This window comes from Chryseobacterium sp. MA9 (assembly GCF_024399315.1).
In the GTDB taxonomy this organism is placed as follows: domain Bacteria; phylum Bacteroidota; class Bacteroidia; order Flavobacteriales; family Weeksellaceae; genus Chryseobacterium.
In genome coordinates this window covers 3,171,934-3,229,604 of sequence record NZ_CP075170.1, presented here as the reverse complement: position 1 = coordinate 3,229,604, position 57,671 = coordinate 3,171,934, and the positions used below count along the sequence as shown (strand labels likewise).

53 protein-coding genes and 2 tRNA genes (2 of these 55 only partly in view) are annotated in these 57,671 nt (G+C 34.9%); 31 read left to right on the top strand and 24 right to left on the bottom strand.

Going from position 1 to position 57,671, the window contains the following annotated elements:
* The 7 genes from KIK00_RS14660 to KIK00_RS14630 form a co-directional block, all read right to left on the bottom strand.
* Nucleotides 1-140, bottom strand: the start of a protein-coding gene (locus KIK00_RS14660; protein ID WP_255813119.1) for a pyridoxal phosphate-dependent aminotransferase. 1,018 nt of this gene lie to the left of the window's left edge; the window shows 140 of its 1,158 coding nt (coding positions 1-140); it begins with the start codon at nucleotides 138-140; the stop codon falls past the left edge of the window.
* A 2-nt stretch (nucleotides 141-142) separates the two neighbouring features.
* Complete coding sequence (locus KIK00_RS14655) at nucleotides 143-1,219, bottom strand: FAD-dependent monooxygenase (RefSeq protein ID WP_255813118.1); 1,077 nt, start codon at nucleotides 1,217-1,219, stop codon at nucleotides 143-145.
* A gap of 322 nt (nucleotides 1,220-1,541) precedes the next feature.
* Nucleotides 1,542-2,918, bottom strand: a complete 1,377-nt coding sequence (locus KIK00_RS14650; RefSeq protein ID WP_255813117.1) for a tryptophanase — start codon at nucleotides 2,916-2,918, stop codon at nucleotides 1,542-1,544.
* 93 nt (nucleotides 2,919-3,011) lie between these two features.
* A complete protein-coding gene (locus KIK00_RS14645) occupies nucleotides 3,012-3,629 on the bottom strand; it encodes a DUF502 domain-containing protein (RefSeq protein WP_047377240.1) in 618 nt (205 codons plus the stop codon).
* A gap of 24 nt (nucleotides 3,630-3,653) precedes the next feature.
* A complete protein-coding gene (locus KIK00_RS14640; protein ID WP_047377241.1) occupies nucleotides 3,654-4,232 on the bottom strand; it encodes a tRNA-(ms[2]io[6]A)-hydroxylase in 579 nt (192 codons plus the stop codon).
* Nucleotides 4,233-4,306: 74 nt separating this feature from the next.
* A complete protein-coding gene (locus KIK00_RS14635; protein WP_255813116.1) occupies nucleotides 4,307-5,395 on the bottom strand; it encodes an acyltransferase family protein in 1,089 nt (362 codons plus the stop codon).
* Between the two features lie 148 nt (nucleotides 5,396-5,543).
* Entirely contained in the window at nucleotides 5,544-6,431 is an 888-nt protein-coding gene (locus KIK00_RS14630; RefSeq protein WP_255813115.1) for a metalloprotease, read from the bottom strand.
* A gap of 184 nt (nucleotides 6,432-6,615) precedes the next feature.
* On the opposite strand from KIK00_RS14630, the gene rplU reads away from it, so the two are divergent.
* The 4 genes from rplU (at nucleotide 6,616) to KIK00_RS14610 (ending at nucleotide 8,184) form a co-directional block, all read left to right on the top strand.
* The gene (rplU, locus tag KIK00_RS14625) at nucleotides 6,616-7,194 is read left to right on the top strand and encodes a 50S ribosomal protein L21 (protein ID WP_076597840.1); all 579 of its coding nucleotides are present in this window, start codon (nucleotides 6,616-6,618) and stop codon (nucleotides 7,192-7,194) included.
* A gap of 12 nt (nucleotides 7,195-7,206) precedes the next feature.
* Nucleotides 7,207-7,464, top strand: a complete 258-nt coding sequence (rpmA, locus tag KIK00_RS14620; protein ID WP_027372929.1) for a 50S ribosomal protein L27 — start codon at nucleotides 7,207-7,209, stop codon at nucleotides 7,462-7,464.
* A gap of 186 nt (nucleotides 7,465-7,650) precedes the next feature.
* Nucleotides 7,651-7,818, top strand: coding sequence for a hypothetical protein (locus KIK00_RS14615; protein WP_255813113.1), 168 nt, complete (start codon nucleotides 7,651-7,653; stop codon nucleotides 7,816-7,818).
* 192 nt (nucleotides 7,819-8,010) lie between these two features.
* Nucleotides 8,011-8,184, top strand: coding sequence for a hypothetical protein (locus KIK00_RS14610; RefSeq protein ID WP_255813112.1), 174 nt, complete (start codon nucleotides 8,011-8,013; stop codon nucleotides 8,182-8,184).
* Nucleotides 8,185-8,270: 86 nt separating this feature from the next.
* Here the strand turns inward: KIK00_RS14610 and KIK00_RS14605 are convergent, their stop codons facing one another.
* The 4 genes from KIK00_RS14605 to KIK00_RS14590 form a co-directional block, all read right to left on the bottom strand.
* Nucleotides 8,271-10,706 carry a DUF5686 family protein gene (locus tag KIK00_RS14605; protein WP_255813111.1) on the bottom strand — a complete coding sequence of 812 codons (2,436 nt, stop codon included), beginning with the start codon at nucleotides 10,704-10,706 and terminating at the stop codon, nucleotides 8,271-8,273.
* Nucleotides 10,707-11,078: 372 nt separating this feature from the next.
* Nucleotides 11,079-11,152, bottom strand: a tRNA-Asn gene (locus tag KIK00_RS14600).
* Between the two features lie 136 nt (nucleotides 11,153-11,288).
* A complete protein-coding gene (locus KIK00_RS14595) occupies nucleotides 11,289-12,008 on the bottom strand; it encodes an AAA family ATPase (protein WP_255813109.1) in 720 nt (239 codons plus the stop codon).
* A 68-nt stretch (nucleotides 12,009-12,076) separates the two neighbouring features.
* Nucleotides 12,077-15,259 carry a S41 family peptidase gene (locus KIK00_RS14590; RefSeq protein ID WP_255813107.1) on the bottom strand — a complete coding sequence of 1,061 codons (3,183 nt, stop codon included), beginning with the start codon at nucleotides 15,257-15,259 and terminating at the stop codon, nucleotides 12,077-12,079.
* 540 nt (nucleotides 15,260-15,799) lie between these two features.
* Between KIK00_RS14590 and KIK00_RS14585 the strand changes: the two genes are divergently transcribed.
* The 6 genes from KIK00_RS14585 to KIK00_RS14560 all read left to right on the top strand — a co-directional run bounded on the left by KIK00_RS14585 (nucleotide 15,800) and on the right by KIK00_RS14560 (nucleotide 21,688).
* The gene (locus KIK00_RS14585) at nucleotides 15,800-17,050 is read left to right on the top strand and encodes a site-specific integrase (RefSeq protein WP_255813106.1); all 1,251 of its coding nucleotides are present in this window, start codon (nucleotides 15,800-15,802) and stop codon (nucleotides 17,048-17,050) included.
* Nucleotides 17,047-17,580 carry a transposase gene (locus KIK00_RS14580; protein ID WP_255813105.1) on the top strand — a complete coding sequence of 178 codons (534 nt, stop codon included), beginning with the start codon at nucleotides 17,047-17,049 and terminating at the stop codon, nucleotides 17,578-17,580. The genes KIK00_RS14585 and KIK00_RS14580 overlap by 4 nt, the downstream gene beginning before the upstream one ends.
* A gap of 137 nt (nucleotides 17,581-17,717) precedes the next feature.
* The gene (locus tag KIK00_RS14575) at nucleotides 17,718-18,083 is read left to right on the top strand and encodes a helix-turn-helix domain-containing protein (protein WP_255813104.1); all 366 of its coding nucleotides are present in this window, start codon (nucleotides 17,718-17,720) and stop codon (nucleotides 18,081-18,083) included.
* Nucleotides 18,073-18,999 (top strand): hypothetical protein, encoded by a 927-nt coding sequence (locus KIK00_RS14570; protein WP_255813103.1) that lies wholly within the window; start codon nucleotides 18,073-18,075, stop codon nucleotides 18,997-18,999. The genes KIK00_RS14575 and KIK00_RS14570 overlap by 11 nt, the downstream gene beginning before the upstream one ends.
* A gap of 226 nt (nucleotides 19,000-19,225) precedes the next feature.
* On the top strand, nucleotides 19,226-19,750 hold the full coding sequence (locus KIK00_RS14565) for a type II toxin-antitoxin system antitoxin SocA domain-containing protein (RefSeq protein ID WP_255813102.1): 525 nt from the start codon (nucleotides 19,226-19,228) through the stop codon (nucleotides 19,748-19,750).
* An 81-nt stretch (nucleotides 19,751-19,831) separates the two neighbouring features.
* Nucleotides 19,832-21,688, top strand: coding sequence for a hypothetical protein (locus KIK00_RS14560; RefSeq protein ID WP_255813101.1), 1,857 nt, complete (start codon nucleotides 19,832-19,834; stop codon nucleotides 21,686-21,688).
* 154 nt (nucleotides 21,689-21,842) lie between these two features.
* Here KIK00_RS14560 and KIK00_RS14555 read toward each other — a convergent pair whose 3' ends face one another.
* From KIK00_RS14555 to KIK00_RS14525, 7 genes are all read right to left on the bottom strand, one after another.
* Nucleotides 21,843-22,280, bottom strand: coding sequence for a hypothetical protein (locus KIK00_RS14555; protein WP_255813100.1), 438 nt, complete (start codon nucleotides 22,278-22,280; stop codon nucleotides 21,843-21,845).
* Nucleotides 22,281-22,713: 433 nt separating this feature from the next.
* On the bottom strand, nucleotides 22,714-24,621 hold the full coding sequence (locus KIK00_RS14550; protein ID WP_255813099.1) for a hypothetical protein: 1,908 nt from the start codon (nucleotides 24,619-24,621) through the stop codon (nucleotides 22,714-22,716).
* Nucleotides 24,622-24,808: 187 nt separating this feature from the next.
* On the bottom strand, nucleotides 24,809-25,492 hold the full coding sequence (locus KIK00_RS14545) for a hypothetical protein (RefSeq protein WP_255813098.1): 684 nt from the start codon (nucleotides 25,490-25,492) through the stop codon (nucleotides 24,809-24,811).
* Nucleotide 25,493: 1 nt separating this feature from the next.
* Nucleotides 25,494-25,895, bottom strand: a complete 402-nt coding sequence (locus KIK00_RS14540; RefSeq protein ID WP_255813097.1) for a hypothetical protein — start codon at nucleotides 25,893-25,895, stop codon at nucleotides 25,494-25,496.
* Nucleotides 25,896-26,733: 838 nt separating this feature from the next.
* Nucleotides 26,734-26,810: transfer RNA gene (locus KIK00_RS14535), tRNA-Asn, on the bottom strand.
* Nucleotides 26,811-26,890: 80 nt separating this feature from the next.
* The gene (rseP, locus tag KIK00_RS14530) at nucleotides 26,891-28,381 is read right to left on the bottom strand and encodes an RIP metalloprotease RseP (protein WP_255813096.1); all 1,491 of its coding nucleotides are present in this window, start codon (nucleotides 28,379-28,381) and stop codon (nucleotides 26,891-26,893) included.
* Between the two features lie 106 nt (nucleotides 28,382-28,487).
* A complete protein-coding gene (locus KIK00_RS14525; RefSeq protein ID WP_255813095.1) occupies nucleotides 28,488-28,928 on the bottom strand; it encodes a DUF6646 family protein in 441 nt (146 codons plus the stop codon).
* Between the two features lie 222 nt (nucleotides 28,929-29,150).
* Between KIK00_RS14525 and KIK00_RS14520 the strand changes: the two genes are divergently transcribed.
* Nucleotides 29,151-29,903, top strand: a complete 753-nt coding sequence (locus KIK00_RS14520; protein WP_255813094.1) for a nitrilase-related carbon-nitrogen hydrolase — start codon at nucleotides 29,151-29,153, stop codon at nucleotides 29,901-29,903.
* 55 nt (nucleotides 29,904-29,958) lie between these two features.
* Here KIK00_RS14520 and KIK00_RS14515 read toward each other — a convergent pair whose 3' ends face one another.
* Nucleotides 29,959-30,258, bottom strand: a complete 300-nt coding sequence (locus tag KIK00_RS14515) for a co-chaperone YbbN (RefSeq protein ID WP_255813093.1) — start codon at nucleotides 30,256-30,258, stop codon at nucleotides 29,959-29,961.
* Between the two features lie 18 nt (nucleotides 30,259-30,276).
* Complete coding sequence (locus tag KIK00_RS14510) at nucleotides 30,277-31,686, bottom strand: rhodanese-like domain-containing protein (protein ID WP_255813092.1); 1,410 nt, start codon at nucleotides 31,684-31,686, stop codon at nucleotides 30,277-30,279.
* Nucleotides 31,687-32,028: 342 nt separating this feature from the next.
* On the opposite strand from KIK00_RS14510, the gene KIK00_RS14505 reads away from it, so the two are divergent.
* The 13 genes from KIK00_RS14505 to KIK00_RS14445 all read left to right on the top strand — a co-directional run bounded on the left by KIK00_RS14505 (nucleotide 32,029) and on the right by KIK00_RS14445 (nucleotide 47,288).
* A complete protein-coding gene (locus tag KIK00_RS14505) occupies nucleotides 32,029-33,555 on the top strand; it encodes a helicase HerA-like domain-containing protein (protein ID WP_255813091.1) in 1,527 nt (508 codons plus the stop codon).
* A 150-nt stretch (nucleotides 33,556-33,705) separates the two neighbouring features.
* Nucleotides 33,706-34,929, top strand: coding sequence for a PolC-type DNA polymerase III (locus KIK00_RS14500; RefSeq protein WP_255813090.1), 1,224 nt, complete (start codon nucleotides 33,706-33,708; stop codon nucleotides 34,927-34,929).
* A 260-nt stretch (nucleotides 34,930-35,189) separates the two neighbouring features.
* Entirely contained in the window at nucleotides 35,190-36,392 is a 1,203-nt protein-coding gene (gene lysA, locus KIK00_RS14495; protein ID WP_172625766.1) for a diaminopimelate decarboxylase, read from the top strand.
* 271 nt (nucleotides 36,393-36,663) lie between these two features.
* A complete protein-coding gene (locus KIK00_RS14490; protein ID WP_255813089.1) occupies nucleotides 36,664-38,397 on the top strand; it encodes a thiamine pyrophosphate-dependent enzyme in 1,734 nt (577 codons plus the stop codon).
* Nucleotides 38,398-38,565: 168 nt separating this feature from the next.
* Complete coding sequence (locus KIK00_RS14485) at nucleotides 38,566-39,012, top strand: hypothetical protein (RefSeq protein WP_255813088.1); 447 nt, start codon at nucleotides 38,566-38,568, stop codon at nucleotides 39,010-39,012.
* A 17-nt stretch (nucleotides 39,013-39,029) separates the two neighbouring features.
* On the top strand, nucleotides 39,030-39,755 hold the full coding sequence (locus KIK00_RS14480) for an energy transducer TonB (RefSeq protein WP_255813087.1): 726 nt from the start codon (nucleotides 39,030-39,032) through the stop codon (nucleotides 39,753-39,755).
* Nucleotides 39,756-39,838: 83 nt separating this feature from the next.
* The gene (gene miaB / locus KIK00_RS14475) at nucleotides 39,839-41,275 is read left to right on the top strand and encodes a tRNA (N6-isopentenyl adenosine(37)-C2)-methylthiotransferase MiaB (protein WP_255813086.1); all 1,437 of its coding nucleotides are present in this window, start codon (nucleotides 39,839-39,841) and stop codon (nucleotides 41,273-41,275) included.
* A gap of 9 nt (nucleotides 41,276-41,284) precedes the next feature.
* Nucleotides 41,285-41,803, top strand: coding sequence for a hypothetical protein (locus KIK00_RS14470; protein ID WP_255813085.1), 519 nt, complete (start codon nucleotides 41,285-41,287; stop codon nucleotides 41,801-41,803).
* On the top strand, nucleotides 41,775-42,572 hold the full coding sequence (locus tag KIK00_RS14465; protein WP_255813084.1) for a tetratricopeptide repeat protein: 798 nt from the start codon (nucleotides 41,775-41,777) through the stop codon (nucleotides 42,570-42,572). Before KIK00_RS14470 ends, KIK00_RS14465 begins: the two co-directional genes overlap by 29 nt.
* Before the next feature lie 36 nt (nucleotides 42,573-42,608).
* Entirely contained in the window at nucleotides 42,609-43,898 is a 1,290-nt protein-coding gene (locus tag KIK00_RS14460; RefSeq protein WP_255813083.1) for a sigma-54-dependent Fis family transcriptional regulator, read from the top strand.
* A 13-nt stretch (nucleotides 43,899-43,911) separates the two neighbouring features.
* The gene (locus KIK00_RS14455) at nucleotides 43,912-44,616 is read left to right on the top strand and encodes a hypothetical protein (RefSeq protein ID WP_255813081.1); all 705 of its coding nucleotides are present in this window, start codon (nucleotides 43,912-43,914) and stop codon (nucleotides 44,614-44,616) included.
* Nucleotides 44,606-45,157, top strand: coding sequence for an LptE family protein (locus KIK00_RS14450; RefSeq protein WP_255813080.1), 552 nt, complete (start codon nucleotides 44,606-44,608; stop codon nucleotides 45,155-45,157). The genes KIK00_RS14455 and KIK00_RS14450 overlap by 11 nt, the downstream gene beginning before the upstream one ends.
* 1 nt (nucleotide 45,158) lies before the next feature.
* Nucleotides 45,159-47,288, top strand: coding sequence for a tol-pal system YbgF family protein (locus KIK00_RS14445; protein WP_255813079.1), 2,130 nt, complete (start codon nucleotides 45,159-45,161; stop codon nucleotides 47,286-47,288).
* A gap of 36 nt (nucleotides 47,289-47,324) precedes the next feature.
* Here KIK00_RS14445 and KIK00_RS14440 read toward each other — a convergent pair whose 3' ends face one another.
* The 4 genes from KIK00_RS14440 to KIK00_RS14425 all read right to left on the bottom strand — a co-directional run bounded on the left by KIK00_RS14440 (nucleotide 47,325) and on the right by KIK00_RS14425 (nucleotide 49,925).
* On the bottom strand, nucleotides 47,325-47,933 hold the full coding sequence (locus KIK00_RS14440; RefSeq protein WP_255813078.1) for a DUF4126 domain-containing protein: 609 nt from the start codon (nucleotides 47,931-47,933) through the stop codon (nucleotides 47,325-47,327).
* Nucleotides 47,934-48,195: 262 nt separating this feature from the next.
* Nucleotides 48,196-48,567, bottom strand: a complete 372-nt coding sequence (rnpA, locus tag KIK00_RS14435) for a ribonuclease P protein component (RefSeq protein ID WP_255813077.1) — start codon at nucleotides 48,565-48,567, stop codon at nucleotides 48,196-48,198.
* A gap of 16 nt (nucleotides 48,568-48,583) precedes the next feature.
* A complete protein-coding gene (locus KIK00_RS14430) occupies nucleotides 48,584-49,309 on the bottom strand; it encodes a ThiF family adenylyltransferase (RefSeq protein ID WP_255813076.1) in 726 nt (241 codons plus the stop codon).
* Nucleotides 49,302-49,925 (bottom strand): TatD family hydrolase, encoded by a 624-nt coding sequence (locus tag KIK00_RS14425; protein ID WP_255813075.1) that lies wholly within the window; start codon nucleotides 49,923-49,925, stop codon nucleotides 49,302-49,304. The genes KIK00_RS14430 and KIK00_RS14425 overlap by 8 nt, the downstream gene beginning before the upstream one ends.
* A 97-nt stretch (nucleotides 49,926-50,022) precedes the next feature.
* Here KIK00_RS14425 and KIK00_RS14420 point away from each other — a divergent pair, with 97 nt between their 5' ends.
* The 7 genes from KIK00_RS14420 to KIK00_RS14390 form a co-directional block, all read left to right on the top strand.
* Nucleotides 50,023-50,652 carry a TetR/AcrR family transcriptional regulator gene (locus tag KIK00_RS14420; RefSeq protein ID WP_255813074.1) on the top strand — a complete coding sequence of 210 codons (630 nt, stop codon included), beginning with the start codon at nucleotides 50,023-50,025 and terminating at the stop codon, nucleotides 50,650-50,652.
* A 103-nt stretch (nucleotides 50,653-50,755) separates the two neighbouring features.
* Nucleotides 50,756-51,751 (top strand): outer membrane protein assembly factor BamD, encoded by a 996-nt coding sequence (locus tag KIK00_RS14415; RefSeq protein WP_255813073.1) that lies wholly within the window; start codon nucleotides 50,756-50,758, stop codon nucleotides 51,749-51,751.
* 42 nt (nucleotides 51,752-51,793) lie between these two features.
* Nucleotides 51,794-52,117, top strand: a complete 324-nt coding sequence (locus tag KIK00_RS14410; RefSeq protein WP_034681463.1) for a DNA-directed RNA polymerase subunit omega — start codon at nucleotides 51,794-51,796, stop codon at nucleotides 52,115-52,117.
* Between the two features lie 123 nt (nucleotides 52,118-52,240).
* The gene (gene coaBC, locus KIK00_RS14405) at nucleotides 52,241-53,446 is read left to right on the top strand and encodes a bifunctional phosphopantothenoylcysteine decarboxylase/phosphopantothenate--cysteine ligase CoaBC (protein WP_255813072.1); all 1,206 of its coding nucleotides are present in this window, start codon (nucleotides 52,241-52,243) and stop codon (nucleotides 53,444-53,446) included.
* Nucleotides 53,447-53,482: 36 nt separating this feature from the next.
* Complete coding sequence (locus tag KIK00_RS14400; RefSeq protein ID WP_255813071.1) at nucleotides 53,483-54,388, top strand: DUF4835 family protein; 906 nt, start codon at nucleotides 53,483-53,485, stop codon at nucleotides 54,386-54,388.
* Nucleotides 54,389-54,559: 171 nt separating this feature from the next.
* Entirely contained in the window at nucleotides 54,560-56,209 is a 1,650-nt protein-coding gene (locus tag KIK00_RS14395; protein WP_255813070.1) for a DNA repair protein RecN, read from the top strand.
* A 74-nt stretch (nucleotides 56,210-56,283) separates the two neighbouring features.
* Nucleotides 56,284-57,671, top strand: partial view of a DUF5687 family protein gene (locus KIK00_RS14390; RefSeq protein ID WP_255813069.1) — the 5' portion only. It continues 79 nt past the right edge of the window; only the first 1,388 of its 1,467 coding nucleotides appear in the window; its start codon is at nucleotides 56,284-56,286; the stop codon falls past the right edge of the window.

Genomic DNA, 57,671 nt, shown 5'->3' with positions numbered 1-57,671 from the left:
CCCTGTTCTATTTCATGGGCTGTCCTGAAGTCAGGATCTGCAGCAGTAAGAGGGATAATTCCTTCTTCCAGAGTTGCCCATCTTCCGTTATAGGCTTTTCTTTTCAGTGCTTCAAAATTGATATCGTTATTGCTGAACATATTTATTTATAAGATATGGGTAAAATATTTTCTGATTGTTGGCTGAGCGGGAGCAGGAACTGGTTGAGCAATGCTCTTCCATTGTTGATATGAACTTCAATTTCAGGTTTTCTGTCTGCTTCATACTTGCGGAAGGCTTCTGTTTCACTTTCTTCTTCAACTAAATATTTCGTTAATAAAAAAGAATCTTTTAATGCAGAGGTTACTCCCTGGCTCGTAAAAGGAATCAGCGGATGGGCTGCATCTCCTATGAATACAATATTATCCTTATAAAAGGGATTCAATTTTTCCAACTCATACACACGCCATAAATGTACGTTTTTATAGTCTGATTTCTGTATAATTGATGAGACTAAAGGATGCCAGTTTTGAAAAACTTCAAGCATGTATTTCCTTAGATTCTCTGCTGAACACTCATTGATCATGTATTTCTCATTATCAAACTGTGAATACCAAAGAATGGTATCAGCGGAAAGTTTAAGGATTCCAAATGTCAGGCCTCCTTCTTCATGATGAAATTTTATAAAATCATCTTCAATAGAATCTGCAATTTCCTTATCCTGAACGATGTTAACCACTTCACTTTCTCTTACCACTTTCATGGTTTCATCTTTAAAAATACAGCTTCTGATACGGCTTTTAGAACCATCGGAAATAACAGCAATGTCTGCGTCAATATCCGTTCCGTCCGAAAGCTTCAGTTTTCCATTCTGTCTGTCATCGGGAATTATGGTTTGTTCGTAGGTTATTTTTTCAGGAGAAATATTTTGAGCCAGCAGATCAATTAATGAATGTCTTAAAATTGCGAAAACATTGTTCAGCTCCTTTTCTGCCAGTATTTTCCCTGTATGAGAGTACTGTATATATTTTTTTAGAAAATTGCCATGACGAAGAAGAAGATCAGGATCAAGGATTTGATAAAGATAATCCATTCCTTCTTGTGGAATGAGAAATCCGTGACCTGTCAGATCTTTCTTTTTTCGCCTTTCATAAATGTGATAATCAATCTTATATTTTTCTAAGTAATTCGCCATGCTTAAGCCGGAAATACCGGCACCCACGACAGCAATTTTCTTCATTTTCGGAATAAAGTATTTTTCAGGTTGGTTTTTTGAGTATTTTTTATCTCCTTTAGATAATTACAAAATTAAAATTAAAAACCTTCACTATTTCAAAAAATGAATCAATTTGATTTTTGTTTTACAAAAGATAAAATGAAAAGCATAATAGATAATTGATAATAAATAAATATGATTGATTTATAGCTACTTATAAAACATATTTGTTGTAATGCCGGAATGGTATTAAGCTCATTAAGTGGAAAAGAACAGATGAAAATATAAAGAATAAGATAGTTTGTGTAATGCATAAAAAAAACCGGAAAAAATTCCGGTTTTATGATTAAGCTTTTTCAAGCTGAACAGTAAAGTGTCTTAAGATTTCCGGTTCCCAGGTGATCTTGTATCCTTTTGCTATTTCTTCACGTCTTTCATAAACGTTCTTGATAGCAGCAGCAATATAGTCCATATGGTTATTGGTATAAGTTCTTCTAGGAATTGCAAGACGTACCAATTCTAACTTCGGATAGCGGTTTTCTCTTGTAGCAGGATCTCTGTCGGCCAATAATGTCCCGATTTCTACGGTTCTGATTCCTGCTTCTTTATAAATTTCAAGCCCTAATGTCTGTGCCGGATACTCTTCACGGGAAACATTCGGAAGGAAGTTGAGGGAATCAATAAATACAGCGTGCCCTCCAATTGGTTTTTGAACAGGGATTCCATATTCAATCAGTTTATTACCCAGATATTCAACCTGAGATATTCTGCTTTCAAGGTAAGCAAATTCAGTTGCCTCATCAAGACCTACTGCCAATGCGGCCATATCTCTTCCGGCCATTCCTCCATAGGTAATAAATCCTTCATAAATGATGGTAAAGTTGGATGCTTTTCTGAACACATCTTCATTATTCAGAGCAATGAATCCGCCGATATTTACTAAGCCGTCTTTTTTAGAACTCATTGTCATCCCATCTCCATAAGAGAAAATTTCCTTACAGATTTCTTTGATGCTTCTGTTTTCCTGCCCTGCTTCTCTTTTTTTGATGAAGTAAGCATTCTCTGCAAATCTCGCTGAATCAAAGAAAACAGGGATTCCATATTGGTCAGAAAGTGCTTTTACAGCCTTCATGTTTTCTAATGATACAGGCTGTCCTCCTGAAGAGTTACATGTAATGGTAATTAAGCAGAAAGGGATGTTTTCTTTAGGGTGGCTTTTATAAACTTCTTCCAGTTTTTCAAGGTTGATATTACCTTTGAAAGGGTGAAGGTCATTAATGTCAAAAGCTTCATCGATTGTACAGTCGATGGCATGTGCCTTTCTGATCTCGATATGTCCTTTTGTTGTGTCAAAATGAGAGTTCCCAGGAACTACATCACCTTCTTTTACCAATACTGAAAAAAGAACATTTTCAGCAGCTCTTCCCTGGTGTGTTGGTAATAAATATTTGAATCCTGTAATTTTTTCAACAGTTTTCTGTAATTGCTCAAAAGAACGGGATCCTGCATAGCTTTCATCTCCGGTCATCAAAGCAGACCATTGTTTATCAGACATTGCTCCGGTTCCTGAATCGGTAAGCAGGTCAATATAAACATGTGAAGATCTTAAGTTGAAAAGGTTATAATTAGCTTCTTTAAGCCACTGCTCTCTTTCTTCTCTGGTGGATTGATAGATTTCTTCCACCATTTTAATGCGGAAAGGTTCCGCGTACGGTAAATTCATGAGTTAAATTATGTTTTAAATTGTTTGTAAAGAAAATGTGTTTGAAAATAATTTTCAAAATTCATCAATGTATAGATAAGACAGAACAAGTAATTATTCCGGAGCCTTAAATATATTTTCATCAGAATGGAATCCGGCTACACCGCCACTCACTGCAAACTTCATTGCAGAAGCCGCTGTCATTCCCACTACAGGTTTGATGTTTTTTTCTTCAGTAACAATTACCCAGCCCGAGATGGCGTACGAGTGGGGAAGATATACCGCAACGTAATTATGTTTGTCAACGTCCGACATTTCTTTTTGGGTTAAAAAACCAATTCTCCAGATCTCCGGATTTTCATTGGTTTTTACCCATACAGGATCGTTGAATTTTTTCTTATCGCCTACGAATGAAGACATTACGTCTTTTGTGGGAGTGTAGATATGTTTTACTCCCGGAGTTTTCTCCAGTAAGCTGTCCATCGTATCAAAAAAGAATCTTCCGACCACGAATTTATTTCCTAAATATCCTAAAATAGCGGTAAACAGAATAATGGACACGAATACAAGCCCTGGAATCTGCTTGGCCAGCGAAGGTACAAGATTGTCAATCGCACTTACAATATACCAGATAACAAAAATGGTAAGCCCGATAGGACCAATGATAACCAGTCCCTGGAAAAAGTTTTTCAGGAATAAATTGGCGATATTTTCAAAGCTAGGCTTCTTCAATGTGTATTCTTTACTGTTTCTATTTTAACCGTGAATAGTTTCTTTGTTTCCGTAGGATTTAATAATACTGGCTTCATATTCCAGCCATTCTTCCCAACGTTTGTTTACTTTCTCCGGATCTCCGAGTTGTCTTGCAAATCCAATGAATGTAGTATAATGATTAGCTTCAGAAATCATCAGTTCTTTGTAGAAAACTTTAAGTTCTTCGTCTTTGATGTTTTCGGTAAGAACCTTGAACCTTTCGCAGCTTCTGGCTTCAATCATAGCCGCAAAAAGCATTTTGTCTACGATGAGGTTTTCTCTTGTTCCCTGAACGATAAATTTCGCCAGTTCATTCACATAATCATCTTTTCTTGCTCTTCCAAAGGTATATCCTCTTTTCTTAATGATCTCATGAACCTGATTGAAATGATCCAGTTCTTCCTGTGCAATGGCAAGAAGTTCTGTCACAATTTCAGGATATTCCGGAAGCATTGTAATCAGGCCTATGGCATTGGTGGCTGCTTTTTGCTCGCACCAGGCATGATCTGTCAAAATTTCTCCGATGTTTCCTTCTGCAATATTTGCCCACCTTGGATCGGTAGGTAGTTTCAACTTAAACATGTTGTAAAATTTTTGTAAATTTAAACAAATTGAGATAAGAAATGTGACTTTATTTCAATTTGATCGTTAAAGTCTTAAGATGCGGTCTTTGTTCTTAAGAATTCCAGAATCTTCCAGCCTGAGGCATCTGCCTTTTTCAATCCTGCAGAAATAATGAAGGCTAAAATGATATTAATACCATAAATAATGATCATTAAAATCCACCATGGCACATTTTCTTTTAACGGGACAACCAGGAAATATACCAATGAAGAACTGATTCCCTGTGCAAAGTAGAAGAAAATAGCATTCTTTCCGATGTGGGTGATAAAATTTTCTTTTGTAATCTTTAATCGGTTATAAAGAACAAATAGTGTTACCAGAGAGAATAATGTCCAGATGACATAAGGGATTTCTGGCGGGAATTTGTTTTTATTGATTTTATAGAAAATTTCTCCTCCATAGTACCAGAACATCCATATAAGAGCGATTCCAACAAGCGCATATAGCATAGGAATTGCTTTGGCTGGAATCTTTTTCCCACGCATTCTGTGTCCAATTAAAAATACGGCAAGATAAAAAGCTACGTATCCCACCTGTCCTGTTGGATAATATTCCGGGAAGATGTTAAATAATAAGGTTAAACCCATGCAAAGCCCGATAAACCAATTGATATGTTTCGGGAAGAATCTTAAGATAAGAACACCAAAAACAGTTAGGATATAATAAACTTTAAGATACCAGAAGCTTCCCATCACCACAGGAAAAGTGTCAGCATTAGTGTATTGATGAAGATACCAGTTGCCCAGATTTTCCCATTGAGGAGTTGCTGAAATACTGGTTGTAGAATATTTGGAACCAAATGTGGAATAAAAGCTTTGCAGCCATTCCATAGAAAAGAAACTCAGTCCGAAAACTTTAAAGAAGTAATCTAAAAAGAACAGGAAAGTCACAAATATCATATAGGTGATCTGAAGTTTCAGTAGACGATACAATGTTTTTTCAATATTGGCTCCGGAAGTAATCCCGCTCAGGGCATAAAAAAGGGCAACGTCAAAAACGAGGGAGAAAACTCTTACTTCTGCAGGAATATAAAACTGTCCAGACCAGAAAGCGGTATGGATAAATATGATAGAAAGTGTTGCCAGTCCTTTGGCGAAATCAATATAGAGATCTCTGTTCATTATAGATTGCTTGGAAGTTCTTTTGTTATTTCTTCAAAAATACAAACAAATTGATTTTATAGAATATAAAAGTTGCTAAAAACAAAAAAGGGGCGGAACATAATGCCCGCCTCCTTTCTTAAATATGCTAAAAATGAATGTTCTTTTTTTATTGAAGATGTTTAAATTCTTCTGCAGAAATTTCTCCTGACTGAATTTTTCTCAGTTCATCTATATATTGACTCATGTATGCATCAATTTCAGGATTTACTGTGTTTTTAGCCATCTTGTAAGTTCCGTTTAATACTCCCTGATAATAATAGAAGAAGTTATAATCGAAATTGGAAGCGTTAAGATCATACTGTCCCAAAAGGAATCCTAAACGCACTGCTGATCTTCTCTGTGCAGGTGTTCCGTGATGTCCGGGATTGGTAGTCTGATAATCTCCGATACTTTGTGCAAACTCGTAAGCAGCTGCAATTTCCGGAAAGCTTGTTTTGTTGTAACCGTTTGGTCTTCTCAGATAATATCCTGCGAAACCGTCGGCTTCAAGTTCGTTGGGTCTGGCTGTGTTTTCGTTTACAGTAGGAAGTCCGAAGATATATTGCAGTTGGTGTCCATATTCATGAGCTAGGATCATTGCATTCACAATATCACCTCCTTTTGATTTTGCATCATAATAGATGGCATATCCATAATAGATCTTTCCGGTAGAATAGGAAATCGCATTATAAGTTGAATTGAAATTGGACGGATCATTCACAAATCGCAGAGTAGGATTGCTTCTTCCCCACATACTTGCAATTTTAGTCATCTGACCGTTCATAAAGTTGGTGTCTGTGGAATTTTGAAGTCCGGTCAGCAAAACTGAATTAGAGCTCCAGTTGTTATCTACATAAGAGCAGATTTTTTCAAGATCTCCTGGCTGATCAATTTTTGCATTAAGTTCTTCTTGCTGAGGTTGAACACTGTTGTCCATTTGGTCATCACTACATGCTGTCAATGAAGTTACAGCAATGGCGCCTGCTAGTAAGCAGAGATTAAAGTTTCTTTTCATATATAAATTCAATTTGGTAAAACGAAGGTATGAAATTATCTCTTAAGTGTGAGTACATTATTAAAAAAAATTATTCAAAACATAGTGAATAGGATTTTAATTAAAAAAACATTGCTTTGATTGTAAGCTAATTAGAAATTTATATGTATATTTGCACCTCGAAATAACTAAAAATTTATAAACAATGTTTGCAATTGTAGAAATAGCAGGGCTTCAATACAAAGTTGAGCAAGACCAGAAGTTGTTTGTAAACCGTTTAAAAGGAGATAAAGGAGGAAAAGTTTCTTTCGATAAAGTTCTTCTTACTGTAAACGGTGCAATCACTGTAGGCGCCCCAGCTGTAAACGGAATCACTGTGGAAGCAGAGATCCTTGACCACGTAAAAGCTGATAAAGTAATCGTTTTCAAAAAGAAAAGAAGAAAAGGTTACAAAGTGAAAAACGGTCACAGACAATCTTTAACTCAAATCGTAATCACTGGTATTACTGGTTTTGAAGGTGGAGCTAAAAAAGCTGCTGCTAAAAAAGAAACTGTGAAAGGTGAAGTTCTTTCAGACAACGCAACTGTTAACTTTGGTGAAGATCACGAATTGAACTATCACTTAAAGAAAAACAACTTGTCTCAGTCTAAAGAGAACAGAGAAACTTTAATTACTTTAGGTAAAGCAGTTAAAGTGGAATTAGAAAAGAATATTCTTACTCATGAAGAAGTAGATGCTGCTATCATTAAGAATATCGATCAATTTAAAGCACTTAATAAATAATCCAGTAATAAAATGGCACACAAGAAAGGAGTCGGTAGTTCCAAGAACGGTAGAGAGTCTCACTCTAAAAGATTAGGTGTGAAGATTTTCGGAGGACAAGCAGCTATTGCCGGAAATATTATTGTTAGACAAAGAGGTACTCAGCACCACCCAGGTGATAACGTGGGAATCGGTAAAGATCACACTTTGTTTGCATTAGTAGATGGTAAAGTAGTTTTCAGAAAGAAAGCAAACAACAGATCTTTCGTATCTGTAGAGCCAAACGCATAATTTTGTAAGCGTTTTATAAAAATTAAAGCCTCAGCATTTGCTGAGGCTTTTTTATTCTGTATAGTTCATTCTTTATAGTATTCATTTCTTTGTGAAATATTTTATATTTGTTAACTGTCCAATTTTGAAACAGTTGCGAATGCCGAAAAGCAGAGAGAGTAGGCAATCTATTAAAACAAAATATCTATGAAAAATGTAAGAAAATTAAGCAGAGAAAATTTAAAAAGTGTAATCGGAGGAGTAGCGGCAGTCTGCCCTTCTATGTTTCAGTCTTGTGATGAATGGTGCAGATGGTCTCCATGGCAGAAATCGCACTGTATGCTTTCTCAGCCTTGTACAGAATGTTTCGAATAATAAGAAATCGAACCTCTTCAAGATTCAGAACAGGCCAAACATGTAATGATGTTCGGCTTGTTTTAAGTTAAAAATACTAAATAATATCCTGAAATAGTGAAATATTTTTATATTTGTTTGTAATCAAATAAAAAATCATTGCGGAAGCCGAAAAGCAGAGAGAGTAGGCAACAAATAAAACTAAATATAATCATGAAAAATTTAAGAAAACTAACAAAGAAAAACCTTAAAGAAATCAACGGAGGAGCAGTTACAGTATGGTGTCCATCAAAACCAATTACTTCATGTGATACATGGTGCGGACTGACAAAGGAGCAGAAAATGCGTTGCCTTCTTGATGTAGAAGAGCCTTGTGAATGCTTTTAATCATCATCTCTGACTTTTTATAAAGCTGAAATAAAGGTTCGGCGGCTTCTTTGAAGCCGCCGAACCTTTATTATATTTTATTCTGTCTAGAATCCTACCTGGAATCCTGCCTTAACACCAAATTTTGAAATATCCGGTCTGTCAAGATAATTTCCTCTCCAGTTAAAATCTACTCTGAAGATTCTAAGGTTTCCGATTCCTATATTTTCAATCCCGAATCCATATTCATAATAAATATGTTCGCTAGGTGCTGAGTATCTAAAACCTTCTACGTTGATTGCCTTAGAAGCATCACTTAGCGTTCCGTAGGCTCCTCTGATGAATGCAACTTCTCTGAGTTTCAGTTTTTTAATTAAAGGAATATAAGAAAGGATTTTACCGTTAAAATGATGCTCCAGCTGAAGCGTGGTATAAGCATCAGTAACAAACTCATAATAGTTAAGCTGAGAGAATGTATTGGGAACCAAACCATAGGAAAGGTTTGCCGGAATGATATTCTGCAATGCTAACGGTACAGTATTAAAGTTCTTTCCTGCTTCGAAATTAACAACCAATTTCCCCATGCTTCCAATTAAAAACGGTTTATATAGCATGAATTGAAGCTTATCATAATTGAAGTCCGCATTAAATAATCCTTCAATACCTCTCGTGTATCTTAAAACAATGGTTGGTGCAAGGTTTCTGGCTTGGTAACGGTCAATTCCGGTTTGTGAGAACTTTGCTCCCGGTTTTGCAATTAAGCTGATGGTAACATGAGAATCATTAACTGTTTGTCTCAGCTGTCCATCCTTGTAATACATAAGGTTGAATTTCTCGGGAATAGCAGATTTAATGCTCTGCATCACTCCGTCTACTCTTATCTGGAAGTTTTTCCAGGGTTCAATAGCTGCAAAAACACTTGTTTTGTTTACAGAGCTTAAAGAAATATTTTCACCTCTTGCAAAAAAGGTACTGGTAGATGAAGATTGTGGGGTAACACCGTCACCGGATGTAAGCTGGCCCCCAAGCTGAACGATATCTCTGCTGGTTCCTGCCCCAATCATAAAGCGGTTAAGCTTATTGAACATATATCTTGCCTCCACTCCATATTTAAACTGTTGATCTTTGAAACCATAGGCTGTATAAAACTGAGCTCTCCAGGTATCATTCAATCCGAAATAGGTTCTTGCTCCTAATCTTATTCTGTCTCCTTCCACTTCATTCCTTCCATAAATAGAGAAGATAGGGCCAATATCTATTCCTTTAAAGGCATTGTAATACCTTGAACCAAGTGTTTCAAACAGTTTTACCATTCGGTTGAATTTTGGAGTCTGCTGAAGCTGATCAAGCATGTTGTAAACGCCCTGTTCTGCTTTAGATAAAGTGTCTGGTCTGGCTTTAGTCCAATAGGCATCGTCTTTATTGGTGAACTTGTCTTCATATTCCTCTTCCGTGCGTTTGAATACTTTTGGATCAAGAGGCTTATTAAACTGATATTCGGAATAATCTACCGATCTTTTGGCTATAATACTTTTAGCTCCTTTCTTTTTTGAAAAAGGGCTCATTTCAAATTCTGTAACCAGTTTTTTAGGAAGAAAAGTTGTTTCATCAGGATTGTCATACTCCACCTGAGTATAGACACTGTTGACGAAATTCACATTGATTTTCTGTGTTGATTTTAATGTTGCTCCTAAAACGGCATAGGTATCCGTATCTATATAAAGGTTTCCCTGAAAGGCAAGGATATCTTTTCTCTTAGGCTGATATCTGATCTGAAAGGCTTTCTCACCACGAATAGTAATGGTGTCCATAAGACTGTAGTCGTAGGTGCTGAATCCATCTGTTCCCACAGGGCTTTGGAATCCGATATCGAAATAATTAAGGGTGTTGTCGTAGATATTGATATCACGATACAGGTTTTTAGCCGAAACAGTAATTACCTGATTGTCCTGAAAACCTGAAGTTTTTTGAGCGACCAATGTTCTTTTACTGTCCTTGTCTGGTCTGTTTTTACCAAAATTTTCATACACGGCTTCATTTAAAAAAATAGGAAGCCCCAGTCTTCCACTCGCTGTAGAATCTGCATAATCGAAAATGAAATCCAGTTTATTGAAAATCTTTTTCTTCATGAAGGCACTGTCCAGATTGTTGAGGTCAAATTGGGTTTTTTCGTATTCTTTATACGAGTAGGTATCAAATTTTTCTAACCCATTATTTCTTTTTTGTGCCCATACTTTTTGCATGATGGCGTAAGCAGGGTTTTCTTTTTTATTCTTATATTTAGTCTTGCCACTTTGAAGGACAATCTCCTGGATATCACTTACTTTCGCCTGGGAAAGCTGTACGAAAATATTTTCAGCATTTTCAGGAGTAATATCAAGCGTTTCTGTAGTATAGCTTTTTCTGGAAAATTTTAACTGATGAATAATACTGTCTGACTGAACGATGAAGCTGCCTGAAGTTGTCGTCAGGGAAGGTGTTTTGCTATTGTTGATAAAAATATCAACCTTAGTGAGTTCTTTGTTGTTTTTTTCGTCAACCACCTTGCCGCTGGCCCGGTTTTGAGCACATACAGAACTGGAGAGCATCAGAAAAAAAAATAAAAGATAGTGTTTTTTGGAGTTATTGTTTAACATCATTCGTTTCTTCAGGCAATTAGCATAAACAAAAAGTATGCAGTTTATTAAAAAAATAGGTAAAAAAATAAAATATTTTTAGCGTACTCTATAAAACGGCAAATGTAGGGAAAATTATATATGTGATTATTAAAATTAAATGAGAAATTTTAATGCTTAAAGGATAATAATCAGGGTATTAATGGAGTATAAGGAGATACTATGTTAACGGGCTTCCCGTTGTTATTGTAGCATAAATTATAAATAAAAAAAAGACCTACATTTCTGTAAGTCTTTTTGCTCCTCCTGCTGGGCTCGAACCAGCGACCCTCTGATTAACAGTCAGATGCTCTAACCAACTGAGCTAAGGAGGAATGTCCTTTGTTTTAAGTGGTGCAAATATAATAGGAATATTAATATCAGTCAAGTTTTTCTCCCTTATTCAAAGAGACTTTTAACTAAATGTATTGAAATTCAATAAGAAATATTTTGATTATTTTTAATGCCATTCTAAATATCTTCAAATAAGTGCTGAAAATACCGCTCGGGGGATTCCAGGAAGTTTTTGGTTAATTGATAATGCTCTGTTTCTTTATAATGAACTTTTTGAATTTTATCATCAAGTAAATAAATTTCAGCAGTTGGATAGCTCATTAATATCGGTGAATGGCTTGAAATTATAAACTGAGCCTTTCCTGTTTTTTCTAATTTATGAATAATAGACAGCAGAGAAAGTTGTCTCTGCGGTGATAAAGCAGCCTCGGGTTCATCAAGAATATAAATGCCATGCTGGAAATGGTTATGGAATAATGATAAAAAAGCTTCGCCGTGAGATTGGTGGTGTAAAGATTTACCTCCGTAGGCTTCCAGGACTCTTTGATCTTCTTCAGCCACTTTATCAATATAGGTAGCAAAGTTGAAAAAGCTTTCTGCCCTCATGAAAAAACCTTGAGAAGTCTTATTGCGCCAGGAAAGAGTAAGATATTCTGACAGCGCAGATTCTGTTTTATGAAAGTTATAATTGTGATTGCGATTTCCACCGGCTACATTGAAATTACACTGGTCTGCAATTGCTTCAAGCAAAGTAGATTTTCCAATCCCATTTTCGCCAATGAAAAAGGTAACATTGCTTTTTAGCCTTATATCTAAACCGTTGCGTAGAAAAGGCAGGTTGAAAGGGAAGTCTTGTGGATGACTATCTTTTAAATAAATCTTTGATAAGTAAGGCATTTTGCTTGATAGAATTATTAATCCTATCAAGCAAAATATGTGCAAAAAATAAGCAATATTCTTAATTCTTATTTTTTTAAATCTTTAAGTATTTCCTGAACAGCTCTTTCCAGCTGAGGATCATTGTTCTGAAGACGGTCCATAAAGGTGTTTTTAACATAGATGTCAGGTTTTACACCTGTTTTTTCAAGATTTTGCCCGTCCAGAGTATACGTTCCCCATGAAGGTAACCTATAAGAAGATCCGTCAACCAAACCTTTGGCTGAAGTGAAAATAATCCAGCGATACGTATCCTGGCCAATAATTTTACCCAGTTTCAGTGCTTTAAATCCGGCTGCAGTCATCTCGGCATCACTTAGTGAAGCTTCATTAATCAGAAGAACAATAGGTTTTCCGGAAGGCGCAAAGTTAGGCTGTGTCGTCATTTTTCCTTCACGATATTTCCATTGTAAATAAGGCTTCTGAGAAAGGAAATTTAATACCTTATCATGAACATTTCCACCTGTATTGTAACGCAGATCAAGAATTACAGCATCTTTTCTGTTTTCCTGCTCTACCATATCCAGAAGGAAGTGGTCCAGTTCATCGGTTGACATATTTTTCATGCACGAATAAGCGATACGGTTGTTGCTAAGCTTATCAACACGCTGGTGATTGTTGTAGATCCAATCATCATAAAGCAATCCCTTTAATTCTCCGTTTGAAATAGGGTGTACTTTGGTGGTTACATTTTTACCATCACGATTGAACGTAAGAACAAGTTCATCCTGTTTTTTGGGGCTTGTAAAATACGTTTCGATATTTTCGTTTGGATCAACCTTTTTCCCGTTTACAGAAATAAGCTGATCGCCAGGCTTAATGTCAACTCCGGAACGGAAAGCCGGAGATTTTCGTACAATGCTTTCTACAGTGTAAGGCTGGTCTTTTTTGAAGATAATTCCTGTTTCGTTGGTAAAATAGTTCAGGTACATTGTTTCTTCTTTTCCGGTAGAAGAAAATCCGGTGTGTGAAGAATTAAGCTCTCCTAAAAGATCATTTAATAAAATTCTCAGATCATTTCTGTTATGTACATATGGAAGATACTTGGCATACTGTTCCTTTTTTGCTTTCCAGTCAATCCCATGGAACTTTTCATCATAGAAGTTTTCTTCCACACCAGTCCATGCTTCAGCAAACATCTGAGTGAATTCTGATGCCAGGTCTTTATCAAAACTAAATTGAATATTTATTTTTTCTGGTTTTAATGCTGCAACAGTTGTTTTATAAATATTACCTTCTATCAGTGCAAATAGGTTTTTCTCATTTTTAGTAAGATAATAAGCTGCTTTATCGAAAACTTTTTCAGATTTGGCAGGCTCAAAATCTGTGAACACTTTTTTGTACAGCTGTCTTTTTCCATTATCCTGATTAGAGTTGAATAATAGAATTTCTTTTTTGTCATCAGAGAAAACGGTTGGATCATCCTGATATCCATATCGGTCGGTAACCAACTCAATTCTGTCCAGAGTATCTTCAGGATTTACTTTCAGTTCTTTGATTGCCGGTTCTTGTTCTTCCTTCTTCTCTTTATCCTTGTCATCATCTTTTTTGTCCTTCTTGTCTTTATCTTTCACCTTATCAGAAGATTTTGCTTCCTTCTTTTCTTCCGTGAAGAGTTTATCAAATTTTTCAGATTTAAAAGGTTCATCAAACCAGTCTAAAGCCATACGGTAAATGTTAGATTTCTGCATACCTAAGGGATAAGACGGATTGGTTCTGTCGCTGGCAAAATAAATGTATTTGCCGTTTGGAGACCACACAGGATCTTCCTCTGAAACACCTGTATTGGTAAGATTGAGTGTCTGTCCTTTTTTAATATTATAGATGAAAATATCCAGTTCAAAGTTTCTTTTTGCGGAGAATAATACATATTCGTTATTAGGAGAAAAAGAAGGTCTTGAGTTTTGGAATGCCCAGATTTCATCTTTTACGATCGTTGTAGATTTGAAACTTTTTAAATCCAACAATCTTACTTCATCACGGCCGCTTAAATAAACAGCTTTTGAAAGATCGTTGTTGAGTGTAATATTGCGGTTATTGCGTAAGTCTTCCGTTAATTGTTTGAGCTGGCCTTTTCCGTCTGCAGGAATAGTAAACCAGTTTTGGTATCCATTGTAGGTCTGGCTGTAAAGCAGCGTGCGGTTGTCTTTTAGCCATTTTACTTCCATGGCGCGTTCTTTCCCATCAGAAACCTGCTGTGCAAATTTTCCTTCAATATCTGATACAAATAAAACACCACGGCTTATAAAAGCAATTTTTTTACCATCCGGAGATACATCATAATAGGAAATATTATTTTCCACATTGAAGTTTTGTTCTTTTTCCAGTGTTTTATTGGTGTTCAGACTAACGTTCAGAGGTTTTGCATTTTTTGAAGCGATATCGTAAATATAAAGCTGATAATCCTTTTCAAAAATGACTTTAGATCCGTCTGCAGAAACAAAAGGTTTTTTAATAGAAGTATCAAATTGGGTTAAAGAAGTCTTTTTACCATTTTCCAGTTTATAAAGATTGTATTCTCCATTATTCTCATCGGAAATAAAATAAGTAATACCGTTTTTATCTACGCTTGGGCTGAAATCTTTTCCTTCATAGTTGGTGTACTGTTTGAAAGAATTGCTTTTGGGATTGTATCCTAGAATATCAGGATTATTTTCTCCTTTATAACGCTTACGTTGCACCTGATGGGCACTTTCTGAAGAGCTGGTGAAAAGATATTCTCCCGCCGGTGTTTCTACAAGTCCATTGGTGTTGTTAAAGTAATTATTGAAAAGCTTTTGTGGTGTTTTTCCTTCAATTGTAGTTTTAAAACTACCGAAATTATTATTTCTGTTGGAAGTAAAATAAATGGTTTTGCTGTCCCATGCCCAGCTTTCCATTTCATCTCTTCCGGTGTGGAAGGTTAGCTGCTTGATGTTTCCACCTGCTGCAGGCATCACATACACGTCATAATTTCCATATTGGTTAGAACTGAATGCAAGCCATTTTCCATCCGGTGAAAGGCGTGGATTAATCTCTTCTCCGTCCAGAGCTGTAATTCTTGAAGCATTTCCGCCATTGGAATCTACTTTCCAGATATCGCCGTCATAAGAGAAATAAGCTGTCTTTCCATCTGGACTCAATGAGGGATTTGATAGGAAATAAGACTTATCCTGTGCTGAAATCCCTATAATAGAAAATGCTGTGAATAACGAAATAATAGTTTTCTTCATGGTATAATTGGGTATTTATACAATACTACATATTGGTTGGTTTTATTATTCTTTATTGTTGTAGAAAAGTATTCATTTGTTGAAAATTTTCTCAATCCTTATTATTCTAAAAAAGAATAGTCGGATGATTAAGGAAATCGTTACATGAAAAATGCCTGAAAGGGCGGATAATATTAAATAAAACAGATCAATACTTCATAAAAACTTAAGGTAAGTTACAAATATCTGTATTTCTGAGCTCATTGCAATGTAATTGTTCAGATTAAAGCACAAAAAAAGACTCACATTTCTGTAAGTCTTTTGCTCCTCCTGCTGGGCTCGAACCAGCGACCCTCTGATTAACAGTTAGAAGGGATTTATTTTTTTATTATGTGTTTATTTATCTAATGTTTTCATTTTGTTTTATTTAATGGTATTTTTAAAATGTTATTATAGGTTTGTTAAGTTTTTATTTTATGCAAATTTATATAATTATTATGCAAATTTTGTGCAAATGGTTTTTTATTTCAGTAAATTTGCATAAACAAAATATTAGATAATATGGAATATAAAATATCAATTATGCATGATACTAGGAGGGCAACGGCTGACGGTACGTTTCCTGCTAAGTTGAGGATATATAGTACACTGCGTAAATCTGCAAAGCTTTACAATATCAATAGGTATTATACTAAAGAAGATTTTGAAAATATAACAGATAAAAGACCTGCAAAAAAATATCAACAGGAAGTTATAGCATTAAAAAGCATTGAAGCTAGGGCAGAACAGATTGCAAGGCATATAGAACCATTTAATTTTGGTGATTTTGAATCACAGTTTTACGGTAACCTTATAGATAAAAGTAATATATTCGATTATTATAAAGAAGCTATTGAGGGTATGACAGGTGAAGATAGAATCAAAACTGCAAGTAATTATAATAGCAGTTTAAAATCATTGAAACGTTTTCTTAATCCCGCCAATCCTGATGCTGTGAAAAAGCTTCATATTATCGATATCAATAAAGCATGGTTAAATAAATATGAAAAATATATGCTTGATAATGGCAAGTCTTATACCACGATAGGTATTTATTTAAGGCCATTGAAAGCAATGTATAATATTGCAATATTAGAAAATCCTGCTTATGAAAAACATTATCCTTTTGGTAAAGGGCAATATGAAATTCCTGCAACTTCAAAAGTTAAGAAGGCATTAAAAAAAGACGATTTGAAAAAATTGTATAAGGCTATACCAAAAACAGAGCAACAAGGGAAAGCTAAGGATTTTTGGTTTTTATCATATGTCAGTAATGGGATGAATATAAATGATATAGCTCGGCTCAAATTCAAGGATTTATCATTTGAAGAAAACAAATTGACTTTTTACAGAGGAAAAACAAAGCGTACTAAAAAAACAAATCTTAAAGAAGTTTCTGTTTTACTTACGCCTTTTTCCAAAGCTATTATAAGTAAATACCAAAACGAAGAAACAAGCCCTGAAGACTATGTTTTTAATATTCTTTCAAAAGATGATACAGCCACAGAAAAGGTAAGAAAGATTGAAAACTTTACGAGGTTTGTTAATGACCACATCAAAATTCTTGCAAAAGCCAATGAAATAACAGAAGAAATTTCTTCTTACTGGGCTAGGCATAGTTTTTCTACAATGGCTTTAAATTCTGGAGCTAATATAGAGTTAATAGGAGAGTATTTAGGACATAGTGATATAAAGACTACAAAAAATTATTTAAGTGGTTTTGATGATGCCAATAAAGAGGCAATCATAAATAAGATTACAGACTTTTTATGATAGTTGGTTATCATTTTATAAAAATACCTGATGAAAATCTTTGTATTGGTCTTTTAAAAGATATCAAGGAAAAACAAGGGATTGTTTGTAGGAGATGCGACAGTTCGGAGTATTATTGGAAGCAGGATAAAACTGTATTTGAATGCAAAGAATGTGGATTAAGAACTTCTTTAAAAGTTGGTACTATTATGAACAGGAGTAGACTTCCTATTTATTATTGGGTTCTTGCGGTTAATTGTATCCTAAGTGGTTCTTCTAAACTCACAATCAAAGATATTCAACGAGTTCTCAAACATAACAGGTATGAACCTATTTTAGAAATGTGTAATACCATAAGAATACAGTTGGAAAGACTAAAACCTGAAAGAAAATCAGGAACATCATTAATATCTTTTAGTGAAATGCCTTTATCTGAACAACATTTTTTTACATGGGCAGAGTTCAAAAATGAATCTCATAGAAAAATAGACCAAAAATTGATAATCTTATATCTTGAATGGTTGTCAAAAAGTCCTGAAATCTACAATTGATTTTAGGTTCTTAAACGGATTTGTTGAAGCTTTTTAAAATGTCAGTTCTTCCTTTTTCATTAGGCTGTTTTACATAGGTGGGTTAAAATATTTTTAACACTTTTTAGTGCCCCGAAAATCTGCAATATCTTCGTGTTATGAAAGAGTTAACAATGCAGATACAGCATAATATTTTTGAAGAATTAGTAGAAAATATTAAAATTACAGTACAGGAAGAATTAGAAAAAATCAAAGAATCATTGAGTTATTCCAAAGATGAAGAATTGTTTTATACATTGGAGCAAACAGCAAAGATTCTAGGTATAGGAAAACAAGCCTTATATGGCATGAACTCTAGAAATGAGATTCCATACTGCAAAAGAGGAAAAAAATGTTTTTATCTCAAAGTAGATATATTAAACTACATTCAGGAAGGCAGAATAAAATCAAAGTCTGAGATTGAGAAAGAAGCACAACAAGCTCTATTATCTGTTAAACCTAAAAATAGAAGTCATGCAGGATAATTTGAGAGTTTATTTTAAGGATAAGTATTTTTTTGAAAGTCTGGTGAAGAAAAGAGGAGATTTTGACTGTACTATTAATAGTGAGGATTTAAAGAATGATAATACTAATGCTTCATATTATCCGATTAAAGGGGAAGTAGGTTCAATGGTTTATGTAGTTCACTCACATACTGCTTATATTGAAAATTCAATACATCAATATCATAATTTTTTGACCGAAGGAAAAGAGCATAATTACAATGATTTTTCTTATTGTGATTTGACGCAGACATTGGATGAATTGAGGAATGAGTTTCCCGATTATGATTTTTCTGATACGAAGATTACCAATTTAGAGTTCGGATTTAACCTTAGATTAGATAGAAGTGTTAAGGATGTCATTGAGAAGAATGTTCTGATGTATAAATTCAAACCTCATTATATGTTTGAAGATAAAAACGGGTTTGTACTGAAGAAGTTTAAAACAGGGAATTATACATTTAAGATTTATGATAAAGGTAGACAGAATAAGCTTGATTATGAGCTTATGAGGATAGAGTTGAAGTATAACTCAAAGGAATTAGAAAAGTTTGGTATATTGAATTTTTGTGATTTATACGACCCACAGAAAAATGTTACACTATTCAATGATTTTATACAAAAGTTTGATTATTTAATGATTGTGGATGATAGATTTACTGAGGGACTTAATGACACAGAAATAGCAAATCTGGGAAATAAATTAGAATATTCTTTTTGGAAACAGGATTTTGGTTCTGATGCAACGAAAGGAAGAAGTAAAGCCAGATTGAAAAATTATATTAAGGTTAAAGAGCTAGATAAAACCTTTATATACCTTAAAGATATGATTATTCAGAAGTTTGATGAGTTGTTTAAAGATTGTGATGAGAATTATCCAATTGTTGTTGGAGATTAAATAAGAGTGATTGGTTTTACTATAGTGTAGTTGTAGTAAAACCAATCATTTCAGTAATTAATTTTCATACGACGAGTATTGTCGTTGAGCTATTGTACTTTTGTTAAACCTAAAATATTACAATAAAAAAACGTTAATTATTGTAGGATAGGTTATTATATTAAATATTTTATATAACTTTAAATAGTTTAAAACACGTATATTTGCAAACTCTAATTTAGATATCATGAATAAAACATTAGCTTTTGATTATTTTGTTTACCAGTTAGTTGATTGGTACAAAGAGGCTTATGGGGGTGGTATTGACAATGATTTAAGCACTTTGAAGGTTCTGAAATTATTATTTTTTACAACAGCAATTGGAGCTAAAAAAGATGATAATTCTTCTTTACTTGATTCAACTTTTAATAATTTTTATGCCTTACCATATGGGCATGTTGAAGGAGATATATATGATGATATTAAACAAAAAAAGACTGCCTATACAATAAATAACTACAGTACGACAGGAATTTATACAGAAACTACAGAACTTGCAGATGAAATCAAAACAAAAATTTCAGAAAGCATAGCAAAATTGAAATCTGAGAATCCCGATTTAATCAAAATGTCTTCTTTTGACTTAGTAGAATTAAGTCACTCTTGGTATTCTTGGAGATACTATTTTAACATTGCTAAATCTAAAGGGCTGTATCGTGAAGCAATTCCCAAAGAAGTTATTAAGAGTGAAAATAAATATTTTCATATATAAATTTCTATGACTGTCCCGATAGATGTCGCTTATAGTAAGATAAGTGACTTTAAACAGTATTTACAAAGAACTGTTATATCTATGGAATCTATTTCTGAACAAGCAGATATAGATGCTCGCTCACCCTTAATTATTTTAGAAGTTGAAAAATATACCTCTAGCATAGTTAGAGAAGTATGTCTCTCATTAATTTCAGGAGAATATTTTACAAATATTGAAATTAATAATAGGTTAGACAGTGCTGAAAATGAAATTAAAGATTTTCCACGATATGCCAATACACTCTCTGATGAAATACAAAAAAGAGTTTTAGAATCGTCAATTACAATTAATGTAATAATAGAAAATTATAAAATTTTTATAAAAGATATTATTGATAAATATAGCGAGGAACAAAATTTTTATCTATTTGCTCAAAATCCTCATTTTGAGGAGATTATAGATGGGAGTGATTTATCCGAAGACTATGAAAAATTTGTTAATTATTTTATTACATTATTAGGCATTGTCAGATTAGAAAATTTTCCAACTACTCATAAAGAGTATATAATGGAGGTTTTTGAATATGGTGTAAAAATTAATAGAATAACTATTAATGAGTATTCGGATATTTCAACGGCTGTAGAAACTAAAGTTGCTTTTCTAAAACATAAATGGAAAAAAAGGATAGAAAATATTAATCCATACCATTCCAATTATTTAGAAGGTGGTACGCTAAAAACAATAGAAGATTTTAATGGTGATAATGAAACTATAAATAATTGGATAGGCATCATTGATACTCAGTATGATATAATTTCTAATAATTGGAAGGATATTATAAAAAAAAGAGTAGAATCATATAAAAATAACCCTTTAAATGATTTGTCTATTTTGCAAATACATCAGTTAATCAAGTATTATAAAGATGTAAAACCGAATCTTTCCAAACTGAATGAAATAGCTTTATTTTTAAAAGATAAAGCTGATACTATTGTTGATGAAAATAGTTTTACTAAATATGCCTACAATATTATATATAATTATGCCATAAATAATGTTTTTTCTTTATATATTTCTAAGGAACAGAATATAAATAATATTACTGAAAAATATAAAGAAATAAGAGATAGTATAAAAGGTTCGGTCAATAATTATTTTTTAAGATTTAAATATTTAGAATATTTAGTTAATTATCTACAGAGTAAAATTCTGAATGATGAAAAAATCAATTTTTTAAATGCTTATAGTGACTTGATTGAAGATTGTCATGAAGAAATGGAGGAGTATGGCAAAGATATAGATTGGGCAAAGTTGAATTTTAACTTTGTTTTTATGTTACCTTATAATGAATGTTTAGTTTCGTGTGAAATTGATGGATTAGAAACTGTTTTTTATCCATCATCTTTTGTTCTTCCACCACCAATTCTTAAAACGGAAAGAGATTATAAAAAGATAAAACAACATTATGATAATTTGCTACTATCATACAATGCTGGAAAGTATTTTAAAAATGAGATTAAAAAGATTGAAGAATTAGGAAAGAATTTAGATTCTAAAGACTTTAAGGCTATTGAAATCATAAGTATTTTTACAGCTATTATAACATTTGTTTTGTCTTCAATACCAGCTTATAAATTTATAGATAGTGTTTGGGAATCATTATTATTTATGCTTTCTTTAGCAACAGCTCTTTCAGTTTTTGTTACTTTAATACTATTTTCTACTAGAGATTTATATAAAATATGGTATGCCTATATACCTGTTGGTGTTTTGGGGGCGTTATCTTTTTTTGGATATCTTAATTTAACACAGTTTGAAAAACAAAAATTAATTGTCAATAAGAATTTGAAAAAGAATATTGATTCAATTTCTGCGAAAAAAGTAGATTCAATTATTAATTATAAGATGAAAGAAAAAACAATTTCTCCAACGGTTATAAATCGGCCTGTAAGATAATTCGATATAGTTTTCTGGTGATAGGGGGCATTATTTTTTTTAAAGAGTTGTCGATATCTGTATAATCAAATTTTTGATAATATTTCTAAAATAAAAATGATTGGCTTACTGTCAGTAGAACCAATCATTTATTCATTCTCAGGTACAATAATAATTATTGTTTTATTTGTTTATCAAATATTTGATAATCATATCCAATAGAGGGATATTCAATATATAATTGTTTATTTTTAACTCTAACTAAAATATTATTTCCTGAAATTCCGATGCATTTGTCAGGTTGTAAAACATAGTAAGCATCTTTATTGTTGTATTTATTATATTTTCCACTAGAAGAGTCTAAAATATCTATTCCTCTATTACAAATATCACCATTTGAAGTAAATGTTCCATTTGGGTTGAATGTCACTGTTCGTTCACTAATTATTTTTTGTGTGGCAGAATTGGAATATACTGCATAAGAATTTTCATCAATAAATTTTGCGGATAGTTTCCATGTTCCGACTATTGAATTGACTTTTGTAGCTTTACAACTATGCAAAAATAAAATAATTCCTAATAATAAAATACTTTTTAAAATTTTACTTATCATAATTCTATTTTTTTTTATTTTTCAATAAATGAAATCTTCCATATTTTTTTTAGAAGAATGTTCCAGAGTAAAAAACTAAATATATAGGCACTCAGATATGCATAAAAATATATGTCTATAGGTTGAATTCTATATATAAATAAAGATTTAAAGTCATGAATATTTACAACTGCAATCAAAATTAAGCTAGAAATAGTAATGAAAAATAAGTTTCTTACTTTTTCATTATAATAAGTAATTAAAATAACCACAATAAAAAATAATATTAGAACTACAATATTATAAATTTCAAATAGATGACCAATATTACGAATAAAATATAAAAATAAAAATGAGAAATCTAATTGAACAAAACATATAACAACACTTGAGATTATTGTAAAAAACAATATAACTAATATAAAAATAAAACTGTTAATTATAGTATACTCTTTTAATGACATCCTAACGCAGTTAATGATTTGTTTCCTCGTAAATAATCTTTTACAAAAATATAATTAGGAGTATAATCAACCCCGGGTATTATTGATGAAGTGCCATTTTTACTATTTACAAATGATGAAAGTTTTTGTTGCATTGTTTGCCACATTTTTTTTGCTTCAGAATATCCAAAACTTTCAACAGTGTATTGTAGTGCATTATTAGATACTTTAGTGGTAAATCGGTCTACGCCCCTTGTATAAATAACCATATCTCCAGAAGAGTCAATAAAATATCCAAATAACCTGTTTCCACTCACAGGATGTTCGCCATCCCAAGGAGATTTGACAGTTGTAAAAATCCATGCTTGAGAGTCAAAACCACTGCAAACTACAGTTCCATTATCTGCTGGAATTTTAATTGTAATTAAAGAGCCTAATGGATTTTCTGAATTCCAAAGCTGTGTGTCATCAATTCCAAATTGGGGTTCAACTACTGGATAAAACTTTCCATGACTAATAGATGTAAAATTATTAATATTTTTTCTGAAATAATCAAAAAATTCAGCATGAGTATATTTAATCCCAGGTGCCTTCTCTGGCATATTTGAGATTTTAATGGGATATACATCCATATTTATAGTGAAAGAACTTGAATAATCTAAATTTTGAATAACTGCATCGCTAAACCAGTTTGTTTGTCCATTAATTTGAAAAATTCTGTTTTTTATTGAGGTTGGAATAGGATGATTTGCTAAATTTTGCCATTTAGGTAATTCGCTACATGGAATATTTAATAATAGATTGGGATTTTGCACTAAGGCATTATCTAAGTCTTGGATTCTTGTAAATATTTGTTCGGGATTTACCGTGTCTGGATTCTGTTCTAAAAAATTATATGCATAAGTTAGCATTGGTTGAAAGTCTCCCCAAGTAATTGCATTATTTTGTTTGAATTGTAACCCCCATTTGATTAAATCTTGAGATAACTGACTATTATTAAAATCATAAAACTTTTTTAAGCCATCATAAAATTCAGTGTTAGCTGTATCATAGATAATGGTTTTCAAATCTGTTGGAAGTTTTTTGACATACATAAAGAATGTGCTGAGAGTTGGGGTTGTAGGAGTTCCATCATTTGGCCCACTTCCTAAACCTGTAGTGGGTCCCAATTCACCTCCTCCTGGTGAACCATCATCTCCCAAGGCTGTACTTGCTGTGCAGACTAATGCTACCACAGTAAGGTGTTGAGCAGGATAACCTCCTTGATTTTGCCAATTACAGCTTCCCCAACTGCTTTCATTTCCTTGATGATGTTCTCCTGTGTAGCAAGAAAAATACATATCCACCGTTTGATAAGAGCAGGATTCAGAACCTCCCATGCTTCTATTAGAAATCACTCCCCCGTAAGTTCCTTTTGCAAGTTCAATAGCTGTAGTTTTACCAGCTGTTTTCACTCCTTTTCCTGCAAGTAAATCTTTTTTTTCCTGCGAAGTGAAATTATAAGTCACTAAAAGCTCTTTGTAACTTCCGTCAGGTAAAGAAGCCAATACCAAATTTTCTAAAGGTGCATTTTCAGGTGCATTTTCTCTTACCAGATTAAATGTATAAGTGTGAAAAGTTGGTCCAGATTCAATGTATGTTACATTGTCTGTGTCAATGGAAACACCATTTGCATAATCAACTGATTTGCCTGATGCGTTGGTTTTAATTTCTTGTAAATTGTCTTGTGCTTTTTGTAATTCAGTTTTAAGAGCTAATTTGTGTTTACTTTGTTCTAAACGAATTGTTTTGGATGTTGGTCTGAATTGACTACTGTTGTTGTAGGTTTCTTGTTCTGGGGTTAGTTCATTCCTACAGGAATACAACAAGACCATGATGGCTACTAAGGAAAGTAGCCTCGAAATAAATTTGTTTTTCATTATTTGTATAAAATTAAAAGTTATTTAGTTTTCTAGACGACAAAGATATAAAAATCATTAAATCACTTAATACGGGAAACCATATTTTGTTTGATAATACAAATATATACTGTCAAAGCGACAAAACTTGACGCATTATATATAGATGTAGATTTTGTATGGGATTTAACCTGTGTATCATCTAAAATCATGTATCCTCATCTTTTGATAGTTGGTCGGGAGTATTGAAAATTCCTGTTACTATTGTAGATTCTTTTCCAAAGTATTTATCTTTCACTTTGAAGACTACAAATGAGTGTTTTACGGCTGTTTTAAGCGTGTTTTGAGGTGTTGTTGTGTTTATGTTGTTTAAGTCGGTTTTTGTGGTGTCTATGGGTCTTATACAGTTTGTTATTGGCTCTTGTTTGGTCTTATCACAACTGATACCTAAAGTTGGTAATATTAGAACCAAAACCTTTAATCTGTATTTCTTGAAAAACAGTATTATTAGGGCATATACTAACCAAAACAGCAGGAGATACTTATAATCACTCAATACAGATTTTGCAAATAACAAACCTTTATTAGAGTAGCTTTTAAAATCTGAACCCTCAATAATGAGTTCACTGCACATCATCCCATTTGTTGGGAGGTCTATCTTTGTTCCAAAAGGTGTTGTTTGATACAGTACTGCTACTTTTGTTGTTGTTGGGTCATACGTCCCACTTAAAATAATCTTTCCGTTATAATCAACGTTAGGTGTGTTTAGATTTGGAGTATATGAAAATGTACTAAAATGTTCAATTGCAAATACAGTCAAAAAGGCCAATGTAAAACCTATGATTATTGATTTAGGTATGTTTTTATCTACCTGAATAGTTTTCTTTTCCATCTTAATAATATTCAGCTATTCCATCACTTGACATAACAATAATTCTCTTGTAATCTTGAGAGATAAATACATAAATATTTTCTTTAGATGCAGTATTGTAGTATAGAGATTGTTTAAAAATCTTACCTGCAACCTCTTTATATCCTGATTTTTTTAATTCAGCTGCCCAATACATTTCTTCATTATTTTTATATACTGTGAAAAGCTGTGTTCCTTTTCCATCAGTCGATAGTTCAAAATAAAATTTGTAGTTTGAAGTATCATTTGAAATGACCTTGTATTGTGTTTTTCCGTAGCTGTCTGAATATTTTATACTTTCCTGTCTATTGTAGAAATAATAGTTTTGAGAAAAACAGAAAGTACCTAATAGTACCATTGCTCCTGATAATAATACTTTTTTCATAAGTGATTTGTTGTATCACTCAGCCCCAAAGTGAAAGGTTAATAAAAGCAAACAGCGTGGAACTTAACCATATTTGCTTATAGAGGTTCTGACAAAACCTTGTACCACAAATAGGAAAGCCCACGCCTATGGCATGAGCATTACCCATTTATTGTGTAGTACGATTTGAAACTGTCAGATTTCTATAAACACAATAAAAGCTAACGCTTATATTTTTTCGATAAAATTTGAGGTGCTAATATATGAATTTTTACAATTGTGTGTGGTAGTTTGATTCCTCATCCCTCAATAATTTTTTTAAACATCAAATACAGTCGGTGAGGAGATGGTGAATATTTATCTGCCTAATTGCCCCACGTATAAAGTTTGAAAAATCAAATCAGTTCCTTTATAGTAGAATTTACAGCAATTCTACACCAAAATATATTATAGGTGTAAAAACTCTCCCTACCTTATCGAATACCCCCTATGGGTCAAAATGTTTTTTTCTACCACCCCCTCACTTCTATACAGCTTTTTCAGACAGTTATTTTTTGTTTTGTGCGGTCTTGGGAGGTGTTTTTGTTTTTATCAGTGGTTATTTGTGGGTTTTAGTTCTATTTCTACCTGTGTTTGATATAAGTTAGAGTTTTGGCAGTATTATGTAGTATTTTTAGGATGTTTATTAAAAATTTGTGATTGTCTACTGCTTAAAGATTTTAAATTGAAATTTTGAACTTTGTGCAAGGATTATGCAAATGGGATATGAAAAAAGATATTAAAAATGCTAAATTTTTATGCAAATTTTGTGCAAATAAAAAGAGTTACAATAATTGAATATCGTAACTCTTTGATAATGTGGCTCCTCCTGCTGGGCTCGAACCAGCGACCCTCTGATTAACAGTCAGATGCTCTAACCAACTGAGCTAAGGAGGAATGTCCTTTGTTTTAAGTGGTGCAAATATAGGACGAATATTTATACCCTACAAATATTTTTAAGAAAAATTTTAAAAATTTTATAATTTCCCTGTAAATACCTTGAAGATGTCGCTTCCAAAGATCAGTAACATCAATCCTAACAGGAAGATAACTCCGATCATCTGTGCATTTTCCAACACTTTCTGAGGAACTGGTTTTCCTACAATAATTTCATATAAAGTAAATAAAACGTGGCCACCATCAAGACCCGGAATAGGAATAAGATTCAGGAATGCCAGCCAAATAGAGAACATTGCTGTAAAGCTCCAGAAAGCAACCCAATTGATTTTAAAGCTTCCGTCTGCATCTTTATCTACAGGCATATTCTTTACAATTGCAATAGGACCTCCTACATTTTTATACCCCTGAACTTTAGAGTTGAACATAATTTTGAACTGCTTAACCTGAGTAGTTAATGCCTCAATAGTTCTTGTAAACCCTCTTGGAATGGCCTCTCCGAAAGAATATTTTTTATTCGTTACAATATCTTTTGCAATGCTTTTTGTATCAATTGCGATACCCAGCTTCCCATTTTTATCAACAGAAACTGCTGGTAATGTCTGCAAAGCACCATTTCTTTCAACGTCTACAGAAACTGTTTTTCCTTTGTTTTCACTTAAAAGAGTACTTACTTCGTCAAAGAATACTGCTTTCTTACCATTGATTCCTACAATTTTATCTCCTTTTGCAAGACCAGATGCCTGTGAAGAAGGAGTTGCCAATGAATCAATAACCATAGAAACTCTTGGTGTAATGTAAAGTTTTGCTTCTCTCTGTTTAAGAACATCTGCTACACCATCTGCATTTACCGGGAAAGTAACTTCCTGGCCGTTTCTGTTTACAGTAACATGATCTCCTAAAAGAATATTGATTGAGGTGTTTTCAAGTCTCTCTGCAGGTTTTCCGTCTACGCTGATGATTTTGTCACCATTCTGGAATCCCATTTTCTTTCCTGCTGAAGTGGCTTCAATACCGTTGCCAAATTTAGTAATATCCGTATACGTTTCTCCGTTGAAGAAAGACAGGCAGCTGTAGATTAACCACGCAAGGAAAAAGTTAACAGTAACCCCTCCCAGCATAATAATAAGCCTCTGCCAAGCTGGTTTCGATCTGAATTCCCATGCTTCTGCCGGTTTTTTCATTTGGGCGGTATCCATACTTTCGTCAACCATTCCTGCAATTTTTACATATCCTCCGAAAGGAAGCCATCCGATTCCGTATTTGGTTTGTTCAGGATGTTTTCTCCAGTCGTTGTCCGGTAGTTTTGATATATCGATAGGAACTTCTTCCTTCTTTCCGTTTACCTCTATTACTTCAGAATCCGGCAGGTTCTTTGATAAAAATTTGTACTGCCATTTTCCGTTGATTTTCTTCATGGAGAATATGGAGAAGTAAGGATCAAAAAACAGGAAAAACTTCTCTGCTCTGGTCTTGAACCATATTGCCGGTAAAAAATGCCCAAGCTCATGAAGAAGCACAAGTATAGAGATGCTCAGAATGAACTGAAAAAGTTTGATTGCTATTTCCATTAATAAATTTTAGATTTTAATTTGCAAAGGTAACAATTATCAAAACTATGCCAAATAAAAAAGCTCCCCTAAACGAGAAGCTTTGTCATATTTAAAGACGATTTGATTATAAATTGAAAGAAACACCAAGGCTGCCATTATTACCCACCTCTGCAAATACCCCTATTTTCTCTGTGAAGAAATAACGGGCTCCGATGTGAGCGCCAACTCCGAAGTCTTTTCCAAGTACTCCAAGGTCTACCCCAGGGTAAATATCCCATTTTGAAGGCAGGTTCAATGCTTCCTGTAAATGAAAGTTCAGTCTCCCGAAAACAAAAACACGATTATCCTTATCATTGTTTTTGTAATTGTCAAAATAGCCATTAATCCCGGCTCCTACTGAAATAAGTTTGTTGAGCCCATAGTCATAAGTTCCCGTTACTCCGGTTCCATATCCCCAGGCACTCAGCCCCAGTTGTACTTTCTGATCTCCCTTTCCTGTCCAGGCCTGAGCGTTAGCTATAGCCCCAAAAAAGAAAATCGTCACCATAAAAAACAATTTCTTCATAAATTTTAAATTTTTAAGGATAGTAATAAAAAATATCTCTATCAAAAATGAAACCGAAAGAGAGCCTGTATTATAAAAATGAAAGACTTTAATAAATTATTATGAAATAGAGCCTCATTTTTGTGGGTAAAACTACTTTTTCGGCCGTTTAATTCTTTATTTGTAATGATAAAAGCTGTATTTTTATACATCCCATTTAGAATAATTTAAAAAGAATAAAAGATGAAAGTTGTAGGGCTTAATTTAGATATCATCTGGAAAAATAAAACTGAAAATTTTAAACTCATAGAAAATGAGCTTCAGAATGTGGAAGCAGATCTGTTTCTTCTTCCTGAAATGTTTTCAACAGGCTTCTGTATGGATGCTTCCGAAGTTTCGGATAGAAATAATGAATCACTGGAGTTTTTGAAAAAGATCTCAAAAGAGAAAAATGCAGCATTCTGCGGAAGTGCGCCGGTAGAACAGAACGGAAGCTTTTATAACAGAATGTTCTTTATAAAGCCGGATGGTGAAACATCTTTTTATGATAAAAGACACTTGTTCTCCTTTTCCGGAGAAGATAAAGTGTATACACCCGGAAAAGACAGAGTAATCGTTGAGTATAAAGGAATACGCTTCCTGCTTCAGGTTTGTTATGATCTGCGTTTTCCTGTTTTTGCAAGAAATAATGATGACTATGATGCTGTTTTGTATGTGGCCAACTGGCCGGAAAAAAGGGTAGGAGCATGGGAGCATTTACTGAAGGCCCGAGCTATTGAAAATTTGTCTTTTGTATTTGGCTTAAACAGAATTGGGACAGATGGAAATGACCTGTTTTATCAGGAAAGCTCACATTGCTTTTTTGCAGACGGAAAAGAAATTTCTCAAAAACAAGGTAATCTCGTAACCGCAGAATTGAATATAAACGAATTGAAAGACTTTAGAACACATTTCCAGTTTTTGAATGACCGGGATCGTTTCTCCATTCAATTATAAAGACAAAAAATAAGGCTGAAATTCAAATGAATCTCAGCCTTATTTTTTTATTTATCTAAATATATTGCTGCAAGAGGTTCGTTAATGTATTCACATCATGAACACCACTTTCTTTCCATAGCATTTCTCCTTTTTTGAAAATAGCCAGTGTAGGTACTCCACGCACTCCATATTGAGCTGCCAGTGCGGGATATTGATCTACATCTACCTTTATGATTCTGGCCTCTTCGCCGATATTTTCCTTTACCGTATTTAATACTGAAGACTGTACTTTGCAAGGCTGACACCATGTTGCGAAAAAATCGATCAGTACGGGTCTTTCGGAATCAATGATTTCCTGAAATTTTTGTGACATAGTTTAGTTTTTATGATCTTAAGATGTTTTGGATTGGCATACAAAATCAGTAGTCGGGAATTTTTCTGTTTTTTTGATGCCGTTAAAACCACCTTCTATTTCAGTGAAATTTCTGATTCCGTGTGAGTTAAGAATGCTTGCTGCAATCATACTTCTGTATCCGCCTGCACAGTGAAGGAAGAAATGTTCCGAATCATCTATTGTGCGGGCCCAGTCACTGATGGTATCCAAAGGCTTATTATAAGCATTGTCAATGTGTTCTGCAGAATATTCAGTCAGTTTTCTTACATCAATTACTTTAGCATCTTCTGTAAACTGTTCAGCAAACTCAGCAGGGGTAATTCTTTTAATCTCATCAGTTTCCTTACCAGCATTTTTCCATGCTTCAAAACTTCCTTTCAGATATCCCACTACATTATCAAAACCTACTCTGCTTAGTCTGGTAATTACTTCCTCCTCAGTTCCTTCATCTGTTACCAGTAATAAAGGATGCTTTACATCCACAATAAGGTTTCCTACCCAAGGGGCAAAATCACCCTTCAATCCTATATTGATAGAGTTGGGAACAAATCCTTTATGGAAGTCCGCAGCTCCTCTTGTATCCAGAATTAATGCCCCGGTTTCTTCAGCCAGAGCTTCAAAATCTTCCGGTGCCACAGGTTGCAGCCCTTTGTCCATCACAACATCCAGGCTTTCATATCCGCCTTTATTTAAAGCGACATTCATGCCGAAATATTTCGGTGGTGCTGTTAAACCATCAAGAACTTCTCTGACGAAAGAGGCTTTATCTGGTTGATTAAGTGCATAATTTGTTTTCTTTTGGTTCCCTAAAATATCTACCGTTTCCTTCTGCATATTTTTTCCGCAAGCAGAACCTGCACCATGAGCAGGATAAACGGTGATGCTGTCATCCAATGGCATAATCTTGTTCTGAAGGCTGTCGTACAGAATTCCTGCAAGGTCTTCCTGAGTAAGATTAGTTGCCTTCTGTGCAAGGTCCGGCCTGCCGACATCTCCTAAAAATAGAGTGTCACCTGTAAAAATTGCCGTTTCAACATCATTTTCATCTATTAAAAGATAAGTGCTGCTTTCCATCGTATGCCCCGGAGTATGCATTACCTTTATTTTTACTTTTCCGATCTCAAAAATCTGATTGTCTTCAGCAATAATGGCTTCAAATTCCGGAACAGCAGTAGGTCCGTATACAATTTGAGCACCTGTTTTCTTGCTTAAATCCAAATGCCCTGATACAAAATCAGCATGGAAGTGAGTTTCAAAGATATATTTTAAAGTGACATTGTCTTTTTCCAGACGATCCAGGTAAGGTTTTACTTCTCTTAAAGGATCGATAATGACTGCTTCATTCTCTGATACAATATAATAGGCACCCTGAGCCAGACAGCCCGTATATATTTGTTCAATTTTCATTGGGGTCTTTTTTTAATGAGTTAAAGATACAAAGTATTAGATAAATTCTAAATGAAATGTTAAATCCCATTGATAGTTTCTTTCAATACTTTGTTAAACGTATGTTTAATGTATTTTGTTTTTCAGCAAAAAGAATGCCTTACATAGTATGAATCTGCAAATGCTGTTTTTTATCATGTCCTCTGTGGAAAGCATAATTAATGAGGAATTTAATATATATGGTTTAAAATTTGTTTTTGCAGATACAAATTTATTTTTGGAAGAAATAAAGATAAGTTCATTAGAAAATATCTTTAAATATCCTCCAAAAATTTTATATTTATAAGTTTAAAAAGCGATCAAATGGCAGACAAAACACAATTTATTGAAGAACTCAACGCTAGATACACTCCGAAAGGAGAGCATATTATATTAGGAAAAGGAATGTTGGATGGTGAAGTGGTCACAGAAGTAAACGTAACCATTCCCCTGAAAACAATTAACCGCCATGGTCTTATTGCCGGAGCTACGGGAACCGGTAAGACAAAAACATTACAGGTATTTGCTGAGCAGCTTTCTCACGCAGGAATTCCATCTCTGGTTCTTGATATTAAAGGAGATTTCTCCGGGATTGCAGAAGCAGGCCAGATGAATCCTATTATTGAAGAAAGATATGCTAAGACACAGCTTCCTTATAATCCACAAAGCTTTCCAGTAGAACTGATGAGTATTTCAGGAGGGGAAGGAGTGAAACTGAGAGCTACCGTTACAGAATTCGGTCCTGTTTTACTAAGTAAAATTCTTGAACTTAATGATACTCAGCAAAGTATCATGTCTATTGTATTCAAATACTGTGATGATAAAGGTCTTCCATTGATTGATCTTAATGATTTGAAGAAAGTATTGCAGTATGTTACAGATAATGCACAAGGAAAAGCTGAACTTGCGGCCAATTACGGATCCATTGCACCAGCATCTCTTGGAACAATTTTAAGATCTATTGTTGCTTTGGAACAGCAGGGAGCGGCAGGATTCTTCGGAGAATTAAGCTTTGATGTTCATGATTTATTAGAAACAAGAGACGGAAAAGGAGTCGTAAATATTTTAAGGGTATCAGACATTCAGAATAAACCGCAGCTTTTCTCTACGTTCATGCTTTCACTTTTTGCAGAAATTTATATGACGTTTCCTGAAGAAGGAGATAGTGGCAAACCAAAGCTTGTATTGTTTATAGATGAAGCTCACCTGATTTTTGATGAAGCTTCCAAAGCGCTTCTCTCACAGATTGAAACAATGGTAAAACTTATCCGTTCCAAAGGAGTTGGGATCTATTTTATTACTCAGATTCCAGGTGATGTCCCTGAAAATGTGCTTTCTCAATTAGGACTGAAAATACAGCATGCATTAAGAGGTTTTACTGCAAAAGATAAAAAAGAAATTACAAAAGCTGTTGAAAACTATCCTACCACAGAATATTACAATGCTTCCAGCCTGATCCAGAATTTAGGAATTGGTGAAGCATTTGTTACAGCTCTTGATGAAAAGGGAATACCTACACCATTAGTACACACTTATCTGATCTCTCCGGAATCAAGAATGGATGTTTTGAGTGAATCTGAAATCTCTGATCTGACTTCAAAATCAGCACTTGTTGCAAAATATGAGCAGCCTGTTGACAGGGAATCTGCTTATGAAATGCTAACTAACAGAATGGAACAGGCTGCACAAAATCCAGCACCTACACAAAAGACAAGACCGGTAAAAGAAGAACCCGGAATGTTTGAACAGGTATTGCAAAGTAAAGCCGGCCGTACTTTTACCTCTACGTTAATGAGAGAAGGAGCTAAAGCTATTCTCGGAATGTTTGGTCTGGGAGGCAGGAGAAGATAATTTTGAAGGATAACCTGCTATATTTTGACATATTTTTTGTTATTTTAGCAGGTTATCTTTACATAACAGTAAAAAAAGAACCGGATTTTATCGGGGAATAAAACTCCGGTTTTAAATATAAATGACAAAACAGCAGTTAACACACATTCAATGTATTCAATTATAGATATAGAAAGTAATGGTGCAGGTTATAGAAATGAATGCATTATCGATATCGCCATCTACAGGTATGATGGTCAGAAAATTACTGACCAGTTTATATCTCTGGTAAACCCTGAAGGTGATATTACCCCTTTTGTACAGAAACTGACCAGTATTACCCCAAAAATGGTCAAAACTGCTCCGAAATTTCATGAAATAGCCAAAAGAGTTATCGAAATAACTCAAAATACAACATTGGTAGGTCATAATATTGATTTTGATTACAGAATGCTTCGTCAGTCATTCAAAAGGCTTGGGTATGACTTCAAAACCAATACTTTAGATACAATTCCATTGGCTAAGAAACTGATTCCTGATGAAGTAAGTTATTCACTGGGAAAACTGGTGAAGTCTTTGGGGATTCCTTTAACCAATCATCACAGGGCTGAAGGTGATGCAAGAGCTACATTAGAACTTTTCAAACTTCTGATTTCAAAAGATACCGAAAACGAAATCATTCAGAAACAGCATGATGAGTCTAATGCAAAAACTTATATCAACAAGATCAAAGAACTTACTCAGGATCTTCCGAATGATAAAGGCTTTGTCTATTTTCAGGATGAAGCGGGACGGATTATGCTTTCAGATTATGTTCAGGATATCAACAAATTTTCCAAAAAAGTTTTCAATTCCAAATCAAAAAAATGGGAACAGATTCAGAAAGATGTTGAACAGATTAATTTTGAGCTTACCGGAACAGACATTATTGCCAAGCTGATTCTTAATTCAAAGAATATTAAAAAGAAAGAAGTTCTGCCTTTCGGGCTTTATTTCAGAAACAATAAATATGTAGTTGAGAAAAATACACTCAATAAAACCGAAAAACCGGTTTTAAAATTCAGATCATTTACGCAAGGGACAAAAGCTGTTCAGTTTATTGGTACTCAGGAAGAATTTAAAGATTTTTCAGCACTGAAACAGAAAATTGAATTCAGAAAAAGGAATGAGCTATGGCTGGGACAGGGAAGAAAATTGGGAGAGAAATTATTTTTAATCATCGAAAACGGGAAAGTGGTTTCTTTTGGTTTTTATGAACTGTTTACACAGATTCAGACTCTGAGTAAGCTGGCTAAGTTAAAAATTGACCTTCCGTTATCTTCTGCAGACCTGAATAATGAACTGCAGCTGGCACTTCTGCGCAGCGATTTTGAAACTCTGCCTTTGCCGAAATGATATAGGAATTAGTACTTTACAAGTTAATCTGAAAGAAGGTGCTTTTCAAATCAATTTTCGAATAATAAAAAATAAATAGTATTTTTGCAAAAAATAAATAGAAGCAATGCAAAATTTTAAACAAATTAAAACTGGGAAAAAGGGAGCTGTAAGGTTCTCTAAGGTTTGGAATATTTAAAAGAGTTGTCTTGCATAAAAAATAATCAATGCGGCAGGCTCTTTTTATAAGAATCTGCCTTTTTTTATGTTAAAATGAAATTATGAATTCAAAAGAATTATTAAAGATTGCCAATGAGTTTGGCACCCCGGTGTATGTTTATGATGCGGAATCCATCAAAGTTCAATACGAAAAACTTACATCTTCTTTCTTAAAACATACAAAGTTCTTCTATGCAGCGAAGGCGTTGACAAACATCAATATCCTTAAGTATGTCAAGAATCTGGGCGCTTCTTTGGATTGTGTATCCATTAATGAAGTAAAACTTGGATTAAAGGCAGGATTTTCAAAAGAAAAGATATTGTTTACTCCCAACTGTGTTGATCTTGCTGAAATAGAAGAAGCAATGACTTTCGGAGTTCATATAAACATTGATAACATTTCTATTCTTGAGCAGTTCGGGAATAAATACGGAAATTCGTATCCTATTTTGGTAAGAATCAACCCTCATATTTTTGCTGGGGGGAACTATAAAATTTCAACGGGGCACATTGACAGTAAATTCGGTATTTCCATTCACCAGGTTCGTCACATCGAACGAGTGATGAAAAGCACAAACCTGAATGTGGAAGGGCTTCACATGCATACAGGAAGTGAAATCAAAGATCCGGATGTATTCCTGCAGGCTTTGGAGATCATGTTGGAGCTTTCTGAGCATTTCCCGAACCTGAAATATCTGGATATGGGAAGTGGTTTCAAAATCCCTTATCAGGATAGCGAAGAAGAAACTGATGTGAAAACATTAGGTAAAAAAGTTGAAAAAGTAATTTCTGAGTTTTCAAAATCTACAGGAAAAAAATTCGAATTGTGGTTTGAACCTGGAAAATTTCTAGTTGGGAAAAGCGGATATTTATTAGTGAAAGCTAATGTGATCAAGCAGACAACAGCTACTGTTTTTGTGGGTGTGAATTCAGGATTCAATCACCTTATCCGTCCAATGTTCTACGATTCTTATCATATGATTGAGAACTTATCCAATCCAAAAGGTGCAGAAAGAATTTATACTGTGGTAGGAAACATCTGCGAAACAGATACTTTCGCTTGGGACAGAAAACTGAATGAAGTAAGAGAAGGTGATATTCTTGCTTTCCATAATGCCGGGGCCTATGGCTTTGAAATGAGCTCAAACTTCAATTCAAGATTAAAGCCTGCTGAAGTATTATTCTTAGACGGAAAAGCGCATTTGATCCGCAAAAGAGATGAATTTGAAGACCTGTTAAGAAATCAGATTGAAATAGTAATGTAAACTTAAGTTATTATGATATAAACAGCCACCTGAAAAAGGTGGCTGTTTTATTTTAAATCAATTCTTGTAGCTTTTGTTGATGTACTAAACCTCATAGGTTTTCAAAACCTATGAGGTTTAAATATTAAAAAAATCAAAGTTAAATTACAAAGTTTTAACATTGAGACCGGATGAAAGTTCCAACTTTATTAGCTAAATTTGATAGAGATCGGAAGATTATTCCTGTCAAATACTATTTTTCACCAAAAACAACCACCAAAACAGAGTAATTATGGCCAAAAACATAGCAGAGCAGATTGTTGAAATGCTCGAAAATGCCAATGTGAAAAGAATTTATGCAGTAACCGGTGACAGCCTCAATCATCTGAATATTGCTGTCAAAAAAAGCAGTATCCAGTGGATTCATGTAAGGCACGAGGAAGTAGGAGCTTATGCCGCTGCCGCCGAGGCTGAACTTGATGGTTTGGCAGTGTGTGCAGGAAGTTGTGGCCCAGGTCATGTTCATCTTATCAATGGAGTTTATGAAGCACATCGCTCTCATGTTCCTATGCTGGTGATTGCTTCCACGATTCCCAGTGACGAAATGGGAATGGATTACTTTCAGGAGACCAATACAATAAAACTGTTTGATGACTGCAGTTATTATAATCAGATGATTACAAGACCGGAGCAGGTACAGAGAACCGTTCAGACGGCCATTCAACATGCTATTTCTAAAAAAGGAGTTGCTGTAATAGGCCTTCCGGGAGATGTTTCTGAACTGGATGCGGAAGAAGGACCTACTTCTCCCCAAATTTTTAAAACCAATCCTGTTATAAGACCTTCTGATGATGAGTTGAAGCAGCTGGCGGCATTGGTGAATGGCAGCAAAAAAATAACTTTATACTGCGGAGTTGGAGCAGGGAAGGCAAGTGCTGAAGTTATAGAATTGTCTAAACTTTTAAAAGCGCCTGTAGGGTATTCATTCCGCGGGAAAATGGCCATTCAGCCTAATAATCCTAATGAAGTGGGGCTTACCGGGCTGTTGGGCTTTCCTTCAGCATATCACGCAATGCACGAAGCAGATCTGGTTCTTCTTTTAGGGACTGATTTTCCGTACCAGAAGTTCATGCCGGTAAAAAATAAAATTGTACAGATAGATGAAAGCCCGGAAAGATTGGGTAGAAGAGCAAAACTTGAACTAGGCCTTGCAGGGGACATCAAAGAAACGATAAAGGCATTGATTCCTTTATTAGAAGAAAAAACGGATGTTCATTTCCTGAACGAACAATTGGCATTTTATGATAAAGTAAAAGAGAATCAGTTGGAGTATGTAAAGGATTTTGGAAAAGAAAATGCTATCCAGCCGGAATATGTGGCCCATACTTTAGATAAGCTTGCTAAAAAAGATGCTATTTTCACTGTTGACACCGGGATGTGCTGTGTATGGGGAGCCAGGTTTATTACAGGAACAGGTGAAAGGAAGATGCTTGGCTCTTTTAATCACGGATCAATGGCCAACGCCATGCCGATGGCAATTGGAGCTGCTTTGGCCCATCCCGAAAAAGAAGTTATTGCAATGTGTGGAGACGGAGGATTGTCTATGCTATTGGGAGATATGGCTACTATTTTTCAGTATAAGTTACCAGTAAAATTAATCGTTTTCAACAACAGAACCCTTGGAATGGTTAAGCTGGAAATGGAAGTCGGCGGAATGCCGGATAATGAAACAGATATGATCAATCCGGACTTCGCTATGGTGGCTCATGCAATGGGTTATCCGGGTAAGAATGTACACCTTCCCGAAGAAGTGGAAAGCGCGATCAAAGAATGTTTAGATCACAATGGGCCTTATCTTCTGAACATCTTTACCAATCCCAATGCACTTGCTCTCCCTCCTAAAATTGAATTTGATCAGATCATGGGAATGACAAAATCCATGGCTCAGCTTATGCTTGGGGGCAAAATGGATGAGGTTTTTGAAACGGTAAAAACTAATTATAAACACATCAAAGGCCTGCTATAAGAAGAAAAGAAATAAAACTGAAAGACTGTCTGAGATTCAAACCTATATTAAAACTTCATGCTTGGCGTGAAGTTTTTCTTTCTTATAAATGAGTTAAATATTTACCTTTGCTTATTATTAGGAAACAAAACGATGAGAACGATATTTTTATTTTTAACCTTGTGTGTAATGAATCTTTCATTCGCACAGGATCAGGAAGAGCGTGATGACTCTTTTATCAGAGATAGCAATAAAAATGTTCTGAAAATAGATATAAAAGAACCTTTTATGCAGATTGCCGTGAAATGCAATGATTTTAAACCGGCGGCTTATGAAGGAGGAGTTGCTGCTTACAAAGATATCCTGAACAAATATATGTATGCCTATCTTAATTCGGATTTCTATGCGCTGACAGGAGATTTTATCTTTACTTTAGTACTTGATGCCAAAGGGAAAGTAGTGGATGTGAAAGGAATGCCTAAAGTGCAGAATAGCGAAGTTTTTTTTGATGACATGCAGTATGTGGTAAGAAGAATTAAGAAAAACTGGACTCCGGCGTCTTGTAACGGGCAGCCTGTAGCTTCGCAGATTAAAGTTAAAATGAACTTCTCTTCAATTTCAACAGATATTGATTAAATAATTTCAACACAATAATGAAAAATATATTTCTTATGTTTTTCCTGGCCTTTGTATCTATGTTTAAAGCTCAGATACTTGATGAATACCCGGAAAAACAAAGTTTTTATGAAGGAGGAATCGTTAACTTCTATAAAGATGCCCATGAATATCTTGTTAATAATAAATTTAAAGAGTGTGATGAAAAAGAGATTTATCAGCCAAGAATTATTGTAACAGAAAAAGCTGAAGTTAAATTCATCAAAGATTCGGATACAGCTAATATCGCAAGAAACAAATGTGCGTATGATTTGTCCAGGGAGCTTCTTAAAAATCTTAAAAAGTGGAAGCCGGCTGAAGCAAAAGGCTGGAAAATTGGGGCTATTACCGAATTTATTTTATATCCAAAGGATTTGATGAGCAATTATCAGCCGGGTTATGATGCCAACAGATTTGTAGCACATACCAAATATCCGGAAGGAGCAAAGGTTTTTCATACGTTATTTCATGATCATTTTATGACGATTTTTGCGGATTACCAGCTTAACGGGAAAGTAAATCTTGAATTTTATATCAATAAAGACGGGAATATTATTAAACCTAGAATTTACCCTGAAGTCGATAATAAAAATTTCAATAATGATTTTATGAGGACTCTTGCAAGGATGAAAAAGGTTTGGATACCAGCGTTTTATAAAGATATTCCTATTGTTGAGAGAATTTCATTTCCGGTACAGTTTTCAATAACATTTACCGAAAGATAATCCTGACATTCTGTCACAATATTTTGTATCTTTGCAGACTTATTTATTCGTAATTTAAAATTGCGGACCTTAAATTGATTATCGTGCAGGAAAAATATATAGACGAAACGAAACAGGGCGAAGCTTTTGCCATTGCTGAAAGACCGGAAAATTCTAAAAAACTGTTTTTAGAAAGCTATGGCTGTCAGATGAATTTCTCTGACTCTGAAATTGTTGCATCCATCCTTAATGAACAGGGATACAATACAACAATGAAGGTAGAAGAAGCAGACCTGATTCTTTTAAATACATGCTCCATCCGAGAAAAAGCAGAACAGACCGTGAGAATGCGTCTTTCCCAGTTCAAAAACCTGAAAAAAGAAAAGCCGAATATGACGGTGGGTGTTTTAGGGTGTATGGCGGAAAGACTGAAAACGAAATTCTTAGAGGAGGAACAATTGGTTGATCTTGTTGTAGGCCCGGATGCTTATAGAGACTTACCCAATCTTTTAAAAGAAACTGATGATGGAAGAGATGCGATCAATGTAATTCTTTCCAAAGAAGAAACCTATGCGGATATTAACCCTGTTCGTCTGGGCGGAAATGGAGTTACAGCTTTTGTTACCATCACCAGAGGTTGCGATAACATGTGTACATTCTGTGTAGTTCCTTTTACCAGAGGGAGAGAAAGAAGCCGTGATCCGCACTCTATTATAGATGAATGTAAAGACCTTGCCAACAACGGATATAAAGAAATTACCCTTCTAGGACAAAACGTAGACTCTTACCTTTGGTATGGAGGAGGCCCTAAAAAAGATTTTGCCAAAGCTTCTGAAATGCAGAAGGCAACAGCCGTTAACTTTGCTCAGCTACTTGATTTAGTGGCTAAAGCTGTTCCTGAACTGAGAATCAGATTCTCTACCTCAAATCCACAGGATATGAGTCTGGATGTATTCAGAATGATGGCAAAACATGATAATATTTGCAAATATGTACACCTTCCTGTACAAAGTGGAAGCAATAATATGCTTGAAGCGATGAACAGACAGCATACCCGCGAAGAATATCTGGATCTGATTAAAAAAGCGAAGGAAATAGTTCCTGAAGTCGCTTTTTCTCAGGATATGATCGTTGGATTCTGTAATGAAACAGAAGAAGATCATCAGGATACTTTAAGCCTGATGAGAGAAGTGGAATATGACTACGGTTATATGTTCGCTTACTCAGAAAGACCGGGAACTCCGGCTCACAAGAAAATGGAAGACAATATTCCTGCTGATGTAAAACAGAGACGTCTTGCTGAGGTTATTGCTCTTCAGGGAGAACTTTCAAGCCAAAGAATGAAATCTTATGTAGGAAGAATACATGAGGTTCTGATTGAAGGGATTTCCAAGAAGAACAAAAACCAATGGAAAGGAAGAAACTCCCAAAATGCCGTATGTGTCTTCGATAAGCTTGAAGGGCAGAAAATAGGTGACATTGTGAACGTTTTTGTACATGACAATACACAAGGCACACTTTTAGGGAGAACAGCGGAATAAAATTAAGTGGTGATCAAAGCAGTTTATCTTTTTGCGATCCTTTCGTTTGCTCTGGTATCTTGTCAGACAGAAAAAAATGTAAAAAAATATCCTGCAACCATAGGAGATATCGAGTTTGATAGAAAACTGGATAACGCTGATTTTAAAAAATGTGGTTCAGAAAAATGGAGACATTTCAGCTTTCAGTACTATCAGGGTACAAAAGAGTTTAGCTACAAAGGCGAAAAGATTGCGGTCACCGAAAAACTTAAAAAAGAAAATATATATTCTGAAAAGAAGATCAACGGTTATATTACCGTAAGATTTTTAGTAAATTGTGAAGGAAAGACAGGCCTGTTCAGATTACAGCACATGAACTCAGATCTGAAAGATACTTTACTGGATGAAGAATTAGAAAATAAGCTGCTGCAGTTTACAAAATCACTGGATGGCTGGATGCCGAAAGATATAAAAGGTTTAAAAGTAGATTATTACCAGTATTTAACCTATAAAATTGAAAATGGAAAAGTTTCAGAGGTATTACCTTAGCTTTTTGTTACTTATCGTTTACACCAATACTATTGCACAGGTCAACTGTAATGCAGTAGAGGGTGAGAACTGCAAAAAAGCGTGTGAGTTATACAACTGGGCTTCAGATTTACAAGGTTTCGCAGAATCTCAGGAAGGCTTTGATAAAGCCATTGAACTGTGTCCTGATTTCTCCCACGCTTATATGGAAAAAGCAGTTCCATATCTTAAAAACGGGGATTTCGTAACCTGGAAAATTTTAATTGATAAAGCAGTTGCTTTAAATCCACAAATGCACCTTGGCTATAGAGGCTGGACTAAGTTTCAGTTTTTAAGAGACTATAAAGGCGCTATTCAGGATTTAGAAGGACTAAAAAAATATTATCCCGGAGACCTAGGACGGTCTCAAAATGGAGACTATAATCTGGACATAGTAAGAGCTATGTCTTACAGCGCGTTAGGACAGAAAGAAAAAGCTGCTGGGATTATAGAAAGGCTTCTGGTAACCAGAGGTTACGTGAAGGGAATGTTTGATCATTATCAGTTGGGAGTAACTTATTTCGAGCTGGGAAGGTATGACAAAGCCCTGGAAAATTTTGAAAAGCAAAGCAAAGAATACAACTTTGCCGAGAATATATACTTTAAAAGTAAAGTTTCTAAGATCAGAAACAAAGATTATTTAGATTTAAAAATGTTAGCCCTACAAACGTATGATGAAGGAAAGACCATGAAAGATGTCTACACTCATCACTTTAACAAAGTCTACAGAAAAGAGATTGAAGAGCTGTAGAAGATTAACATTAAATCAATAATCAAAAATTTACTTATGAGCAACGAGTTACAAAGCATAAAAAACCGTTTCGGAATTATCGGAAACTTTCCGGCACTCAACCGGGCGCTGGAAAAATCTATTCAGGTAGCACCTACAGATATTTCTGTGCTGGTGATAGGGGAAAGTGGTGTGGGAAAAGAGTTTATTCCGAAAATTATCCATTCAGAATCCAAAAGAAAACATCAGCCTTATATTGTGGTAAACTGTGGAGCAATTCCGGAAGGTACCATAGATTCTGAGCTGTTCGGGCACGAAAAAGGAGCTTTTACAGGTGCTACAGCTACAAGAAAAGGATATTTTGAAGTCGCAGATGGTGGAACGATCTTTTTGGATGAGGTAGGAGAATTGCCATTACAGACGCAGGTTCGTCTTTTGAGAGTTCTGGAAAGCGGTGAATTCATGAAAGTGGGTTCTTCACAGGTGCAGAAAACCAATGTGAGAATTGTTGCCGCTACCAACGTCAATATGATGAAAGCAATCCATGACGGAAGATTCCGTGAGGATTTATATTACCGTTTGAATACCGTTCAGATTGATATGCCGCCTTTGAGAGAGCGAAAAGGAGATATTCATTTGCTGTTCAGAAAGTTTGCGATAGACTTTGCAGAAAAGTACAGAATGCCGGAACTGGAACTGGAGCAGAGCGCAGTTCATTATATAGAAAGTTATTCCTTCCCGGGTAACGTCCGTCAATTAAGAAACTTGGTAGAGCAGATGACCGTTGTGGAAAGAAACAGAAATATCACTGCTGAAAAACTTGCTGAGTATATTCCGATGGAAACACACCTTCCAATGGTGGTGAACAATCAAAATACTTCTAAACAGAATGATTTTGGTAGTGAAAGAGAAATCATGTATAAAATTCTATTCGATATGAGGAATGATATTAATGATTTAAAATCCTTAACTTCGGAATTGATTAAGAACAGAGGAACGGCAGATCTGAGTAATCATGAAAAAAACCTGATCAACAGGATTTATACCCCTGAAACTCAGCCGCAGGTAAACTCCGGGTCTTTAGTCTATTTTGAAAATAATAATGAAACACCAGTAGTTCAGACTCCTACAATTATCTCGACTCCTGATGACAGCTATGAAGATATTGAAGATATCGAGGTAGAAGAAAACAGGCCGGAGTCACTTTCTCTTCAGAACAATGAAAAAGACTTGATTATCAAGGCATTGGAGAAACATAAGGGGCGTAGAAACAGAGCGGCAGATGAATTGGGAATCTCACAAAGAACTTTATACAGAAAAATAAAACAATATAACCTGGAAGATTAGCACAGCATAAATAATGAAAGTAAATTTAACACCTAAGCCGATCAATTTTAAGCTCGGAGAATATATTAATAAAGGTTTCGAACTTTTAAAGAAAGATTTCGGAAATATTTTTGTAGCATTTTTAGTGTGCTTTATCATGTCAATTATTCCGTTCTGCGGACTATTGGCGATGGGTAATTTATACAAATACCTTCAAAGGCTGAGCAGAAATCAGCCGGCAAGTCCCGGAGATATCTTTGATTTTAAAGACTTTATGCCTTACTTTATGTTGCAGTTAATTGTTTTTGGAGGTGCTTTACTACTTTACATTCCTTTATTTGCTGTGTTGGGTGTATCAGGTGCAATGTCAGAAGGTAATGAGCCCAATCCAATGGTTGCTTTTTTTATGTTTCCTTATATGTTCTTATTGATTGCAGCGATATATTACTTCGTATTGAAGGGCTTTTATATCATTCCATTAATAAGTCTTAAAGGGGTTAAAGAGATAAAAGAAGCCTGGAATATTTCAAAAGTAATGACTAAAGGAAATCTACTGTCAATTTTTCTTTTCTCATTAGTAGTAAGTATTTTAGCACAGATTGGTATTATCGCTTGCGGGATAGGAATTTTTCTTACCCTGCCATTTTTATACACAGCAAACTATTTTGCTTATGAAGATGCTATTCAACAAATTGAGTATGATGAAATTATTGAAATCGGATCTAAAAATGAATTTTAAAATTAAAAATATCAGCCTGAAACAATCACTGCTTAAGGTAATGCTTTTTGCATTGCTGGGAGTTTTAAATTCATGTTACAGCTTTACGGGATCGTCTCTTACAGATGAAAAGACGGTTCAGATCAATGAATTTCCCAATAATGCTCCCCTTGTAAACCCTGCATTATCTCAACAGTTTTCTACAGCAATACAAAATAGGTTTCTTCAGAGAACAACACTGAAAGGGACAAAAGAAAATCCTGATATCCTGATAGAAGGAGAAATTACGGACTATTCCATTACTCCTACCACAATCAGTTCCAATACCCAGACAAATCCTTCTGGCGGAGTGATTCAGCAGGCACAGAATAAACTTACGATTACAGTAAAGGTACACTATGAAAATAAAATTCATCCGGATGCAAGTTTCGACAGAACCTATTCCGATGAAGCAGCTTTCAACAGTGATGTATCACTAAGTCAAATCGAAGACCAGCAGGTAAAGCTGGTGACAGATAGAATTATTAATAAGATATTTAACGACATTGTAGCGAATTGGTAAGATGAATCCGAGAGTTTTAGAATTAATAAAAAATCCGAAAAATATTCAGTTAGAAGACCTTGGTCTTTTGAAAGAAGAGATTCATACTTTTCCTTATATTCAAAATATCAGGGCACTTCACTTGTATGGAGTCCATCTGTACGAAAAAGAGAACTATCAGAAAGAGCTTTCTACAACAGCGGCATATACTACAGATAAAAAGATTTTATATCAGTTGATCAACGGTAAGATCAAACAAGAGCCCAAATCGGAGGTTGTTGAAGAGAAGAAGCCATCTAAAATAATTGAAAAACCGACTCTATTAACCCAGAAAGCAAAGTCTTTCCCTATCAAAAGAGAAGAGGACGCTTCTGTAGAAAAACCAGCAGAAGAGCAGGGAACAGCATGTGTCTTATCAACCGTACAGGAGGTTAAACATATTTATGTAAATGGTGAACGAAACAGAATTTTATTTGAAGGAGAAGAAAATTTCCTTGATGAGCAAAATTCTGAAACAATAGATATTGAGTCTACTCTGGAATCAGGGATTTTGGTAACCCAAAAAGCTGAACCTGTAGTGGAAGAACCTCTTCAGCAAGAAGAAAAGCAGACAGAAACAGAGGAAAAGGCAGGAGAAAACTTTACACCGGAAACTATTATTCAGGAAGATCAGATTTCTTCAGAAAAAGAAGAAGAAAAAATTGATGAAGAAGAAAATACCAGCTTCCATGAGGTTTCTCCTTTAGTACCAGAGGAAAATATTGAAGTAGCAGCAGGAGAGCCTATAAATGCAGGATCGGCCGATAATGAAACTATGTCTGTTTCTGATGAAGAACCTGCTCCGCAAGAAATACAAGCAGAAGTAGAAGAGAATGTAGGAGAAAACTTTACGTCAGAAACCATTATTGATGAAGGCCCGATTTCTGCTGAAGAAGGAAATAATAATGAAGAAGAATCATTATTAGAAGTATCCGATGCCGAAGTAAGTTTCCATGGAACAGATTCATTCATGCCTGATGTTAAAATCCAGGCCAACAACGAAGAAATTTCTGAAACAGCTGAAGTTTCCCAGCCTCATGTCAATAAACATGAGGAAGAAATGAGACGTCTCATCGAAGAAGTTGAGAAAAAGATGAAGGAGGCTAAACCTGTTCTTCAAGAAGAAAAGGCAGAGCTTGAGGAAGTTGCAGACCACGAAATTAGCTTTGCTGAAACCCAGAATTTCCATTTCTGGTCAACAAGTGAAGACAAACCAGAGGAAATCAAAAAAGAGAAGGAGAAGGCTCAGGAAGAAATTACTGAGAATCAATTACCTTTAGAAGAGGAGTCTAAAGCTGAAATTGCTGAGGAAAGAGAAGAAGAGCAAGAAGAAACTCCCGAAGTTCAGTCCGCATGGAAACCCATGAGTGTGGAATCCAATATGCCTGATTCATTAATCAGCAAATCTAAAGAAGTACCAGCTCCTGAAGTAAAAACTCCTGCAGTAGAAATAATCACTGCAGCAGAGCCAGAAATAATAATTGAAGAGGCACAGCCTTCAGAAACGGTCGAAACTGTTACAGAAGCTGTTCAGGAAGAAACTCTGCCTGTAGAAGAAGAAACAGGCGCTGTTGAATCATCTGAAGAAGAAAAAATCGCTGCAGAAGTATCAAAAGAAGAAGTTCCTGTGATGAATGTTTCTTTCTTTGGAACTGATATTTCTACCCTCAAGGTTGAAGAAAAGCAGAAGGAAGGTAAAGAAGAACCTGTAGAGCAAATACAGGAAGTTACTATGAAGGATACAACACAGCCGCAATTAGACAGTAATGTTCCCGGTTTTATCAACACCTGGCAAAGCTGGCTTAAGATTGACAGAACGGAAGAAATCGTAAAGGAGCAAAAAACCGAAATCAAAGAGAAAGCTATTGAAGCCTTTATTGAAAACAACCCTAGAATCAGCCAGCTAAAAGAAGAAAGTTCATATGTTGTAAAAGAAAAGAACGACGATATCTCACATTTGATGACAGAGACGTTGGCGAATCTTTATTTTGAACAGAAATTATACACAAAAGCGATAAAAGCGTTTGAAATACTAATTAAAAAGAATCCTGAGAAAAAAGAATATTTTGAATCTAAAATTCAGGATATTAAGGACTTCAGAAGTAAAAATTAAAATAAAAAAGTACTGTTTATAGCAGTACTTTTTTATTTATAAATTCTGTGGATTACTTTTATTTTTTCTTAATTTTTTCCAGGCCCTCCGCCCAAAAACAATAACAAGAATTAATATAATTATTGCAAAAATTGCTGCGATAACCGGTGCTGCTATAGCAAGAACAGACATAAGACCTGCTCCGGCTGTTTCTGTAGTTCCTACCACAGAATTCCCCAATCCTCCGGTTGTTGCCGTAGAAGCGGCCCGTATTCCTGCAAATCCGGAGCTGATTGTGGCTGCTGTACCTCCACCCGCAATTAAGGCCAGTGCCCATTGTGGAAATGTTCCCAGTTCAGTAAACTGACTGGCAAATAATATAGAACCTGCTACCGTCGCCATCGGAATAGAGACCGCATCCAGCAAATGATCAATAAAAGGGATATAATAGGCCAGGATCTCGGCTACTGTAGCAATACCTGTTGTAATCAACGCAGGAAGGCCAGCAAGCCACTCAAAATGCTCATTCATGGGAATCCAGTTGAAATAAGACACAAGACTTACGATAAACATCGGGAGAAACACCCGGAATCCCGTAGCGGCTGCCAATCCAATTCCGATAAATGCACTGATGGCATAAGAAAAATAGGGAATATTGTCTAACATATTAATTTTCAGATTTAATGTTTTCCCTAAATTACAAAAAGTATATGATATTTGGAGTGCTATTAATTTCAGGGTTCCGGATATGAGATACGGGATAAGAGTTTTAAGCTTCGCTATTCGTGATTTATTATAGAATAAAAAACAAAGTATCTATGCAATCATCCGTGTAAATCTGTGTGATCCGTGGGAAAATAAAAAACCCGCCTGATTCGCATAATCTGCGAGATAAAATACCTCACAGATCTCTTATTCTAATGAAAAATTATTTTTTCTGTGCTTCACAAAGCTTTATAAACTGAGCTTCCACATCCTGAAATTTCGGAGGTATCTCAGGGGATGCCCAAAATAACATGGCCATCGTTCTTTCTCCGAAAGCTTGTTTAAATAAATCCTTATTCAAACGATAGCATTCTCTCAGCAATCTTTTGATACGGTTCCGGTGTACAGCTCTTTTAAAATATCTTTTAGAAACAGAAACCCCAAATCTGGGGGCTTCTACAGGAAGGGTGGCCTTATCTTTCAGAATAATAATTCTCAGATTTCCACTGGTTCTCCATTTGCCCTTATCAAAAAGCAAACTGATTTCCGTATTTTTTTTGAGCTTTTCCGCTCTGGGATACTTGGAATTTGTCATTTACGGAGTGTAAAATTTAATCCTGATTTAATAAATGATTAATCACTTCTGAAGCTGTGTACAACCCGAAAATGGCAGGCATATAGCTTATTGTTCCGTAAAAAGATCTTTTGTAATTGGTTCCGTCAGTCATTTTCAAACTTTCTTCATCCTGAATATCATTGGCAAAAACACAACGGACTCCTTTATCAATTTTTACTTTTTTCAGCCTTTTTCTTACTTGCCTTGCAAGGTGGCAATGTTCGGTTTTGCTGATATCTCTTACCAATACTTTGCTTGGATCAGTTTTTCCGCCGGCTCCCATTGAGCTTACAATTTTTATCCTTCTTCTTTTGGCAGCGATAATCAAGGAAAGCTTTGGAGTAACACTGTCAATGCAGTCCAAAACATAATCAAATTTTGCAGAATCTAAAACTTCATCCATTCTTTCCGGATTCAGAAATTCATTGATTTTCGTTAAATTAAGCAGTGGATTGATGTCAAGAAGCCTTTCAGCAACCACATCCACCTTATGTTTTCCGACAGTAGAGTGTAAAGCAGGCAGCTGTCTGTTGATATTGGTAATATCTACCGTGTCACCATCCACAATGGTCATATTTCCTACTCCGGCTCTCGCAAGAAATTCTGCGGCAAAAGAACCTACTCCGCCCAGACCTACCACAAGTACATTCGCCTTTATCAACTTATCTAATCCCTCTTCCTTTATCAAAAGTTCAGTTCTTTCCAGCCAGTATTTATCCATTTTTTATTGAGTGTAAATTTTCTAAAATTTGTTCATTCAGTTGTTCCAGAGAAATACCTTTTATTTCCGAAACTTTAATGTACAATTCTTCAATGTTAAAGTCTTCATTATCAGTTTCTAAAAAGATTCTGTCTAACGGAGTGTTTTTAATAATATCCTGCAAAGATAAATTATACAAAACAGCTTTTCCAAAACTCAGGTAAAAATTATTGCTCAGAAGATCTTCAGCAATTTGGCGTTTTTTATTGAAACCATGGATAACCATCGGCTGTTCGGCCTTCTTTTTAAAAGAAATGACCTCATAAAATTTTCTTACACAATGAATAATTAGAGGTTTTTTTACCTCATTTGCTATTTTTATTTGCCTTAAAAAAATCTCCTCTTGGATTTTCTGATCTATGGAAACCAAAGAATCCAAACCACATTCGCCAATGGCAAAACAGTTTTCAGACATCATGCTTCTCATCCATGAAAACTGCTGTTCTATATTATTAATCTCAATATCTTTTGGGTGAATACCGATGGAATAAGGGAAATCGGGCGGAATTCCTTTCGACAGATTGTAAATTCCGTTTCTGATATATTTTTTATGATGGTGAAAATCAAAAAATTCCATATTCAAAAGTAAGGATTTTTAAGATTTAATTTAAAATTATTAAACGATCGTTTATAAATGTGTTAAAAATTTCTTAACTTTACTCAAAGTACACTTCATGAAAAAAAAATTTACGGAAAAACAGATTCACATACTGGATATTGCAGAAGAGCTCATTGCAAAAAAAGGATATGAGGGTACTTCTGTAAGGGATATCTGTTCCAAAGCAAATATTAATGTCGCTATGATCTCTTATTACTTCGGTTCTAAAGAGAAAATGATGTCTTATCTCTACCAGTACAGGGTGCTGAAGACCAGAGAGAATTTTTCAGAATTTGCAGATACCATTAAAGATGGTAAACCGGAAATGCAGCTGCGGGAGATGATTAAATATATCGTTTCTCAACTCTTCAAGTATAACTATTTCCATGGGTTCGTTACTCAGGAACTTCGCCATACAGAAAACCTGAAAGACGAATTGCTTGACTTCTACCAGTTATTCGTAAAAAAACTGGACGAAGTAATTAAAAAAGGAGTGACTTCCGGTGTTTTTACTTTTACCCCAAAGCCTGAAGATATCCTTACCATGATTATTGGATCCACTTTATTTGTAATCAGGAATAAAAACTTTTATGAGCTGTATGTTCCTAGTAAAAATGAAGAAACATATACCAAAGAAGCTGAAAAGAAGGTAAGAATGAATCTTTTATTAAGTGTTTTTGCAATTTTGGGATACGCTGCAGACTAAAATTACGTTAAATATTCATAAAAAAAAATCTATTGACAAAAAAGTTATATTTTTGCAAATTAGTAAATCGGCTGTATAATCCGAAAACTGTTGAACTTTTTATATGAAAAAATATATTTTAGGTCTTTTTGCTGTAGCGGTGATTTCATCTTGTGTAAGCCAGCAGGAAAGAGCAATGAGGAGTGCTGATAAAGAATTTATCTTGAAAGCAGCTAATGAAAACTTTGCTAAGAAAAAGTGGAAAAATGCATTGGCTCTTTATGACAGACTTGCAAATCTTGTGGCAGGAACAGATGATTTTCCTAATGTAGGTTTCAACACTGCTTATGCCAACTATTATGACAAGAGCTATAAGCTGGCAGGTCACCAGTTCAAAAATTTTGCAGTTAGTTTTCCAAAAGATCCAAGAGCTGAAGAAGCTGCTTATATGTCTGCATTGTGCTATTATGAAGGGTCTATGGATTACAACTTAGATCAGTCTAGTACAGAATTGGCGATCAATGAGCTACAGGACTTCCTGAACAATTATCCAAACTCTGAGAGATCTAAAAATATCAGCCAATTAATTGATGAATTGTCTTATAAGCTTGAGTTTAAAGCATATGAAAATGGAAGACAATACTTCAAAATGGGAGAGTATAAAGCTGCGAATGTAGCATTGGAAAATGTTTTGGAAGATTTTCCAAGTACAAAACTTCGTTCAAAAATTTATGATTATATCATGAAGTCCCGCTATGAACTGGCGATGAAGTCAGTTTATAATCTTAAAGCGGAGCGTATTGAAAGTGCATTGACTTATACGAGATTTGTAGAAAAAGAACTTCCTAATACAGAATATTCTAAAACAGCTACAGATCTTAAGGAAAAACTGGAAAGGGAAAAAGAACATTTTGCTGTCGTTAAAAAAGAAACAGATGCAAGAATTGCAGCTTTGACAGCAAGACAGAAAAAAGAAGCTGAAAAATTGGCTGATCAGGGTAAAACTGAACAGCAAGTTAAAGATCAGATTAGCAATGAAAAGAAAGCAATGCAGTTACAGAGGGACAGTGCAGCACTTAAGACCCCTCCTCCAGCAGCGACTTTCAAAATTCAAAGATAATTCGTAAATTTGTCATCTTAAAATAAAAATAATTTTCTCAAAATGAGTGTAAAAGATACAAAAGCAGAAGTAAATACAATTACTTACGATAAAGATAAGATTGAAGATAAAGTAGGTTCAATCTATGAAGCTATTGTTATCATGGGAAAGAGAGCAGAGCAAATCAATGCGGAGATCCGTACGGAACTTCACAACAAATTAGATGAATTTGCGGTTCACAATTCTACATTAGAAGAGGTTTTCGAAAACAGAGAACAAATTGAGATCTCTAAACATTACGAAAAGCTTCCAAAGCCAACTTCAATTGCTATTGAAGAGTGGTTAAACGAAGATGTTTATTTCAGAAAAACAGAAGAGAGAAAATAAATCTTCTGTGTTTTTATAAATGAAGGTCATAAAGGAAATCAGTTCTTTTATGACCTTTATCGTTTTAAAGCCAGATTGTGTGGGAAAAAATAAGTATTTTAGTACTTCAAAAATTAAAACTCAATGAGCGTTTCCGGTAAAAAGATTCTTATCGCCGTCTCTGGTGGAATTGCGGCCTACAAAATTCATTTTTTGATAAGGGATTTTGTGAAAAAAGGAGCAGAAGTACAGGTTATTATGACTCCTGATGCAGAACATTTTGTGACAAAACTAAGCCTGTCTACACTATCCAAAAAACCGGTGTATTCAGAATTTTACAGCGATAACGGAACATGGAACAGCCATGTGGAAATGGCACTGTGGGCGGATGCTATGATCGTCGCTCCCTGTACAGCCAGTACACTGTCTAAGATGGTTCACGGGATGTGTGATAATCTGGTTATTGCAACTTATATGTCTGCAAAGTGCCCGGTTTTCATAGCCCCTGCAATGGATCTGGATATGTATGCACATCCTTCTACAAAAAAGAATCTGGAGCTTGCAGAAAGTTTTGGACATATTATTATTCCTGCTGAAAACGGTGAATTGGCAAGCGGGCTGGTAGGACAGGGAAGGATGGCAGAACCGTCAACGATTTTTAATACTGTTGAACATTATTTTACGGCAAACAGCCATTTCAAAAGCCTTGAAGGAAAAACCGTTTTAATTACAGCCGGCCCTACTTATGAAGCCATAGATCCTGTAAGGTTCATTGGGAATCATTCATCTGGAAAAATGGGTTTTTCTCTGGCCGAAGAAGCTTCAAAAAGAGGGGCAAAAGTTATTCTTATTTCGGGGCCGAGTTTCCAAACCATTAATGATCCAAATGTTGAGCTTCATAAAGTAACTTCAGCAAAAGAAATGCTGGCAAAAGTATTTGAATTCTATGATAAAATAGACATCGGCATTGCAAGTGCTGCGGTAGCTGATTATGCACCCAAAGAAGTTGCGAAAGAAAAGATCAAGAAAAATGATGATAACCTGACGATTGAACTGGTTAAGAATCCGGATATCCTTAAAACGATGGGTGAAAAGAAAACGCACCAGTTTTTGGTAGGTTTTGCTCTGGAAACCCAAAATGAAGAAGAAAATGCAAAAGGAAAACTGGAGAAGAAAAATCTGGATATGATTGTTTTAAACTCTCTGCGTGACGAAGGTGCCGGGTTTAAGAATGATACCAATAAAATAAGAATATTTACCAAAACGGAGAAAAAAGAATTCGACCTGAAATCCAAGGATGATGTAGCGAAAGATATTCTCAATTTTGTTGAATCTCAACTTTTAAAATAATTTTAATAAATTTCCGTTCTCAATTTTTAATAGACAATGAAAAAAATTATAAGCTTATTTTTTCTGTTTCTTATATATACCCAAAGTTTTTCTCAGGAGCTGTTGGCAACCGTTCAGGTAAACTCCCAACAGGTCGGAGGAAGTAACCAGCAGGCGTTTAAAGCATTGGAAAAAAGTCTCAGGGATTTTATCAATAATACCAGCTGGACAGGGAAAAAGCTTCAGAATTTTGAAAAAATAAAATGTGGTTTTTCTGTTGTTATTGGAGAAAGAGACGGGAATAGATTCAAAGGGTCTATTGTGGTTCAGGCTATGCGTCCTGTTTATAATACAACTTACGAATCCCCTTTGATTAACCTTCAGGATCAGAGATTTGGTTTTGAATATATTGAAAATGAAAGTCTTATTTTTAATGAAAGACAGTTTTCAGGAAAAAATCTTACGGATGTGGTCAGCTTCTATATTTACCTTATTTTGGGGATAGATGCGGATAGCTTCCAGTCTATGGGAGGATCTCAATGGTATGCAAAAGCGCAGCAGATTGCTCAGAACTCTCAGAACAGAAACTATGAAGGCTGGAATACCATCAATGAGCCAAGAAGCCGTTCTATCTTGATTAATGAAGTTATGAATCCTAACTGGAACCAGTTACGTTCTACTATTTATACCTACCACAGAGCCGGAATGGATAACCTTTTCAATCAGGACCAGACTGCCGGGAAAAAAGTAATCTTTGATGCCCTGATGCAATTGAAAATGTACGAGAACACATTTCAGCAGGCGTTTTTCTTTAACCTGTTTATGGATACAAAAAGTGATGAGATCTTCAATATATTCAATTCCGGAAATAATGGAGGTTTGATTCTGAATGATCTTAAACAGACGATGATTATTCTTTCACCAAAAAATATTGATAATAAGTGGAATAAGTGGAAGGTGTAAGTTCGGAATCCATTTAATAAGCTATAAAAAATTTTGAGAAATAACTTAATGAGAGATTAGAGATGAAAAAAGTGTTAATAAACAGAAAGCACTTAAACATTTTCTCAATTCATTAAAAAAAAACTTATTTTTACAGTTCAAACTCAAATTGGATTATAACCCGGATTATCAATGCTTTCGAGAATTTACATTAAAAACTTTGCCCTGATTGATACTCTTGAAGTATCTCTGAACAATGGTTTACAGGTTATTACCGGTGAAACGGGAGCAGGTAAATCTATTATTTTAGGAGCGCTCCGACTTATTTTAGGTGAAAGAGCAGATGTAAAATCTATTGCCAAAGCTGAAGAGAAAAGCGTGGTGGAAACTGAGTTTTCCCTGAACAACCAGTTTAAGAAATTCTTTATCGAAAATGATCTGGACTACGAACTTCAGACGATTATAAGAAGAGAAATCCTTCCATCAGGGAAATCCCGTGCATTCATCAATGATGTGCCGGTAACGCTTGATATTCTTAGAGAACTTTCTTCGCAGCTGATTGATATCCATTCTCAATTTGAAACATCCAATCTTTTTACATCAGAATATCAGTTTAAAATCATAGACGGATTTTCCGATAATAAAAACATCATTGAAGAATATCAGCAGGAATTTTCTGACTTTCAGAACCTTAAATTGGTTTTGAAGAAACTGAAAACCCAACTCTCAGAATCCAATAAAGAAAGCGATTATAAAGAATTTTTGCTTAATGAACTGGAAGAGCTGAAGCTTGATGATGTAGACTATGAAGATGTTCAGAACCAGCTTTCTATTCAGGAAAATGCAGGGATGATTTCCGAAAACGTAGGTCAGATCCTATCCAGGTTTCATCAGGAAGAAATAGGAATTCTGTCATTCTTTAATGAAGCTACCAACAAACTTTCAAAAATTTCTGAAGTTTCTACCAGTTTCGCGGAACTTGATGAAAGGCTGGAAACCTCTTTTGTAGAGCTGAAAGATATCATTTCTGAACTGGAACATGCAGCGGAAAAGGTTGAAATAAATCCTGAAAATCTGGTATATCTTACCGATCTGAATAATAAAATAAACGCCCTGTTTCTTAAACATAATGTTTCAGATCTTAATGAACTGATTGAAATCAGAAACCAGTTGGCAGGAGATCAGAAAGGAGCCTCAGATCTGGAGGGACAGATTGAAGAAACAGAAGAAAATATTTCTCAAAAAGAAAAAAAACTTCAAACTCTTGCTGGAAAGCTTTCCAAGAACAGACATAAAAATGTTTCTGTTTTCATCAAAAAAACAGAAGGACTTCTAAAAAAACTTGGGCTGGAAAAAGCAAAAGTTGATATCGAATTACAGGATGCTGAAGAATTCAATCAGTTTGGAAAAGAAAGTATCCAGCTGCTATTCCAGGCCAATTCCGGGTTTCCTTTAAAACCTATCCAGACTGCTATTTCCGGAGGAGAAAGATCAAGAGTAATGCTGGCTGTAAAGAAGATTATTGCCGAAAGTGATGAGTTGCCCACTTTGATTCTGGATGAAATTGACACCGGAGTTTCAGGAAAAGTAGCTGAAGAGATCGGAAACTTGATGAGAGAAATGTCTGAAGACATGCAGTTGATTGTTATTTCCCACCTTGCACAGGTTGCAGCTAAAGGAAATGACAACTATAAAGTGGTAAAACAGGATGTTTCCGGCAGAACACAATCTACCATTATTCCTTTGAGCAGCGAAGAAAAATTAAACGAAATTGCTCAGCTGCTTTCCGGAAGCAAAATTACAGAAGCTGCTCTGGCACAGGCAAAAGAGCTTATTGGATAACTAAATAAATCTACTTTTTCTTAAAAATTTGTAACATATCTTACATTATATTTACTAATGTAAAAAACTAACATATGTTTCTAAAGTTCCTTAGGCTTGAAATAAAAAGCTTTTTTCGTGGTACATCTTTAGGGATCAATCTGACCATGAAAATACTCAGGTTTATCGGGATTCTTTATTTCATTGGATGTCTTGTAGGCGGAGCGTTCATCGCTTTTTTCTACGTACAGGAAGAAATGCATCAGAATCCTTTAAAGATCGTTTCAAAATTCATGATCGTTGCCTGGATTATAGATCTGGTTATTAAATATCTATGGCAGGAAGTCCCTACACAGAATATTAAGCCCTTTCTTACCATGAATATCAGAAAGAATACATTGGTTAATTATATGCTGGCCAAAACCTTTCTTTCCGCATTCAGCTGGCTGACTTCTTTATTCTTTATCACATTCTCTTTGATTGCTTTATTCAACGGGTATAACGTTTTAGGAATGTTAGTATGGCTTATTGGGGTGATTGCATTGCTCTATCTGAATAATTTTATCAATATTTTCTTCAACGGTAAAGAAACATTAGCTATTGTTATAGGAATTTGTTTTTTGATCATCGGTAGTTTGGGGTATTATAAAATACTTCCGGTTCTGTCTTATTCTGAATCGGTCTTCTTCAGTTTTTACGAAAAACCATACTTTGCGCTGATTCCCGTTATTCTGTTTGTGGGATTGTGGTGGATTTGCTTTCGTTACCTGCGTAAAGAGTTTTACCTGGATCAGGGTCTTGAAGCCAAGAAGACAGTAGGGAAAACAGAAAATATTGCCTTCCTGAATAAATACGGCGTTACCGGAACATTCATCAATAATGATATTAAGATGCTAAGACGTAATAAAGTGACCAAAGGAATTTTGTTGGGCAGCTTTATGTTTCTGTTCTACGGATTGCTGATGTTTACCTCTTCACTCTATAAAACTCCGGCTATGATGATGGTTATGGGACTTTTTGTAACAGGAGGTTTTCAGTTTCTGTTTGGACAGAGGGTACCCGCTTTTGACAGTTCATATTATCCATTGATGATGACGCTGAATGTTCCATACAAAGAATATATAAAAGCGAAGTGGTGGCTGATGAATATTGTAACAGGTGTTTCTGTGATTATTGCTCTCTTCTATGCATACTTTGGCTGGGAGGTTTATATCACCTTCTTTGCTGCAGGATTATACAATATAGGAGTGAATTCTCAATTTACACTGTGGTCTGGAGCCTTTAATAAAAATCAGATCGACCTGAATTCAAAAGAGAAAAGAATGGGGCAAAAAGGAAGTTTCAGTTTAGTAGCTATGCTTCTGTTGATTCCTAAAATGCTTCTCCCAATGGGTGTATTTGCCTTAACAAAATATTTATGGGGAATTACCGGAGGAGTAATAAGTATTGCAATTATCGGGATTGTAGGATTTTTACTGAGAGA

Coding starts and splice junctions, on each gene's coding strand:
- KIK00_RS14395 (WP_255813070.1), top strand. CDS start 54,560: ATGCTTTCGAGAATTTACATTAAAAACTTTGCCCTGATTGATACTCTT.
- lysA (WP_172625766.1), top strand. CDS start 35,190: ATGAATTCAAAAGAATTATTAAAGATTGCCAATGAGTTTGGCACCCCG.
- rpmA (WP_027372929.1), top strand. CDS start 7,207: ATGGCACACAAGAAAGGAGTCGGTAGTTCCAAGAACGGTAGAGAGTCT.
- KIK00_RS14650 (WP_255813117.1), bottom strand. CDS start 2,918: ATGAATTTACCGTACGCGGAACCTTTCCGCATTAAAATGGTGGAAGAA.
- KIK00_RS14555 (WP_255813100.1), bottom strand. CDS start 22,280: ATGATAAGTAAAATTTTAAAAAGTATTTTATTATTAGGAATTATTTTA.
- KIK00_RS14565 (WP_255813102.1), top strand. CDS start 19,226: ATGAATAAAACATTAGCTTTTGATTATTTTGTTTACCAGTTAGTTGAT.
- rnpA (WP_255813077.1), bottom strand. CDS start 48,567: ATGACAAATTCCAAGTATCCCAGAGCGGAAAAGCTCAAAAAAAATACG.
- KIK00_RS14595 (WP_255813109.1), bottom strand. CDS start 12,008: ATGCCTTACTTATCAAAGATTTATTTAAAAGATAGTCATCCACAAGAC.
- rplU (WP_076597840.1), top strand. CDS start 6,616: ATGTTTGCAATTGTAGAAATAGCAGGGCTTCAATACAAAGTTGAGCAA.
- KIK00_RS14570 (WP_255813103.1), top strand. CDS start 18,073: ATGCAGGATAATTTGAGAGTTTATTTTAAGGATAAGTATTTTTTTGAA.
- KIK00_RS14450 (WP_255813080.1), top strand. CDS start 44,606: ATGAATTTTAAAATTAAAAATATCAGCCTGAAACAATCACTGCTTAAG.
- KIK00_RS14575 (WP_255813104.1), top strand. CDS start 17,718: ATGAAAGAGTTAACAATGCAGATACAGCATAATATTTTTGAAGAATTA.
- KIK00_RS14630 (WP_255813115.1), bottom strand. CDS start 6,431: ATGAAAAGAAACTTTAATCTCTGCTTACTAGCAGGCGCCATTGCTGTA.
- KIK00_RS14420 (WP_255813074.1), top strand. CDS start 50,023: ATGAAAAAAAAATTTACGGAAAAACAGATTCACATACTGGATATTGCA.
- rseP (WP_255813096.1), bottom strand. CDS start 28,381: ATGGAAATAGCAATCAAACTTTTTCAGTTCATTCTGAGCATCTCTATA.
- KIK00_RS14540 (WP_255813097.1), bottom strand. CDS start 25,895: ATGAAAAAAGTATTATTATCAGGAGCAATGGTACTATTAGGTACTTTC.
- KIK00_RS14465 (WP_255813084.1), top strand. CDS start 41,775: ATGGAAAAGTTTCAGAGGTATTACCTTAGCTTTTTGTTACTTATCGTT.
- KIK00_RS14610 (WP_255813112.1), top strand. CDS start 8,011: ATGAAAAATTTAAGAAAACTAACAAAGAAAAACCTTAAAGAAATCAAC.
- KIK00_RS14505 (WP_255813091.1), top strand. CDS start 32,029: ATGGCAGACAAAACACAATTTATTGAAGAACTCAACGCTAGATACACT.
- KIK00_RS14415 (WP_255813073.1), top strand. CDS start 50,756: ATGAAAAAATATATTTTAGGTCTTTTTGCTGTAGCGGTGATTTCATCT.
- KIK00_RS14560 (WP_255813101.1), top strand. CDS start 19,832: ATGGAATCTATTTCTGAACAAGCAGATATAGATGCTCGCTCACCCTTA.
- KIK00_RS14455 (WP_255813081.1), top strand. CDS start 43,912: ATGAAAGTAAATTTAACACCTAAGCCGATCAATTTTAAGCTCGGAGAA.
- KIK00_RS14430 (WP_255813076.1), bottom strand. CDS start 49,309: ATGGATAAATACTGGCTGGAAAGAACTGAACTTTTGATAAAGGAAGAG.
- KIK00_RS14510 (WP_255813092.1), bottom strand. CDS start 31,686: ATGAAAATTGAACAAATATATACGGGCTGTCTGGCTCAGGGTGCCTAT.
- KIK00_RS14410 (WP_034681463.1), top strand. CDS start 51,794: ATGAGTGTAAAAGATACAAAAGCAGAAGTAAATACAATTACTTACGAT.
- KIK00_RS14590 (WP_255813107.1), bottom strand. CDS start 15,259: ATGAAGAAAACTATTATTTCGTTATTCACAGCATTTTCTATTATAGGG.
- KIK00_RS14445 (WP_255813079.1), top strand. CDS start 45,159: ATGAATCCGAGAGTTTTAGAATTAATAAAAAATCCGAAAAATATTCAG.
- KIK00_RS14615 (WP_255813113.1), top strand. CDS start 7,651: ATGAAAAATGTAAGAAAATTAAGCAGAGAAAATTTAAAAAGTGTAATC.
- KIK00_RS14400 (WP_255813071.1), top strand. CDS start 53,483: ATGAAAAAAATTATAAGCTTATTTTTTCTGTTTCTTATATATACCCAA.
- KIK00_RS14655 (WP_255813118.1), bottom strand. CDS start 1,219: ATGAAGAAAATTGCTGTCGTGGGTGCCGGTATTTCCGGCTTAAGCATG.
- KIK00_RS14440 (WP_255813078.1), bottom strand. CDS start 47,933: ATGTTAGACAATATTCCCTATTTTTCTTATGCCATCAGTGCATTTATC.
- KIK00_RS14490 (WP_255813089.1), top strand. CDS start 36,664: ATGGCCAAAAACATAGCAGAGCAGATTGTTGAAATGCTCGAAAATGCC.
- coaBC (WP_255813072.1), top strand. CDS start 52,241: ATGAGCGTTTCCGGTAAAAAGATTCTTATCGCCGTCTCTGGTGGAATT.
- KIK00_RS14550 (WP_255813099.1), bottom strand. CDS start 24,621: ATGAAAAACAAATTTATTTCGAGGCTACTTTCCTTAGTAGCCATCATG.
- KIK00_RS14635 (WP_255813116.1), bottom strand. CDS start 5,395: ATGAACAGAGATCTCTATATTGATTTCGCCAAAGGACTGGCAACACTT.
- KIK00_RS14580 (WP_255813105.1), top strand. CDS start 17,047: ATGATAGTTGGTTATCATTTTATAAAAATACCTGATGAAAATCTTTGT.
- KIK00_RS14480 (WP_255813087.1), top strand. CDS start 39,030: ATGAAAAATATATTTCTTATGTTTTTCCTGGCCTTTGTATCTATGTTT.
- KIK00_RS14585 (WP_255813106.1), top strand. CDS start 15,800: ATGGAATATAAAATATCAATTATGCATGATACTAGGAGGGCAACGGCT.
- KIK00_RS14640 (WP_047377241.1), bottom strand. CDS start 4,232: ATGTTTAAGTTGAAACTACCTACCGATCCAAGGTGGGCAAATATTGCA.
- KIK00_RS14500 (WP_255813090.1), top strand. CDS start 33,706: ATGTATTCAATTATAGATATAGAAAGTAATGGTGCAGGTTATAGAAAT.
- KIK00_RS14460 (WP_255813083.1), top strand. CDS start 42,609: ATGAGCAACGAGTTACAAAGCATAAAAAACCGTTTCGGAATTATCGGA.
- KIK00_RS14525 (WP_255813095.1), bottom strand. CDS start 28,928: ATGAAGAAATTGTTTTTTATGGTGACGATTTTCTTTTTTGGGGCTATA.
- KIK00_RS14425 (WP_255813075.1), bottom strand. CDS start 49,925: ATGGAATTTTTTGATTTTCACCATCATAAAAAATATATCAGAAACGGA.
- KIK00_RS14485 (WP_255813088.1), top strand. CDS start 38,566: ATGAATCTTTCATTCGCACAGGATCAGGAAGAGCGTGATGACTCTTTT.
- KIK00_RS14520 (WP_255813094.1), top strand. CDS start 29,151: ATGAAAGTTGTAGGGCTTAATTTAGATATCATCTGGAAAAATAAAACT.
- KIK00_RS14515 (WP_255813093.1), bottom strand. CDS start 30,258: ATGTCACAAAAATTTCAGGAAATCATTGATTCCGAAAGACCCGTACTG.
- KIK00_RS14545 (WP_255813098.1), bottom strand. CDS start 25,492: ATGGAAAAGAAAACTATTCAGGTAGATAAAAACATACCTAAATCAATA.